Annotated in this window: 60 protein-coding genes, 1 tRNA gene and 1 pseudogene (1 of these 62 cut by a window edge); 24 read left to right on the top strand and 38 right to left on the bottom strand. The window is 50.6% G+C overall.

Going from position 1 to position 56,978, the window contains the following annotated elements:
* The 6 genes from fabG to yceD all read right to left on the bottom strand — a co-directional run.
* Positions 1-41: the start of a 3-oxoacyl-ACP reductase FabG gene (gene fabG / locus OGX89_RS21170; protein ID WP_003036255.1), read on the bottom strand. It extends 694 nt beyond the left edge of the window; the window shows 41 of its 735 coding nt (coding positions 1-41); it begins with the start codon at positions 39-41; its stop codon lies off the left edge, out of view.
* Positions 42-53: 12 nt separating this feature from the next.
* Complete coding sequence (fabD, locus tag OGX89_RS21165; protein WP_126955973.1) at positions 54-983, bottom strand: ACP S-malonyltransferase; 930 nt, start codon at positions 981-983, stop codon at positions 54-56.
* A 15-nt stretch (positions 984-998) separates the two neighbouring features.
* Positions 999-1,952, bottom strand: coding sequence for a beta-ketoacyl-ACP synthase III (gene fabH, locus OGX89_RS21160; protein ID WP_003832181.1), 954 nt, complete (start codon positions 1,950-1,952; stop codon positions 999-1,001).
* 77 nt (positions 1,953-2,029) lie between these two features.
* Complete coding sequence (plsX, locus tag OGX89_RS21155) at positions 2,030-3,109, bottom strand: phosphate acyltransferase PlsX (protein WP_071846967.1); 1,080 nt, start codon at positions 3,107-3,109, stop codon at positions 2,030-2,032.
* 123 nt (positions 3,110-3,232) lie between these two features.
* Complete coding sequence (gene rpmF / locus OGX89_RS21150) at positions 3,233-3,406, bottom strand: 50S ribosomal protein L32 (protein ID WP_003036242.1); 174 nt, start codon at positions 3,404-3,406, stop codon at positions 3,233-3,235.
* A gap of 16 nt (positions 3,407-3,422) precedes the next feature.
* Entirely contained in the window at positions 3,423-3,944 is a 522-nt protein-coding gene (gene yceD, locus OGX89_RS21145; RefSeq protein WP_003036239.1) for a 23S rRNA accumulation protein YceD, read from the bottom strand.
* 197 nt (positions 3,945-4,141) lie between these two features.
* Here yceD and OGX89_RS21140 point away from each other — a divergent pair, with 197 nt between their 5' ends.
* Entirely contained in the window at positions 4,142-4,726 is a 585-nt protein-coding gene (locus OGX89_RS21140) for a Maf family protein (protein ID WP_126955972.1), read from the top strand.
* A gap of 82 nt (positions 4,727-4,808) precedes the next feature.
* Here OGX89_RS21140 and rluC read toward each other — a convergent pair whose 3' ends face one another.
* Positions 4,809-5,762, bottom strand: a complete 954-nt coding sequence (gene rluC / locus OGX89_RS21135) for a 23S rRNA pseudouridine(955/2504/2580) synthase RluC (protein ID WP_175310244.1) — start codon at positions 5,760-5,762, stop codon at positions 4,809-4,811.
* A gap of 574 nt (positions 5,763-6,336) precedes the next feature.
* Between rluC and rne the strand changes: the two genes are divergently transcribed.
* Positions 6,337-9,600 carry a ribonuclease E gene (rne, locus tag OGX89_RS21130; RefSeq protein WP_003832172.1) on the top strand — a complete coding sequence of 1,088 codons (3,264 nt, stop codon included), beginning with the start codon at positions 6,337-6,339 and terminating at the stop codon, positions 9,598-9,600.
* Positions 9,601-9,642: 42 nt separating this feature from the next.
* Here rne and OGX89_RS21125 read toward each other — a convergent pair whose 3' ends face one another.
* Positions 9,643-10,668, bottom strand: coding sequence for a LysR family transcriptional regulator (locus OGX89_RS21125; protein ID WP_003832171.1), 1,026 nt, complete (start codon positions 10,666-10,668; stop codon positions 9,643-9,645).
* Positions 10,669-10,689: 21 nt separating this feature from the next.
* Here OGX89_RS21125 and OGX89_RS21120 point away from each other — a divergent pair, with 21 nt between their 5' ends.
* The gene (locus tag OGX89_RS21120; protein WP_100272646.1) at positions 10,690-11,889 is read left to right on the top strand and encodes an MFS transporter; all 1,200 of its coding nucleotides are present in this window, start codon (positions 10,690-10,692) and stop codon (positions 11,887-11,889) included.
* Between the two features lie 78 nt (positions 11,890-11,967).
* On the opposite strand, the gene flgL is transcribed toward OGX89_RS21120, so the two are convergent.
* The 11 genes from flgL to flgB all read right to left on the bottom strand — a co-directional run bounded on the left by flgL (position 11,968) and on the right by flgB (position 21,861).
* Positions 11,968-12,921, bottom strand: coding sequence for a flagellar hook-associated protein FlgL (gene flgL / locus OGX89_RS21115; RefSeq protein ID WP_032942958.1), 954 nt, complete (start codon positions 12,919-12,921; stop codon positions 11,968-11,970).
* 14 nt (positions 12,922-12,935) lie between these two features.
* Positions 12,936-14,594, bottom strand: coding sequence for a flagellar hook-associated protein FlgK (gene flgK / locus OGX89_RS21110; protein ID WP_286561051.1), 1,659 nt, complete (start codon positions 14,592-14,594; stop codon positions 12,936-12,938).
* A gap of 64 nt (positions 14,595-14,658) precedes the next feature.
* Entirely contained in the window at positions 14,659-15,609 is a 951-nt protein-coding gene (gene flgJ, locus OGX89_RS21105; protein ID WP_016152632.1) for a flagellar assembly peptidoglycan hydrolase FlgJ, read from the bottom strand.
* Positions 15,609-16,685, bottom strand: coding sequence for a flagellar basal body P-ring protein FlgI (locus tag OGX89_RS21100; RefSeq protein WP_032934416.1), 1,077 nt, complete (start codon positions 16,683-16,685; stop codon positions 15,609-15,611). Before OGX89_RS21100 ends, flgJ begins: the two co-directional genes overlap by 1 nt.
* Before the next feature lie 33 nt (positions 16,686-16,718).
* Positions 16,719-17,417 carry a flagellar basal body L-ring protein FlgH gene (locus tag OGX89_RS21095; protein ID WP_032934415.1) on the bottom strand — a complete coding sequence of 233 codons (699 nt, stop codon included), beginning with the start codon at positions 17,415-17,417 and terminating at the stop codon, positions 16,719-16,721.
* A gap of 57 nt (positions 17,418-17,474) precedes the next feature.
* Positions 17,475-18,257, bottom strand: a complete 783-nt coding sequence (gene flgG, locus OGX89_RS21090) for a flagellar basal-body rod protein FlgG (RefSeq protein ID WP_003036202.1) — start codon at positions 18,255-18,257, stop codon at positions 17,475-17,477.
* Positions 18,258-18,270: 13 nt separating this feature from the next.
* Positions 18,271-19,026, bottom strand: coding sequence for a flagellar basal body rod protein FlgF (locus tag OGX89_RS21085; protein ID WP_003832161.1), 756 nt, complete (start codon positions 19,024-19,026; stop codon positions 18,271-18,273).
* Between the two features lie 20 nt (positions 19,027-19,046).
* Positions 19,047-20,300 carry a flagellar hook protein FlgE gene (gene flgE, locus OGX89_RS21080; RefSeq protein ID WP_126955971.1) on the bottom strand — a complete coding sequence of 418 codons (1,254 nt, stop codon included), beginning with the start codon at positions 20,298-20,300 and terminating at the stop codon, positions 19,047-19,049.
* A gap of 26 nt (positions 20,301-20,326) precedes the next feature.
* The gene (flgD, locus tag OGX89_RS21075; RefSeq protein ID WP_003832158.1) at positions 20,327-21,025 is read right to left on the bottom strand and encodes a flagellar hook assembly protein FlgD; all 699 of its coding nucleotides are present in this window, start codon (positions 21,023-21,025) and stop codon (positions 20,327-20,329) included.
* Between the two features lie 11 nt (positions 21,026-21,036).
* Positions 21,037-21,441 carry a flagellar basal body rod protein FlgC gene (flgC, locus tag OGX89_RS21070; protein ID WP_003036191.1) on the bottom strand — a complete coding sequence of 135 codons (405 nt, stop codon included), beginning with the start codon at positions 21,439-21,441 and terminating at the stop codon, positions 21,037-21,039.
* Between the two features lie 3 nt (positions 21,442-21,444).
* On the bottom strand, positions 21,445-21,861 hold the full coding sequence (flgB, locus tag OGX89_RS21065; protein WP_003036189.1) for a flagellar basal body rod protein FlgB: 417 nt from the start codon (positions 21,859-21,861) through the stop codon (positions 21,445-21,447).
* Between the two features lie 157 nt (positions 21,862-22,018).
* Here flgB and flgA point away from each other — a divergent pair, with 157 nt between their 5' ends.
* The 3 genes from flgA (at position 22,019) to flgN (ending at position 23,491) form a co-directional block, all read left to right on the top strand.
* On the top strand, positions 22,019-22,678 hold the full coding sequence (flgA, locus tag OGX89_RS21060) for a flagellar basal body P-ring formation chaperone FlgA (RefSeq protein ID WP_003832155.1): 660 nt from the start codon (positions 22,019-22,021) through the stop codon (positions 22,676-22,678).
* A gap of 93 nt (positions 22,679-22,771) precedes the next feature.
* Entirely contained in the window at positions 22,772-23,065 is a 294-nt protein-coding gene (gene flgM, locus OGX89_RS21055) for a flagellar biosynthesis anti-sigma factor FlgM (protein WP_003832153.1), read from the top strand.
* A gap of 3 nt (positions 23,066-23,068) precedes the next feature.
* A complete protein-coding gene (flgN, locus tag OGX89_RS21050; RefSeq protein WP_003036178.1) occupies positions 23,069-23,491 on the top strand; it encodes a flagella biosynthesis chaperone FlgN in 423 nt (140 codons plus the stop codon).
* Between the two features lie 85 nt (positions 23,492-23,576).
* On the opposite strand, the gene murJ is transcribed toward flgN, so the two are convergent.
* From murJ to rimJ, 4 genes are all read right to left on the bottom strand, one after another.
* Positions 23,577-25,112 carry a murein biosynthesis integral membrane protein MurJ gene (gene murJ, locus OGX89_RS21045; protein ID WP_003832150.1) on the bottom strand — a complete coding sequence of 512 codons (1,536 nt, stop codon included), beginning with the start codon at positions 25,110-25,112 and terminating at the stop codon, positions 23,577-23,579.
* Positions 25,113-25,334: 222 nt separating this feature from the next.
* Positions 25,335-26,258: a Gfo/Idh/MocA family protein gene (locus OGX89_RS21040; RefSeq protein WP_126955970.1), complete on the bottom strand. Its 924-nt coding sequence runs from the start codon at positions 26,256-26,258 to the stop codon at positions 25,335-25,337.
* Between the two features lies 1 nt (position 26,259).
* Complete coding sequence (locus tag OGX89_RS21035; RefSeq protein ID WP_020996497.1) at positions 26,260-26,907, bottom strand: YceH family protein; 648 nt, start codon at positions 26,905-26,907, stop codon at positions 26,260-26,262.
* Positions 26,908-26,941: 34 nt separating this feature from the next.
* Positions 26,942-27,526 (bottom strand): ribosomal protein S5-alanine N-acetyltransferase, encoded by a 585-nt coding sequence (gene rimJ, locus OGX89_RS21030; protein ID WP_100272651.1) that lies wholly within the window; start codon positions 27,524-27,526, stop codon positions 26,942-26,944.
* 259 nt (positions 27,527-27,785) lie between these two features.
* Between rimJ and mdtH the strand changes: the two genes are divergently transcribed.
* The 9 genes from mdtH (at position 27,786) to OGX89_RS20985 (ending at position 34,532) form a co-directional block, all read left to right on the top strand.
* A complete protein-coding gene (mdtH, locus tag OGX89_RS21025; protein WP_003832142.1) occupies positions 27,786-28,994 on the top strand; it encodes a multidrug efflux MFS transporter MdtH in 1,209 nt (402 codons plus the stop codon).
* A 114-nt stretch (positions 28,995-29,108) separates the two neighbouring features.
* The gene (locus tag OGX89_RS21020) at positions 29,109-29,669 is read left to right on the top strand and encodes a lipoprotein (protein ID WP_126955969.1); all 561 of its coding nucleotides are present in this window, start codon (positions 29,109-29,111) and stop codon (positions 29,667-29,669) included.
* Between the two features lie 105 nt (positions 29,670-29,774).
* Positions 29,775-30,821, top strand: a complete 1,047-nt coding sequence (gene pyrC, locus OGX89_RS21015) for a dihydroorotase (RefSeq protein WP_063941424.1) — start codon at positions 29,775-29,777, stop codon at positions 30,819-30,821.
* 65 nt (positions 30,822-30,886) lie between these two features.
* A complete protein-coding gene (gene dinI, locus OGX89_RS21010) occupies positions 30,887-31,132 on the top strand; it encodes a DNA damage-inducible protein I (RefSeq protein WP_003036157.1) in 246 nt (81 codons plus the stop codon).
* A 340-nt stretch (positions 31,133-31,472) separates the two neighbouring features.
* Entirely contained in the window at positions 31,473-31,727 is a 255-nt protein-coding gene (bssS, locus tag OGX89_RS21005) for a biofilm formation regulator BssS (RefSeq protein WP_003036154.1), read from the top strand.
* Positions 31,728-31,841: 114 nt separating this feature from the next.
* Positions 31,842-32,957: an N-methyl-L-tryptophan oxidase gene (solA, locus tag OGX89_RS21000; protein ID WP_126955968.1), complete on the top strand. Its 1,116-nt coding sequence runs from the start codon at positions 31,842-31,844 to the stop codon at positions 32,955-32,957.
* Between the two features lie 55 nt (positions 32,958-33,012).
* Complete coding sequence (locus OGX89_RS20995; protein WP_003036148.1) at positions 33,013-33,126, top strand: YceO family protein; 114 nt, start codon at positions 33,013-33,015, stop codon at positions 33,124-33,126.
* A gap of 262 nt (positions 33,127-33,388) precedes the next feature.
* On the top strand, positions 33,389-33,955 hold the full coding sequence (locus tag OGX89_RS20990) for a cytochrome b (protein WP_063942096.1): 567 nt from the start codon (positions 33,389-33,391) through the stop codon (positions 33,953-33,955).
* A 1-nt stretch (position 33,956) separates the two neighbouring features.
* A complete protein-coding gene (locus OGX89_RS20985) occupies positions 33,957-34,532 on the top strand; it encodes a YceI family protein (RefSeq protein WP_003832130.1) in 576 nt (191 codons plus the stop codon).
* 45 nt (positions 34,533-34,577) lie between these two features.
* On the opposite strand, the gene trhO is transcribed toward OGX89_RS20985, so the two are convergent.
* Entirely contained in the window at positions 34,578-35,630 is a 1,053-nt protein-coding gene (gene trhO / locus OGX89_RS20980; protein WP_003832128.1) for an oxygen-dependent tRNA uridine(34) hydroxylase TrhO, read from the bottom strand.
* Positions 35,631-35,850: 220 nt separating this feature from the next.
* On the opposite strand from trhO, the gene OGX89_RS20975 reads away from it, so the two are divergent.
* Both OGX89_RS20975 and mdtG read left to right on the top strand, forming a co-directional pair.
* Positions 35,851-36,771, top strand: coding sequence for a Kdo(2)-lipid IV(A) acyltransferase (locus tag OGX89_RS20975; RefSeq protein ID WP_003832126.1), 921 nt, complete (start codon positions 35,851-35,853; stop codon positions 36,769-36,771).
* Positions 36,772-36,926: 155 nt separating this feature from the next.
* The gene (mdtG, locus tag OGX89_RS20970) at positions 36,927-38,147 is read left to right on the top strand and encodes a multidrug efflux MFS transporter MdtG (RefSeq protein ID WP_032942948.1); all 1,221 of its coding nucleotides are present in this window, start codon (positions 36,927-36,929) and stop codon (positions 38,145-38,147) included.
* 64 nt (positions 38,148-38,211) lie between these two features.
* On the opposite strand, the pseudogene OGX89_RS20965 reads toward mdtG, so the two are convergent.
* Positions 38,212-39,542: pseudogene (locus OGX89_RS20965) on the bottom strand (sensor domain-containing diguanylate cyclase).
* Between the two features lie 691 nt (positions 39,543-40,233).
* Here OGX89_RS20965 and OGX89_RS20955 point away from each other — a divergent pair.
* Positions 40,234-40,611, top strand: a complete 378-nt coding sequence (locus tag OGX89_RS20955) for a MysB family protein (RefSeq protein WP_126956324.1) — start codon at positions 40,234-40,236, stop codon at positions 40,609-40,611.
* Here the strand turns inward: OGX89_RS20955 and OGX89_RS20950 are convergent, their stop codons facing one another.
* From OGX89_RS20950 to mdoG, 3 genes are all read right to left on the bottom strand, one after another.
* Positions 40,612-40,839, bottom strand: a complete 228-nt coding sequence (locus tag OGX89_RS20950) for a YceK/YidQ family lipoprotein (RefSeq protein ID WP_003832117.1) — start codon at positions 40,837-40,839, stop codon at positions 40,612-40,614. It abuts the gene before it with no gap.
* A gap of 76 nt (positions 40,840-40,915) precedes the next feature.
* Positions 40,916-43,444 carry a glucans biosynthesis glucosyltransferase MdoH gene (gene mdoH, locus OGX89_RS20945; RefSeq protein WP_126955967.1) on the bottom strand — a complete coding sequence of 843 codons (2,529 nt, stop codon included), beginning with the start codon at positions 43,442-43,444 and terminating at the stop codon, positions 40,916-40,918.
* Positions 43,437-44,972 carry a glucans biosynthesis protein MdoG gene (gene mdoG, locus OGX89_RS20940; RefSeq protein ID WP_126956322.1) on the bottom strand — a complete coding sequence of 512 codons (1,536 nt, stop codon included), beginning with the start codon at positions 44,970-44,972 and terminating at the stop codon, positions 43,437-43,439. Before mdoG ends, mdoH begins: the two co-directional genes overlap by 8 nt.
* A 271-nt stretch (positions 44,973-45,243) precedes the next feature.
* On the opposite strand from mdoG, the gene mdoC reads away from it, so the two are divergent.
* Positions 45,244-46,404, top strand: coding sequence for a glucans biosynthesis protein MdoC (gene mdoC / locus OGX89_RS20935; RefSeq protein ID WP_126955966.1), 1,161 nt, complete (start codon positions 45,244-45,246; stop codon positions 46,402-46,404).
* Positions 46,405-46,423: 19 nt separating this feature from the next.
* Here the strand turns inward: mdoC and OGX89_RS20930 are convergent, their stop codons facing one another.
* The 6 genes from OGX89_RS20930 to csgB all read right to left on the bottom strand — a co-directional run bounded on the left by OGX89_RS20930 (position 46,424) and on the right by csgB (position 50,299).
* Positions 46,424-47,914 carry a phospholipase D family protein gene (locus tag OGX89_RS20930; RefSeq protein WP_008784342.1) on the bottom strand — a complete coding sequence of 497 codons (1,491 nt, stop codon included), beginning with the start codon at positions 47,912-47,914 and terminating at the stop codon, positions 46,424-46,426.
* Positions 47,847-48,389 (bottom strand): O-acetyl-ADP-ribose deacetylase, encoded by a 543-nt coding sequence (ymdB, locus tag OGX89_RS20925; protein WP_003832103.1) that lies wholly within the window; start codon positions 48,387-48,389, stop codon positions 47,847-47,849. The genes OGX89_RS20930 and ymdB overlap by 68 nt, the downstream gene beginning before the upstream one ends.
* Before the next feature lie 100 nt (positions 48,390-48,489).
* Complete coding sequence (locus OGX89_RS20920; RefSeq protein WP_126955965.1) at positions 48,490-48,810, bottom strand: YmdA family protein; 321 nt, start codon at positions 48,808-48,810, stop codon at positions 48,490-48,492.
* A gap of 150 nt (positions 48,811-48,960) precedes the next feature.
* Positions 48,961-49,293, bottom strand: coding sequence for a curli assembly chaperone CsgC (csgC, locus tag OGX89_RS20915; protein ID WP_020996502.1), 333 nt, complete (start codon positions 49,291-49,293; stop codon positions 48,961-48,963).
* Positions 49,294-49,353: 60 nt separating this feature from the next.
* Entirely contained in the window at positions 49,354-49,803 is a 450-nt protein-coding gene (gene csgA / locus OGX89_RS20910) for a curli major subunit CsgA (RefSeq protein ID WP_003832097.1), read from the bottom strand.
* A 40-nt stretch (positions 49,804-49,843) separates the two neighbouring features.
* Positions 49,844-50,299, bottom strand: a complete 456-nt coding sequence (gene csgB / locus OGX89_RS20905) for a curli minor subunit CsgB (protein ID WP_003832095.1) — start codon at positions 50,297-50,299, stop codon at positions 49,844-49,846.
* 760 nt (positions 50,300-51,059) lie between these two features.
* Here csgB and csgD point away from each other — a divergent pair.
* From csgD to csgG, 4 genes are read left to right on the top strand one after another with little or no spacing between them, the layout of a single operon-like run.
* Entirely contained in the window at positions 51,060-51,710 is a 651-nt protein-coding gene (csgD, locus tag OGX89_RS20900) for a biofilm master transcriptional regulator CsgD (protein ID WP_003832092.1), read from the top strand.
* Positions 51,711-51,714: 4 nt separating this feature from the next.
* Positions 51,715-52,113 (top strand): curli production assembly/transport protein CsgE, encoded by a 399-nt coding sequence (csgE, locus tag OGX89_RS20895; RefSeq protein WP_003832091.1) that lies wholly within the window; start codon positions 51,715-51,717, stop codon positions 52,111-52,113.
* A 25-nt stretch (positions 52,114-52,138) separates the two neighbouring features.
* Positions 52,139-52,552: a curli production assembly/transport protein CsgF gene (csgF, locus tag OGX89_RS20890; protein ID WP_003832089.1), complete on the top strand. Its 414-nt coding sequence runs from the start codon at positions 52,139-52,141 to the stop codon at positions 52,550-52,552.
* A 25-nt stretch (positions 52,553-52,577) separates the two neighbouring features.
* Complete coding sequence (gene csgG, locus OGX89_RS20885) at positions 52,578-53,411, top strand: curli production assembly/transport protein CsgG (protein ID WP_003036082.1); 834 nt, start codon at positions 52,578-52,580, stop codon at positions 53,409-53,411.
* A gap of 46 nt (positions 53,412-53,457) precedes the next feature.
* Here csgG and OGX89_RS20880 read toward each other — a convergent pair whose 3' ends face one another.
* From OGX89_RS20880 to ghrA, 4 genes are all read right to left on the bottom strand, one after another.
* Positions 53,458-53,940: a DUF1097 domain-containing protein gene (locus tag OGX89_RS20880; protein WP_032934412.1), complete on the bottom strand. Its 483-nt coding sequence runs from the start codon at positions 53,938-53,940 to the stop codon at positions 53,458-53,460.
* 101 nt (positions 53,941-54,041) lie between these two features.
* Complete coding sequence (locus OGX89_RS20875) at positions 54,042-54,596, bottom strand: TorD/DmsD family molecular chaperone (RefSeq protein ID WP_126955964.1); 555 nt, start codon at positions 54,594-54,596, stop codon at positions 54,042-54,044.
* A 23-nt stretch (positions 54,597-54,619) separates the two neighbouring features.
* Positions 54,620-55,357: a phosphatase gene (locus tag OGX89_RS20870; RefSeq protein ID WP_003832082.1), complete on the bottom strand. Its 738-nt coding sequence runs from the start codon at positions 55,355-55,357 to the stop codon at positions 54,620-54,622.
* Positions 55,358-55,567: 210 nt separating this feature from the next.
* Positions 55,568-56,506 carry a glyoxylate/hydroxypyruvate reductase GhrA gene (gene ghrA, locus OGX89_RS20865; protein WP_003832080.1) on the bottom strand — a complete coding sequence of 313 codons (939 nt, stop codon included), beginning with the start codon at positions 56,504-56,506 and terminating at the stop codon, positions 55,568-55,570.
* 236 nt (positions 56,507-56,742) lie between these two features.
* Here ghrA and OGX89_RS20860 point away from each other — a divergent pair.
* Positions 56,743-56,830 (top strand) — tRNA-Ser (locus OGX89_RS20860).
* The last annotated feature ends 148 nt before the right edge of the window (positions 56,831-56,978 follow it).

Here is a 56,978-nt window from a genome sequence, read left to right as displayed (position 1 = left end):
CTTGCACCGGTAACCAGCGCGATTTTTCCTTCAAAACTCATGGTCTTCCTCTTTTATTGCTCTAGCGCCGCAGACAGTGCCGCCGGCTCATTCAGTGCCGAAGCAGTCAGGGTGTCAACAATACGTTTCGTCAGACCGGTCAGAACTTTACCCGGACCGACTTCATACAGGTGCTCTACGCCCTGGGATGCCATAAATTCAACGGTTTTAGTCCACTGAACCGGGCTATACAGCTGACGAACCAGCGCATCGCGAATTGCGTCTGCCGTAGTTTCACACTTCACATCAACGTTGTTCACAACCGGAACAGTCGGTGCGTTAAAGGTGATTTTCTGCAGCTCAACGGCCAGTTTCTCAGCAGCAGGCTTCATCAGCGCGCAGTGAGAAGGAACGCTGACCGGCAGCGGCAGCGCACGCTTAGCGCCCGCGGCTTTACAGGCAACACCAGCACGTTCTACGGCTTCTTTATGCCCGGCAATAACCACCTGACCCGGTGAGTTAAAGTTTACCGGTGAAACCACCTGGCCTTCGGCAGACTCTTCGCACGCTTTAGCGATAGCGGCATCGTCCAGACCGATAATAGCAGACATGCCGCCAGTGCCTTCCGGAACCGCTTCCTGCATGAATTTGCCACGCAGTTCAACCAGACGTACGGCATCGGCAAAACCGATAACACCCGCACATACCAGCGCAGAATATTCGCCCAGGCTGTGACCCGCCATCAGCGCAGGTGTTTTACCCCCCTGCTGCTGCCATACGCGATAAAGCGCAACGGATGCGGTCAACAGCGCGGGCTGCGTCTGCCAGGTTTTATTCAGTTCTTCAGCCGGACCTTGCTGAGTCAACGCCCACAGATCATAGCCCAGTGCAGCTGATGCTTCAGCAAATGTTTCTTCAACAATTGGGTAGTTTGCTGCCATTTCAGACAACATCCCAACGGTCTGGGAACCCTGCCCCGGAAACACAAATGCAAATTGCGTCATGTTTAAATCCTTATACTAGAAACGAACCAGCGCGGAGCCCCAGGTGAATCCACCCCCGAAGGCTTCAAGCAATATCAACTGCCCAGCTTTAATACGCCCGTCGCGGACGGCTTCGTCCAGCGCGCACGGTACGGAGGCAGCAGAGGTATTACCATGTCTGTCGAGCGTCACGACAACATTATCCATCGACATACCCAGCTTTTTAGCTGTCGCGCTGATAATGCGCAGGTTAGCCTGATGCGGCACCAGCCAGTCCAGCGCAGAACGGTCGAGATTATTGGCTTCCAGCGTTTCATCAACGATGTGCGCAAGCTCGGTCACCGCGACTTTAAATACTTCGTTACCCGCCATCGTCAGGTGGATCGGATTTTCCGGGTTCACGCGATCGGCGTTAGGCAGCGTCAACAGTTCGCCGTAGCGACCGTCAGCGTGCAGATGCGTGGAGAGAATGCCTGGCTCTTCTGATGCGCTCAGTACAACCGCACCAGCCCCATCACCGAAAATGATGATCGTTCCGCGATCGGTTGGATCGCAGGTACGGGCAAGGACATCGGAGCCAACGACCAGAGCATGCTTAACTGCGCCAGATTTAACGTACTGGTCGGCAACGCTCAGGGCGTAAGTGAAGCCAGCACAAGCGGCTGCAACGTCAAACGCCGGACAGCCTTTGATCCCCAGCATACTTTGGATCTGGCACGCCGCGCTTGGAAATGCGTGAGTGGATGATGTGGTAGCAACCACAATCAGACCAATTTGTTCTTTGTCGATGCCCGCCATTTCAATCGCACGGTTTGCGGCGGCAAAGCCCATCGTCGCAACTGTTTCATTTGGCGCTGCAATATGGCGTTCACGGATGCCTGTACGAGTGACGATCCACTCATCAGATGTCTCAACCATTTTTTCCAAATCGGCGTTAGTACGCACTTGTTCAGGCAGATAGCTGCCAGTACCAATAATCTTCGTATACATGTACGCTCAGTCACTTTTTGGTTATATACCGCTACGAGCAAATCGCTGATACGTTGGCCACATTCACAAACGCACCGTTATCTGTGTGCTCGTGATTTTGCGCTTTCGCCACCGTCCAGCAGTTCGAATCCAGCTGGGTATACAGATTCCAGGCGAGCGGCAATTCGCTGAGGAACTTGTCGCTGCACCGCCTGCACTGCCTGTTCAATCGCGACTTCAAATGCTCGCTGATTGGCCGCACCATGACTCTTAATCACCGTGCCGCGCAATCCTAACAGACAGGCGCCATTATACTGGTCGGGGTTGAGGTGACTAAATCGCCTTGTCAGGCTTTTTTGTAACCAACGTTTTAATAACAGAAGCCACCACGACCGTTTTTTGCCCTCACCCTGAGATTTCAGCAGTGAAAGGAACATTCTGACAACACCTTCCATCGTCTTTAATGTGACATTACCTGTAAAACCGTCACAGACCAACACATCGGTTTTGCCAGTCAGTAACTCATTGGCTTCAAGATAGCCGATATAATTAATGGAAGGGATCGTTTTTAGCACAGCTGAAGCATCTCGAATACTGTCGAGACCTTTCGTTTCTTCTTCGCCGATGTTGAGTAACGCTACGCGAGGATTGGCAATGCCAACAACCTCTTCTGCCAGCACGGAACCCATGACGGCAAATTGCACCAACATCGTGCTATCACAATCTACGTTGGCGCCCAAATCCAGCACCACCGTTTTGCCCTTTTGCTGATGGGGTAACACCGTCACCAACGCAGGACGCTCAATCCCCTCAAGAGGTTTGAGCAATAACTTCGCAAGTCCCATGAGTGCGCCCGTATTACCGGCGCTGACACAAGCTTGTGCCTGACCTTCTTTCACGAGCTCCAGGGCAACACGCATTGAGCTTCCACGACTGGCGCGAATAGCTTGCGAGGGCCGGGCATCACTGGCAATAACTGACTGAGCAGGGATAATCTGCAGACGCGAACGTTGTTCGAAGTCAGCTTTGGCAAGTAATGGCGTGATTGTATCGGGATCCCCGACTAAAAGAAGTGTGAGTTGCGAATTAGAATTCAGTGCCTGCAATGCTGCAGGCACTGTCACGGTAGGGCCAAAATCTCCCCCCATGACATCTAACGCCAGGGTTAGACGTGTCAAGGTATCGTCGCTGCCCGGTTAGGTGTTTCCCCAGTCACCCGGGGAAAGCCTCACTAAGCTTCATCACGCGTTCACTCTTTGTCTTTCTCACCAGAAGTGGGAAAGCCATTGAGTCATGCGTGATTACTTAGCGATTACCTTACGGCCACGGTAGAAACCGTCGGCAGTGATGTGGTGACGCAGGTGTTGTTCACCAGAAGTTTTGTCTACAGACAGGCTGGTGACTGCGGTCAGAGCGTCATGAGAACGACGCATGCCACGTTTGGAACGGGTTGGTTTATTCTGTTGTACGGCCATGGACCTTACTCCTCAATTACTTACGCTTTAAGCTGGCTAATACGGCAAATGGGTTTGGTTTTTGCGCTTCATCAGGCAATTCGCCAAAGACCATGTCCGCCTCGGACACTTCACAGTGTTCAGAATCATGCACCGGAACTACCGGCAAGGAGAGGATAATCTCATCTTCAACCATTGCAAGCAGATCGATTTCACCGAATTCGTTAACCTCAATCGGCTCATACGCTTCCGGGAGTGCTTCAGCCTGCTCGTCAGAACGGACAGGACTAAAACAATATGTTGTGTGAACATGAAGTGGGAACGGTTTCCCGCAACGCTGACATTCGAGCGTAACCGATACCTTCGCATCACCGGTTATAACGGCGAGACGCTGGTTATCGATAGCGAACGACATGGAGCATTCCACATCACTGTCCACACTGACTACAGAATCGGCGACGCGCTCAACCAGATCAGAAGTATAGATACCTTCATAATCGAGGCGTTTTTGAGCCGTACGAACCGGATCAAGAGTCAGGGGTAATTTTACCTTTTGCATAGGGCGCGCATATTAACTTTGTAACGTCATATAGTCAAAGAAAAAGGCAGCCTGTGGTTGCCTTTTGCCAATAATTCGCACACATTGCGGGTCATCGACTTAAAATCGCTCAAGACAAGCCACTACAGCCAGCTTGTAGGTCGAAGTCCATAGTTTAAAATGGCTCTCATCAATACGCTATATGCGAGGGAAAAAATATGCCTCAACTTATTCTTGCTTCTACCTCCCCCTGGCGTCGCGCTTTACTCGAAAAACTGGCAATCCCGTTTGAATGCGCAGCGCCAGAGGTTGATGAAACGCCGTTGCCCGGCGAAGCACCACGCCATTTAGTCTTGCGACTGGCGCAGAAAAAAGCGCAATCTCTCACCCACCGTTACCCATCGCATCTGATTATTGGCTCCGATCAAATTTGTGTTCTTGATGGTGAAATAACCGGCAAACCATTAACTGAAGAAAATGCGCGCCAACAATTACTCAAAGCCCGTGGCAATATTGTGACGTTTTACACTGGACTGGCGCTGTATAATTCTGCGACCGGACATTTACAAACTGAAGTAGAACCTTTTGACGTCCATTTCCGTCATTTAAGCGAGGCGGAAATTGATGATTATCTGCGCAAAGAGCGTCCGCTCCATTGTGCAGGTAGTTTCAAAAGTGAAGGGTTAGGTATTGCACTCTTTGAACGCCTGGAGGGTCGTGACCCAAATACCTTGATCGGTTTGCCGCTTATCGCGTTGTGTCAAATGCTGCGGCGGGAAGAGATGAACCCGTTGAATGCCTGATTGATCTGCCTGATGGCGACGCGATGCGTCTTATCAGGCCTACGGTGCATCACACGATTGTAGGCCTGATAAGCAACGCGCATCAGGCTTTACTGCGTAAAACCTCGAGGCAGCGCTTCAATTGCTTATCCATCGGCGCTTCAATACGCATCACTTCACCCGTTCCCGGATGGGTAAATTTCAACGCTGCGGCGTGCAGGAAAAGCCGATTCAACCCCGTATCCGCCAGTTGCTTATCGAACTCACGGTCACCGTAGCGATCGTCAAAAGCAATTGGATGACCGGCATACTGGGTATGCACACGAATCTGGTGCGTACGTCCGGTCACCGGGCTACAGCGCACAAGCGTGGCAAACGCATAGCGCTCTTCCACTTTAAAACGTGTTTCTGACGGTTTGCCTTCCTGGTTCACCCGCACGATACGCTCGCCGCTTTGCAGAATGTTCTTTAACAGCGGCGCCTGCACGGTTTTGACATGCGACTGCCATTGGCCTCGAACCAGCGCGAGATAGTCTTTCTGCATGCCTTTTTCACGCAGTTGTTCATGCAATGAACGCAAGGCTGAGCGTTTTTTAGCCACCAGCAAAACGCCGGAGGTATCCCGGTCGAGGCGATGCACCAGTTCAAGGAAACGCGCTTCCGGTCGCAACGCACGTAATCCTTCAATGACGCCAAAGCTTAACCCGCTTCCGCCATGTACGGCCGTACCTGAAGGTTTGTTAAGCACCAGAATGTGGTCATCTTCATATAAAATGACGTCGCTCAGCGCCGCGACCTTCTGCAGGTTTGGCGAAATGGCCTCTTCTTCACGTTCAGCGACACGCACAGGTGGAATACGCACAATATCCCCGTCTTCGAGTTTGTACTCGGGTTTAATGCGTTTTTTGTTCACCCGCACTTCGCCTTTACGCAAAATGCGATAAATCATACTTTTTGGCACGCCCTTAAGCTGGGTGCGCAAAAAGTTGTCGATGCGTTGCCCTGCTTCGTCTGCAGTAATGGCAACTGTTTTTACGGCTGGAGTCTCTGTTTTCATGGGGGCCGATTTTAAATAGCCATCAAGATTCGCGCCACACATTTTTCTATGCTTATATTAACTGCTATACCTTATTACTTAAGTTTGACATAGCCGATTTGGTGGTTATTAAAGCAATCACTACGCGGAAGTGAAAAAACTGTGAGTAACCGGGTGATAAATGGCAAAAGTCATCTTGCTATAACAAGGTTAGCAGTGGAATAATGAGGTTGTTTCCGTGTTGAATCTTGTTAAAACAAGAACTTTTCCGGAATGACCCAATTTTGCCCGACCGATCATCAACGCAGCAATGGCGTAAGACGTATTGATCTTTCAGGCAGTTAGCGGGCTGCGGGTTGCAGTCCTTACCGGTAATATGGAAGCTTTTCTGGAGAGTAACACCCAGACTGTTCCCCTGATAATTGCGCTGTGTTTCCGTATGAAATGCAGGCAACCGACACTCTGCGCCTCTTTGAGCTGACGATAACCGTGAGGTTGGCGACGCGAATAGACACGAGGCCATCGGTTCACACCCGGAAAGGCATTACTCTGCCCGCAGCTTAGTCGTCAATGTAAGAATAATGAGTAAGTTACGATGAAAAGAATGTTAATTAACGCAACTCAGCAGGAAGAGTTGCGTGTCGCCCTTGTAGATGGGCAACGTCTGTACGATCTGGATATCGAAAGTCCTGGACACGAACAGAAAAAAGCCAACATCTATAAAGGCAAAATTACCCGTATTGAACCGAGTCTGGAAGCTGCTTTTGTTGATTACGGCGCTGAACGTCACGGTTTCCTCCCGTTAAAAGAAATTGCCCGCGAATACTTCCCCGCTAACTACAACTCCCATGGTCGTCCCAACATTAAAGACGTGTTGCGCGAAGGTCAGGAAGTCATCGTTCAGATCGATAAAGAAGAACGCGGCAATAAAGGCGCTGCGTTGACTACCTTTATCAGCCTGGCGGGTAGTTATCTGGTTCTGATGCCGAACAACCCACGCGCGGGCGGTATCTCCCGTCGCATTGAAGGCGACGACCGTACCGAATTAAAAGAAGCGCTGGCAAGCCTGGAACTGCCTGATGGCATGGGGCTTATCGTGCGTACCGCAGGGGTCGGCAAATCCGCCGAAGCACTGCAGTGGGACCTGAGCTTCCGCCTGAAGCACTGGGAAGCGATTCAAAAAGCCGCTGACAGCCGCCCTGCTCCATTCCTGATCCACCAGGAAAGCAACGTTATCGTTCGCGCTTTCCGTGACTACTTACGTCAGGACATCGGCGAAATTCTTATCGATAACCCGAAAGTGATGGAGATGGCGCGTCAGCACATCGCCGCACTGGGTCGTCCGGATTTCAGCAGCAAAATCAAACTGTACACCGGTGAAATCCCGCTGTTCAGCCACTATCAGATCGAGTCTCAGATTGAATCCGCGTTCCAGCGCGAAGTACGTCTGCCGTCCGGCGGCTCAATCGTTATTGACAGCACAGAGGCACTGACCGCTATCGATATCAACTCCGCACGCGCAACTCGCGGCGGCGACATCGAAGAAACAGCGTTCAACACTAACCTTGAAGCAGCCGATGAAATTGCCCGTCAGCTGCGTCTGCGCGACCTCGGCGGTCTGATTGTAATCGACTTCATTGATATGACGCCGGTTCGCCACCAGCGCGCGGTTGAAAACCGTCTGCGCGAGGCCGTACGCCAGGACAGAGCGCGTATTCAGATCAGTCATATTTCTCGCTTCGGTCTGCTGGAGATGTCTCGTCAGCGTCTGAGCCCGTCTCTGGGTGAATCCAGCCATCACGTGTGCCCGCGTTGTTCCGGCACCGGTACCGTACGTGATAACGAATCACTGTCGCTGTCTATTCTGCGTCTGATCGAAGAAGAAGCACTGAAAGAAAATACGCAAGAAGTTCACGCTATTGTTCCTGTGCCGATCGCCTCTTACCTGCTCAACGAAAAACGTACCGCGGTTAATGCTATCGAAACGCGTCAGAATGGCGTGCGCTGTGTGATCGTGCCAAACGATCAGATGGAAACCCCGCACTATTCTGTGCTGCGCGTACGTAAAGGGGAAGAAACACCGACCCTGAGCTATCTGCTGCCGAAACTACATGAAGAGGCAATGGCATTGCCGACGGAAGAAGAGTACGTCGAGCGTAAACAGCCTGAGCAACCGGCACTGGCCACCTTCGCCATGCCAGACGTTCCGCCAGCCCCTGCTCTGCAGGAACCTGCCGCGAAAGCCACCGCGCCTAAAGCTGCAGCAGCAACCGCAGCCGTTGCCGCACAGCCCGGTTTGATTAGCCGTTTCTTTGGCGCCCTGAAGTCCATCTTCGGTGGTAGCGAAGAAGTGAAACCGGTTGAACAACCTGCGCCGAAAGCTGAAGAGAAAACCGAACGCCAGCAGGATCGTCGTAAACCGCGTCAGAACAATCGTCGCGACCGTAACGATCGTCGTGATAACCGTGATAATCGCGGTGACCGTGACAACCGTAGCGAACGTTCAGAAAACGGCGAAAACCGTGAAGATAACCGCCGTAACCGTCGTCAGTCCCAGCAGCAAAATGCGGAAGCTCGCGATAACCGCCAGCAAACCACTGATGTTGCAGACAAAGCGAAATCCGGTGATGAACAGCAGGCGCCGCGTCGCGAACGCAACCGCCGTCGTAACGATGACAAGCGTCAGGCTCAGCAGGAAGTTAAAGAGCTGAACCAGGCTGAACAACCTGTGCAAGATACCGAGCAGGAAGAGCGCGTACGTCAGCCTCAAACCCGCCGCAAACAGCGTCAGTTGACTCAGAAAGTTCGTTTCACAGACAGCCCGGCGGTTGAAGCCGAAGTGGCTACTGTTGCTGCAATCGCTGAAACTGCTGTTGCTCAACCAACAGAACAGCCGGTACCAGCACAGCGCACCGAACTGGCGAAAGTTGATCTGCCAGCCGTCGTTGCGACTGAGCAGGAAGACAACAGCGAAGCTCGTGACTCCAACGGTATGCCGCGTCGTTCTCGCCGCTCTCCTCGCCATCTGCGCGTCAGTGGACAGCGTCGTCGTCGTTACCGTGACGAGCGTTATCCGGTTCAGTCGCCGATGCCGTTAACGGTCGCCTGCGCATCTCCTGAATTAGCGTCCGGTAAAGTTTGGATCCGCTACCCTGTTGCACGTCCTCAGGATCAGCAGGTTGAAGAACAGCGCGAACAGGAAATGGTCCAGCAGCAAGCTGCACCTGTCGCCGTAGAGCCTCAGGTTGCTGCCGCTGCCGTTGAACACATTGTGGATGCCCCTGCGCCGGTTGAAGCCGTGCGACCAGAGGTTGTCGTAGCTGAGCCTCAGGCCGCCGTTGTTGAAACCACACAGGTTGAAACCACGCATCCGGAAGTGATTGCGACCCCTGTCGAGGAACAACCGCAAATTATCGCTGCATCTGATGCGCCCGTAGCAGAAGAAATCGCCGCTGAAGCCGAACCTGTGGCTGACGTTGTGACTGCACCGGTTGCCGAAGAGCCTGCAGAGGTTGTTATTCCCCAGCCAGAAGTGGTTGAAGAGATTGCTGAAGTTGTGGAAACAGCGCCAGTTGTTGAAGAGGTTGCAGCGCCGAAAGACGTTGTTGCCGCGCCTGTCGTCGAAACTGAAGTCGTTAAGGCTGAAGTTGTCGCAGCAAGCGCTGATGCTGAACACCTGCACAGCCATGCAACCGCGCCAATGACCCGCGCTCCTGCACCGGAATATGTGCCAGAAGCGCCGCGTCATAGCGACTGGCAGCGTCCGGCATTCGCCTTTGAAGGCAAAGGTGCCGCTGGTGGACACAGCGCAACGCATCAAGCGACTGCGCCAGCAACACGTCCACAGCCTGTTGAGTAAGCCATAATCAATATCAAAGCCGGCCTTCGGGTCGGCTTTTTTTTATATCTGATCTACGCCTTTCATCCCCGTCAGCTGCGGCATAACATCCTTCATTAGGGCCAGAAACTTGCGTAAGCGGGTCGGATAGTAACGCGCCCATGGATAAACCAAATGTACAGGCAACGGCGCCGCATGCCACTCAGGTAGCAACGCAACCAGACGTCCATTGGCAATATCCTCCGCCACCATCCAGCTTGAAACAATAGTCACTCCCAACCCTGCCAGCGCGGCATTTCTGGCGACATAAATACTGTCGGTACTTAATCTGGGTGAAATATTCAGCGTGACTGGCTCATTACGCAATTGGTGCAACAACGAAACGCTATGCTGATAAAACGTGTTCACGGCAATCCAGGGCAGCGCTGATAACTGCTCAGGATGAGAAAGCTCGCCATATTGCTCCAGCAGTCCTGGACTCGCTACCATACTACGGGGAACTTCAGCCAGTAAAACGGAAACCGTGGCCGGATCCACCTCAGCACCAACCCTGATCGCGCAGTCAATATTATCGCTCAGAAAATCAACGGTTTTATCGTTGAGCATCCACTCGACTGCCAACTGGGGATAGCGCGAAAGAAACTGCAAAAGCGGCTCAAGTAGTTGTTGTTGCCCGAACGCATGCGGTGCGCGGACTCGCAACGTCCCCACCGGTTCATCTTCTGTGACATTAAGTCCATCTTCCAGCGCCAGCCAGGCATCAATAATCTTCTTAGCATGCTGATAGCCTCTTTCACCATCGTCGGTCAATTTCATCGCATGCGTGGTACGCATAAGCAGTTTCACACCCAGCAGCGTTTCCAGCGATTGCAGCCGTCTGCTAACGGTCGCCTGCGTCGTCCCTATCTGTTTTGCCGCTGCCGAAAGCGATCCTGCTTCGACAATACGTACAAACGTACGCATCAGCTCCACCCTGTCTATACGCTCATTTTTTATCATTTTCAGTTTCATCATACGTTTGACGTATAACTGTTTTACCACTGCGCTCGCTACCGCGCCACTCGCTGAAGGATAAAAATAACCGCACATCCTGTGATTGAGGAATCATTTGTGAACACACATACCGCACTTTCCCGTTGGGTCATTTTTGTTCTGGCAATGGGCGCCGGATTCAGCGTGGCCGCTATCTACTACGCCCAGCCTCTTCTGCCTTTAATGGGTCAGGATCTGGCCTTAAGTCTCACCGGTATGGGGTTGGTCCCGACGCTGACCCAGGCGGGATATGCGTTAGGTATATTGTTTTTATTGCCATTAGGCGATCGTTATGACCGCCGTACATTAATCCTGCTGAAAAGCATCTCTCTTGCCGCGCTGCTGCTGGCCTGTAGCTTTACCGGTCAGTTGCATTCGCTATTACTGGTGAGCCTGCTGATGGGAATGGCGGCAACCATGGCACAAGATATTGTGCCTGCGGCGGCAATACTGGCGCCCGAAGGCAAGCAGGGAAAAACGGTGGGCACAGTGATGACGGGCCTTCTGTTGGGGATTTTACTCTCACGTACCGTCAGTGGACTGGTGGGCGAAGCGTTTGGCTGGCGCGAGATGTACCAACTCGCTGCCGTCAGTATTGCCGTAATTACCGCGATTATGTGGAAAGTACTGCCTCGCTTTACGGTCCATTCCACGTTGAGCTATCCATCATTAATGCTCTCAATGGCGCAACTTTGGCAACGATATTCCACCTTGCGCCGCGCAGCACTGGCACAAGGCTTTCTGTCCATTGCTTTTAGCGCCTTCTGGTCTACGCTGGCGGTGATGTTATCTGAGCATTACCACATGGGTAGCGCTATAGCGGGTGCTTTTGGTATCGCGGGAGCAGCCGGAGCGCTTGCCGCACCGATGGCGGGCCATCTTGCCGATAAAGTGGGTGCGGCAAAAGTGACGCAATTGGGTGCTTTGCTGGTAACGGTATCTTTCGCACTGATGTTTTTGTTACCCGCCCTGCCCGTTCAGGGGCAGTGGCTGCTCATCGCCCTTTCGGCTGTAGGTTTTGATCTCGGATTGCAATCCAGCCTGGTTGCCCACCAGAATCTGGTCTATAGCCTGGAGCCTCTGGCACGAGGACGACTGAACGCTCTGCTGTTTACGATGGTGTTTATCGGTATGGCGCTGGGTTCAGTTCTCGGAAGTCAGGTCTACGCCCTGGCAAATTGGGAAGGTGTCGTTGTGTTGGCTACCTTCAGCAGTGCAATTGCGTTGGTCATAAGACTGACGGGGAACCCGTCGCTTAGTAAGACGTCGGTTGCCTAAAAAAATGCCCGCTCCGGGGTGTTAAAGGAGCGGGCAGACAAACATACCCAGTTTCAAGATATGTTTCAAAACGAGGCGTTAACGATTGAGCTGGAACAACGACATTCCCTGCATATCGGTGAACGCTTTATAGGATGCCTGTAGCGCAGCCTGCTGCATGACATAAGACGAGATCGCGGCGTTCCAGTCAACATCCACCAGATTACTCATCTGCTGAGTTTGGCCTAATGCACGATCGGCGCCCAGTGAATCCAGCGAGCTTAGTTCACTCAGCTGCGTACCTAATTCTGCACGGACGCTCAAAACATTATTGAGTGAATTCTTTAAACCACGGTTGGTTTTATCAATGGCAGCAGCGGCGGTAGCTTTTGCAACGTCATCACCCGCAATAGGGGTTTTGAGCGCATCAATAGCGGTATCCAGCATTTTAAACAGGTTCTTTTCCTGAGTGCCGCCACCAGGTTCCGGTACAGCGTTGCTGGTCAGGTTGGCGAATACTTTATCGCCAGTATGACCAATCACCATGGTTCGGGAGGCATCGACCTGTTGGGTAACGTTTGTTGTACCGCCGCTGTAAGCGCCATCTGCCTGGGCAAACGGTGCGGATTCTGTTTTATATCCACCGAAAATATAGCGACCATTACCGTCGGTACTGTTTGCCAGGTTCATCAGCTGATCGCGGATCCCCTGTAGGTCGGTGGCCAGCGATGCACGGTCGTCATCACTTAACGTTCCGTTCCCGGCATAAACGATTTTTTCCTGTGCAGCCTGAATTGCCGTCGTCACCTGGCTCAGAACATTCTCTTCCAGCGACACCTTTTGCGTCGCGAATGAGCGTGCCAGCGTATATTGGCTGTTCTGCGCCTGAGCCTGAGAAAGTACCACGGCCTGCGAGGCGGCAATCGGATCGTCTGATGGGTTGATCACGCGTTTGCCCGTTGACATCTGCTCACCAAACTTCATCCATTCAGCCTGAGAGTTAGTGATGCCACGCATATTCTGCTGGTACATCATCTGGGTGCTGATACGCATTGTGTCCCTCTCCCTTAGCGGATATTAATCAGTGCATCAAACAACGCATTCGCGGTCTGCAGCACTTGAGCGTTAGCCAGGTAATACTGCTGAAAACGCTGTAAATTACCGTACTCTTCGTCGAGGTTAACGCCGGAAATAGACTGTTGCTGCCGGTAAAGCTGTGTCACCACGTTGTTCTGGGTGGTGGCGCTGGTTTTCAGCGTAGCGGTTTTGTTCCCGACATCGCTTACCAGCGTGGCATATGCATCGTTGAAGGTCTTATTGCCGACAGTCGCTTTGATTTGCAGATCTAACAGTTTCTGACCGTTACGGTTGTCGCTCTTGCCTTTATCGATGGTGGGGTCCGTATCATTTTTAGACACTTGAGCCATGGCGATTTTCGACTCATCGGTCACCATAACTTTCATATCAACGATAGCGTTACTCACGGGTTTTACAGTAAAACTGTCATTAGCTTTCGCGCCAGCATTAACGGTGATTTCCATCCCGTCAAAGGACATTTTTCCACCGGTAACGGTGGCTTTGAAACTGGTATTATCCGCCAGGCGAGTAACCTGCCAGTCCTTCCCATCAAAAACGATTTTATAATCTGTCGCCTGCACGGCGGAGCTGTCAGTGATCTTAGCGCTTAACGATCCTGTACCCGTATTTTTCGCGTTGTTGAAGACTTCCGGGCTGCCGATAGCAAAGAAATCCTTACCCTGATCGCCGTTGGCATCAAAACCTTCTTTATGCTGGGTGTTAAACGCATCGGCAAATGCAAGCGCCAGTTGGCCGAGGGTATTACGCGTCTGATCCAGCTCCTGAGAACGGAAGGTGAGCAGTCCGCCCAGTGAACCGGTATTCAGCAGTTTCTCCGGAATTTCAACAGCTCCGGCAACGCCATCAACGTAGGCCACAGTTGTACGATTAGGATCATCGCTGGAAGGCACTGCCGCCAGTTGACGTGCATTGCTACCCTGTACCAGCGAATAACCGTTCGCCATGGTCAGGTTGTAAGTGCCACCATCCTGAACGCTGACTTCAACACCGACAATCTGATTCAATTCACTGACCAGTTGATCGCGCTGGTCAAGCAGGTCGTTAGGAGACGCACCTGCGCCGACGCCTGTCATACGAGAAATCTGGTCGTTGAGGCTGGCAATTTGTTTCGAATAGTTGTTGATCTGATCAACGCTGGCTTTAATCGCGGTATTGACCTGCTTATCCTGATCGCGAAGATACTGGTCGGTCGTTTTAAACTGATTGACCAATCCATCAGCTTTACCGATTAGCGCCTGGCGTGCCGCCGGATCTTCGGCGTTGCTGACCAGCGTTTGCAGGCTGGTAAAAAAGTCCTGCATGGAGGTCGAAATAGAACTGGTTTTGCTGGAGAGCAGATTGTCGATTTTTGACATTTGCTCATAACGTGTCGTCAGACCGCTGCTCTGGTTCTGCGCTGCTCGCAACTGGTTAGTGATAAAGGAGTCATATTCACGTTGTACACCAGAAACATAGACACCATTGCCTACCCAGCCCCCCGCACCCAGCGTGCTGTTCGCTTGCGCCATAATTGTCGTCTGTCGGGTATATCCGGCAACGTTATAGCTGGAGATGTTGTTACTGGCAGTATTCAACGCGGCCTGCGCTGCGCTGAGTCCACTCATCGCGTTATTAATCAAGCTGGACATGGAGGTTCCTTGTAATCCTTCAATACTCGTTATTATCGGCAGCAGGTCGGTAGACTTGAGCTATTTAAAAGAGATTATCGATGTTCGTGCTGTAGGTTTTGCTCACTTTTTCACTCATCGATTTCAACTGCTGGATCATGCTGGTTAATTTTCGCGCATAGTTAGGGTCCGTGGCGTAACCCGCATTTTGCAATGCCTGCGCCCCTTGCTCGGCGGTCGCGGCAGCGGTCACTGCCGCATAGCGCGGGTTACGTGATATCAGACCGACATAATCCGACAACGCCTCAAGGTAAGAGCTATAGACGCGGAATCTGGCTTTCACCTTTTTCGCCTCACCGTTCTCATATTCAGTCGTGGTGATTTCAGTGGTTGGACCTTTCCAGCTTCCCGAAGCCTTCACGCCAAAAATGTTAAAGCTCGGCTCACCGTTCTCGCGGCGAATTTGTCGCTGCCCCCATCCGGATTCCAGCGCCGCCTGTGCCAGAATAAGATGATGCGGGACCCCGCTTTGCTGGCTGGCCAGCTTAGCCGGCAGCGATAGCTGGGCGAGGAAATCTTTGCTGTCACCTGACAGTGGCTCATCATTGCTTTCTGTCGCCCGAGGGATGGCTTTGCGGACCAGTTGCGTCAGTGCCTGATTTTGATAGCTGGTCACCGTTTCCAGTGAAAACTTCATCGGCACCTGCGGCGCGTCATCCGCAGGTTGCGCTTGCCCTTCAGTCATCTGCTTGACCATCATTTCAGCCAGCCCCAGACCTTTGCCTGCGGTCATTTGCTGCGCAATTTGTTGGTCATACATACTGGTATACAAGCGCGTTGAATCGCTGCTAAAGACGCCATCTTTCGGCAGCGCTTCACGCATGCTTTTCAGCATCATCTGCACGAACATCCCTTCAACCTGACGGGCGACCGGACGGATATTCGCCGCCGGGTCCTGACCCGCTTTCGCTTTCAGTTCGTTCAGTGATTGCGCATCCCAGGCAGCGCTGGTCAGCAGTTTGCTGTCACCAATCATTAGATGATTTCCAGTTTGGCGCGTAAGCAACCCGCGCTCTGCATCGATTGCAGAATGGACATCAGATCCATCGGCGTTGCCCCCAGCGCATTCAGCGCACGCACCACATTGTTCAGGTTGGCGCTGGAACGCACGCTTTGCAGTGAACCACCGCTTTGGCGCAGGTCAATCTGGGTTTGTGGCGTCACCACGGTTTGTCCACCGCCAAACGGTGTGTCCGGTTGGCTGACGTTCGCCTGGCGGTTCACCGTAATCGACAAGTTGCCTTGTGCCACGGCACAGCTATCCAGCGTCACTTCGCGGTTCATGACAACAGATCCGGTGCGCGAGTTGATAATCACTTTCGCATCCTGCGGCGTGACGTTCACCTCAATATTCTGGATATCAGCGAGGAAACGCACCTGCGAGCTGTTGCCGCTTGGCACGCGCACCTGAATGGTTCGGGCATCCAACGCCGTTGCGCTACCAAAGCCACGCGAGCGGTTGATGGTGTCGGTAATCTGCTGCGCCATCGTGAAATCTTCATTATTGAGCTGCAGATTAATGGTGTTACCACCGCCGAACTGGCTGGGTAATTCACGTTCGATAATCGCACCGTTGGTAATGCGTCCACCATTGAGCTGGTTAACCTGTACGCTACTACCACCTGCAGCCGCGCCCGCACCACCCACCAAAATATTCCCCTGAGCCAGCGCATATACCTGACTATCGACCCCTTTTAACGGGGTCATCAGCAGCGTACCGCCGCGCAGGCTTTTGGCATTCCCCATAGAGGAGACCACTACGTCGATGGTTTGTCCCTGACGACCAAATGCAGGAAATGACGCGGTAACCATCACCGCCGCCACGTTTTTCAGCTGCATATTGGTGCCAGTTGGCACGGTTATCCCCAACTGCGAAAGCATGTTATTGAGCGTTTGCGTCGTAAACGGCGTCTGTGTGGTCTGGTCACCCGTACCATCCAGACCGACTACCAGCCCATAACCTATCAACGAGTTTTCCCGCACGCCCTGAACGCTGGTCAGGTCACGAATACGGTCAGCATGCGCAAAGGTGGTTATCAGCACCAGTACCATTCCAACAAAAGATTTAAACACTGGGTACCTCGCTTACATCGGCGACAAGTTAAGGAAGAAACGCTGCAACCAGCCCATATTCTGCGCTTCATTGATGTAGCCGTTACCGACGTACTCAATACGCGCGTCCGCAACCTGGGTTGACGGTACGGAGTTGCTGCCACTGATGGTGCGCGGGTTTACAACCCCGGAGAAGCGGATGAATTCAGTGCCCTGATTTATAGCGATCTGTTTTTCACCCACGACATGTAAGTTGCCATTCACCAGTACCTGATCGACCGTTACGGTCAGCGTACCACTGAAGGTATTTCTGGCGTTCGCGCCGCCTTTACCGTTAAAGGAGTTACCGCCGGAGGCTTCTACGTCGGCACGTTCGTTACCGAACAATCCTTCCAGATAGCGCGGTACGGTATCAAAGCCAAAGTTTGTCTTGCCGTCGCGGCTGGCGTTCGCCGAAGAGCTTTTGCTCGCGCTGACGTTTTCCTGCAATACGATGGTCAGCGTATCGCCAATATTGCGTGGACGACGGTCTTCAAAGAGTGGCTGATAACCATAGTTAATCGGTTGTGCCGACTGGAAGATTGAGCCATTCGCCACCGGCGTTGGACCTGGAACGGGCTGGGCAGACGTTGCGCCCTGCACGAGCGGCGTGGCCGGGATCCAGGCACATCCTGTTAGTGAAACCACCAGCAGGGCTAAAATTGGGTATGGGTGAAGCGCGTATTTTCGCATTGCGGTCATCTTCAAAATCAGTGTGCCGGTGAGATTTTCACCCCACCGGGCTCCACTTTAGAGTTGCGTCAGTTTTTGCAGCATCTGATCGGTGGTCGATACCGCTTTACTGTTGATTTCGTAAGCGCGCTGAACCTGGATCATGTTTACCAGCTCTTCCGCCACGTTGACGTTAGAGGTTTCAACATAGCCCTGGTACAGCAGACCCGCGCCGTTCAGCCCTGGCGTGCTCTCATTCGGCGCACCGGATGACTGCGTTTCGGTGTACAGATTCTCACCAATGCTTTCCAGACCGGTATCGTTCATGAAGGTTGTCAGGTTAAGCTGCCCGACCTGAACAGGCGCCGCCTGCCCCTGTTGTGTCACGCTGACAATACCGTCGCGTCCAATGGTGATACTGAGCGAGTTAGCCGGAATAGTGATGGCAGGCTGAACCTGAAAACCACCCGCCGTCACCAACTGACCGTTCTGATCCACCTGGAAAGAACCGTCGCGGGTATAAGCGGACGTACCATCTGGCAACATGACCTGGAAAAAGCCCTGGCCTTTAATCGCCACATCTTTACTGTTGTTGGTCTGCGACAGGTTACCCTGGCTGTGTAAACGCTCGGTCGCAACCGGACGTACGCCGGTACCAATCTGCAAACCAGACGGCAGTGTGGTCTGCTCAGAAGACTGTGCACCAGGCTGACGAATCGTCTGGTACAACAGATCTTCAAATACGGCACGTTGGCGCTTAAATCCGTTGGTGCTGACGTTTGCCAGGTTGTTGGCAATCACATCCATGTTGGTTTGCTGCGCATCCAGGCCGGTTTTGGCGATCCATAATGAACTGATCATAAAATGTCCTGTATTAACTCATCGACAGCAGTTGGTTGGCGCGGCCCGCGTTATCATCCACGCTACTGATAATTTTCATCTGCATTTCAAAGCGGCGGGCGTTGGCGATCATGTCGCTCATCGCAGCAACCGGTTTAACGTTACTGCCTTCCAGCACGCCCGACATCACGCGAATGCTGGGGTCAGCCTGTAACGTTGCACCACGGGTAGCCTGTGCGGCCTGGGTCAGGCGGAACATACCGTCATCACCACGTTGCACTTCAAGCCCTGTTGCCTTCACCAGCTTCAGCCGCCCCACTGGCGCGACCGTATTAGCCGGATCGCCAGGGTTAAGTGCAGAAATTGTCCCGTCCGCCGCAATGGTGACTTCTGAACCTTCCGGTACGGCTATCGGTCCAGCTTCGCCAATTACCGGGTGTCCCTGGATAGTCAGTTCACCCGTAGGGCTTACCTGAATAGCGCCGTTGCGGGTATATCCTTCGCTACCGTCTGCGGTCTGCACAGCCAACCAACCATCCTGTTGCAGCGCCACATCCAGCGGGCGGGAGGTATAGTCCATCTGACCGGGCGTCATATCGGCCCCCGGCGTGGAGGCCACCACCAGCGTACGCGTCGGTAAAGACAATCCTTCTACAGGAACCGCGCGCAGCGCATTGAGCTGCGCACGAAACCCTGGCGTGGAGGCGTTTGCAAGGTTGCTGGCCGTCACCGCCTGTTGATTCAGCGTCTGACTGGCCGCGCCCATGGCGGTATAAATTGCGTGATCCATTAAGCTATCCCGTCAGGCGCTTAGCGCAGGTTGACCAGCGTGTTGAGGATCTGATCCTGGGTTTTGATGGTCTGCGCGTTCGACTGATAGTTACGCTGGGCGACAATCATATTCACCAGTTCTTTACTCAAATCCACGTTTGACGCTTCCAGCGCGCCGTTGGTCAGCTTGCCGAAGTTACCTTCGCCTGCAGTCCCCAGTAGCGCCACGCCGGAAGACTGAGTCGCCGCCCAGACGTTGTCGCCCTGAGACGCCAGACCTTCGTTGTTGGCAAAGTTTGCCAGCACGATCTGCCCCAGAACCTGTTGCTGTTCGTTGGAGTAGTTACCGACCACCGTACCGTCATTATTAATCTGGTAGCTCACCAGATCGCCCGGCTTGTAGCCGTTCTGATTCGTGGCGACGATGTTGTTGGCACCGGTGTTCTGCTGCATGGAGTTCAGGAAGCTCAGGGAGAAGGTGGCTTCAGTTGCGCCATTAATCTTCCCAGTTGCGATGTTGATATCCTTTGGCCAGACGTCTGGAGCCGTCGGTGGCAGCTCAGTTGCCGTGGCGCTCATGCCTAAAAACACACCATTTTTATCAAAACGCATAAACCCGGCTGATTTTTCAGGATCGCCGGTTGAAGCATCTTGAGTGAAGACTTCCCAAGAGTTGCTCTCCTTATTCTTGACATAAAAAATGTTCATGTCATGGGCGTTACCCTGGCTATCGAAAACGGTAACGCTGCCTTTTTTGTTGTAGGAATCGGCATCGCTTGGGTTAAACGGGGTCTTGGTAGGGACCTTGTCAGTGGAGTTCAGGTTGACCTGCATTGACGCAGTGGTGGTGGATTTAGCCGCCATCAGCGTATTCGGGATAGTGATCGGTGCCGGGTTCGCACCCTGCTGAACTGTTGGCGGTGTACCGGTAGCCGGATAGCCCGTCAGCTGCAGCCCCTGCATGTTAACGATATTGCGGTTTTCATCGAGTTTGAACTGACCGTTACGGCTGTAGAAAACGGAACCGTTGCTGTCTACCATACGGAAAAAACCGTTCTGGCTGATAGCAACATCCAGACCACGTCCGGTGTTGGTGGTCGTACCGTCGGTAAAGTCCTGAGTAATACCCGCAACTTTAACGCCCAAACCGACTTTCGAACCGGCAAACATATCGGCAAAAGATGCCGTGCCAGATTTAAAACCGTAGGTGGCGGAGTTGGCGATGTTGTTACCAATGACATCGAGGTTGGTCGCTGCAGCGTTCAGACCGCTGACCGCTTGAGAAAAGGCCATGACTTACTCCTGATAAGTGTGAAGGCTTAAATTATCTGCCGTACTTCGTCGAGGGTGGTGGTTCCATAGGTGCCCAGATCCAGCGTATTACCGCCGTTACTGCGAATAACGCCCTGCACCAGCGCAAACTGAAGCGGCTGGGCCACCAGTTGCGTTCCGCCATTACTGGCAGCAATTGACACGTTGTAAGAACCGCTTGGTGCATCCGTGCCATCGGTCATGGTGCCGTCCCAGGTAAAGGTATGAACGCCTGCTTTCAACCCGCCAATGTCAATGGTGCGCACCACTTTGCCGTCTTTATCGGTAATGGTTGCGGTAACCTTATCTGCCGGTTGCTGCAGCTCAACGCCAAATGGTGTTGTCGTGGTTTTGGCACCTTCTTCTGTCCCTTTACCGGTCAGGATGGTGGTACCCGGGATCATGACCCCGTGGCCAATCAGCGTACTGGCCTGCAGCGACTGACTGTTGTCGATCTGCCCGGAGATTGACCCTAACGTGGTGTTCAGCTTCTCAATCCCGCTCACGGTACTGATTTGCGCCAACTGGGTAGTCAGTTCGTTGTTTTGCAGCGGGTTGGTAGGGTCCTGGTTTTTCAGTTGTGCAACCAGCAGCGTAAGAAAGCTGCTTTGCAGGTCAGCGGCGTTGCTGCCCGTCAGTGAGCTATTCCCCGTGGCGGCATTAACCCCCGTCGTGCTCGGGTCATTCATTTTTACAGCAATAGACATGTGCGCCTCCTTTACTGGCCTAGCGTCAACGTTTTAAGCATCAAGCTTTTCACGGTGTTGAGCACTTCGACGTTTGCCTGGTAGCTACGTGAGGCAGACATGGTGTTGACCATCTCGCCAACAACGTCCACATTCGGCATTTTCACGTAGCCATTCGCATCGGCCAGCGGATTACCGGGTTCATAAACCAGCTTATCCGGCGCCTGGCTTTCAATGACGTCAGCGACTTTTACGCCGCCGGTTGCTGCGCCTGGCGCGGCATCTACCTGAAAAACAACCTGCTTCGCGCGATACGGCTGACCGTCGGGTCCGCTGACGCTATCCGCATTCGCCATGTTGCTGGCCGCCACGTTCAGACGCTTAGACTGAGCCGTCAGCGCAGAGCCTGCGATATCAAAAATATTTAACAGCGCCACGAATTAGTTCCCTCCTTGCAGCACGTTCATCATGCCTTTGATTTGTCCACCCAGCGCGGTCAGCCCCATTTGATACTTGAGGCTGTTGTCTGCAAATTGCGTGCGCTCCCGGTCCATATCTACCGTGTTGCCATCAAGAGATGGCTGGTCAGGAATACGGTAGAGCAGCTCCGTAGACGGCGCAGAAACGGTCTGGGCCGGAATGTGTTGTGCAGAGGTCAGCGTCAATGAAACGCCGCCGGTTTCTTCCCGTCCTCGCACCATGACTTTTTTTAATTCACTGGCGAAATCCAGGTCGCGCGCCTGATACCCCGGCGTATCGGCATTGGCAATGTTGGCCGCCAATATTTCCTGGCGTTGGGCGCGCAAATTCAGCGCTTCCTGTTGAAAACGTAAGGCGGCGTCGAGCTTATCGAGCATATCTCCTCCGCAAATGACAAAATTCAGCCGACAGCTTAAATCCCATTACGCGCGCGTTATCGCCGGAATAAACGCAAAATGCGTCGCTATTTGTTGCGTTGATGACTGCGTCACACAGGTAAAATCCTGCCACTACCTGAAAAAGCGCGAGGTTTTGATGCAAACGTTTAAACGTGGAATAGTCGTGGCAGCATTGCTGTTCAGCCCTATGACGCTGGCACAAGACCTGAATTCGCAGCTAACGGCATGGTTTTCCCAGCGCCTGGCCGGATTTAGCGATGAGGTGGTGGTCACTATCCGAACGTCACCTAACTTACTGCCGAGCTGTGAGCAACCAGCATTAAGCGTGTCAGGTAGCGCAAAACTGTGGGGTAATGTGAATGTGCTGGCTCGCTGTGCCAACGAAAAACGTTATCTGCAGGTGAACGTGCAGGCGACGGGAAACTACGTTGTTGCCGCTGCGTCCGTAGCGCGAGGTAGCACCCTGACCCCGGCCAGCGTAACGCTGAAACGTGGTCGACTGGACCAACTACCGCCGCGCGCGGTGCTGGATATGAGTCAGGTGCAGGATGCAGTGAGCCTGCGCGATCTGGTGCCGGGCCAACCGATACAGCTTTCGATGTTGCGCCAGGCATGGCGGATCAAGGCCGGTCAGCGCGTACTGGTTATTGCCAACGGAGATGGCTTTCGGGTCAATGCCGAAGGTAAAGCGCTGAACAACGCCGCTGTCGCACAGAATGCGCGAGTGCGGATGATTTCAGGCCAGGTGGTGAGCGGCGTCGTCGATTCTGATGGGAATATTCTTATTAACCTATAATAGGTTAAAGATTTTTTAGCGTGTGCCGATAGATAAACAACCAATGATTACAGCGGGCCGCTATAGCGTAACCCCTCGATGAGGAAAAATAAAATGAGCATTGATCGTACCTCACCATTGAAGCCAGTAAGCACCGTTCAGCCGCGTGAAACCAGCGATGCGCCGGTACAAAAAGCGCGGAAGGAAAAAACCACCGCGACCACCAGCACCAGCGTCATGCTGAGCGACGCCCAGGCCAAACTGATGCAGCCTGGCACCAATGACATCAATATGGAACGCGTGGAAGCACTGAAAACCGCAATCCGTAACGGTGAATTGAAAATGGATACCGGAAAAATTGCCGACTCGCTGATTCGCGAGGCGCAGAGCTACCTACAGAGTAAATAAAGTATGACTCGTTTGTCAGAAATACTTGACCAGATGACGACTGTCCTCAATGACCTGAAAACGGTAATGGATGCTGAACAGCAGCAGCTTTCCGCAGGGCATATCAACGGCAGCCAGCTACAGCGTATTACAGAAGAAAAAAGCTCCTTGCTGGCAACCCTTGATTATCTTGAGCAGCAGCGCCGCCTGGAGCATGACGCCACGCGCAGCGCCAATGATGAGATTGCTGAACGCTGGCAGACTATCACCAAGAAAACACAGCATTTACGCGACCTCAACCAGCACAACGGTTGGCTGCTGGAAGGGCAGATCGAGCGTAATCAACAAGCAATACAAGTGCTGAAACCGCACCAGGAACCGGCGTTGTATGGCGCAAACGGTCAAACCTCTGCTGCGCACCGCGGCGGGAAAAAATTCTCTATTTGATATCAGCCTGATAACGTTTTGCTTATCAGGCCTACGCCTTTTGTAGGCCGGATACGGCGTTATGCCGCCATCCGGCATTGATCCATTACGCCGTCCGGCGCACAAACTCTTTTACTTTAAAGCCCAGTACGGCGAGTGCTGCGAAGTAAGCGGCAATGCCGGCCACCACGACCGCCATCAGACGCAGCAGACGCCACAGCATCGTTCCCTGCGACCAATCCGGCATGATGTAGAGCATCCCAACCAGCACCGCAGACATCACCAGCACGGAAATCACCAGACGCGCCAGGAACCAGCTCCAGCCCGGTTGTGGGGTAAAGATTTTCTGTTTCCGCAGTTGCCAGTACAGCAGTGAAGCGTTCAGACATGCCGCCAGACCAATCGACAGCGACAATCCGGCATGCTTTAACGGCCCGATAAACGCCAGGTTCATCACCTGGGTCATAATCAGCGTCACAATGGCAATCTTCACTGGCGTTTTAATATCCTGGCGCGAGTAAAAGCCCGGAGCCAACACTTTCACCACGATCAAGCCAATCAAACCTACCGAGTACGCCACCAGCGCACGCTGGGTCATCGCGGCATCAAAGGCGGTAAATTTACCGTACTGGAACAGAGACACCGTCAGCGGTTTGGCCAGAATACCCAACGCTACGGCACTCGGTAATGCCAACAGGAAACACAAACGCAGGCCCCAGTCCATCAGGCGACAATATTCATCATGATTACCGCTGGAAAAACTTTTGGACAGCGATGGCAGCAGGATAGTCCCCAGCGCCACGCCCAGAACACCGGACGGAAACTCCATCAGACGGTCAGCATAATACATCCATGAAACTGAGCCAGAGGCCAGAAACGAGGCGAAAATCGTATTGATGATCAGTGAAATCTGACTGACCGATACCCCAAGGATCGCTGGCCCCATTTGCTTGACGACACGCATCGCCCCTGCATCACGGAAGTTCACGCGCGGCAGCACCAGCATGCCAATTTTCTTCAAGTGCGGAAGCTGATAAATCAGCTGTAGCACGCCGCCAACCGTAACGGCCCACGCCAGCGCCAGCACCGGCGGGTTAAAATAGGGTGCCGCAAATAGCGCGAAGCCGATCATGCTGATATTCAGAAAGGTCGGGGCAAATGCAGGAATGGAAAAGCGGTTCCAGGTATTAAGGATCGCACCAACCAGTGAGGCCAGTGAAATCAGTAGAATATAGGGAAAAGTGATCCGCAGCAGTTGAGTGGTCAGCGCAAATTTATCCGCTGTGTCGGCAAATCCCGGCGCGGTGACTAATATCACCCATGGCGCAGCCAACATCCCGGCTACCGTCACCACGGCCAGCGCCAGCGTCAACAGTCCGGAAACGTAGGCAACAAACACGCGGGTAGCATCTTCCCCCTGCTTGCTTTTGTACTCAGCAAGAATCGGCACAAATGCCTGCGAAAATGCGCCTTCGGCAAAAATTCGGCGCAACAGGTTAGGAAGTTTGAATGCCACAAAAAAGGCATCTGTCGCCATCCCTGCACCAAAGATTCTGGCGACAATCGCATCACGCGCAAAACCCAGCACACGTGAAAACATCGTCATCGAGCTGACGGCTGCCAGCGACTTTAATAAATTCATCTATGTTGTATTCCAGACTCTGAGGCAAAACCCCGACAAACCTGCCCGTAGGTCGGATAAGGCATTCTCGCCGCCATCCGACACTTTTGCAGTGCCTGATGGCGACACCCTGGCACCTTATCAGGCCGACAAACCAGCCTATGGTTGAAAAGAGGTGTTATTTTGAGTGGGCATATAGTACCTGGATTACAATGAATTACTACCGCCAGATGTTACAGGGGATTATTCAGCCATCGCCTCCCGCCACAGCTTTTCAACAACACGCTGGGCCAGTAGCGCCTGCTCGCCTGCCGTCTGGGGAACCGTCTGATTTTGCACGCACTCAATGAAATGACGCGCACATCCGGCAAAACCACGCTGTTCTAAGGTCGTTTGCCAGCCCGCTATCGGCTTATGAATAACACCTTGCCCACGCTCTTCCCGCCATTCCCGCATATCAGTTACGTCAATCAGGCCGCCGTCCGTCACCGCCTGCACGCTCTCGCGCTGGCTACCGGCACGGCGATGCATACTGGTCGTTATCTGCATTTGACCGACAGAAAAATGATGCTCGGCGTAGAGCATCGCACCAGATTCATTGGTCAGCAGCGTGCCGTTATTTAACTGCGCCTGCCCTCCCGCCAGCCACAAAGCGGTATCGACCACGTGCAGATAGTCGTCCAGCAGAGTGAAGCGCAGATCGTGCGGCCCAACGCTATCCGTACGGTGCTTATCCATACGTACAGACGCTGCACTGCCCAACTGGGTTTTGAGATCCTGGTACAGCGGTGCAAATCGACGGTTAAACCCGACCATCAGCGTGAGTTTTTTCCGCGCGGCCAGCTCGACCAGTTGCTCAGCCTCGTGCAGATTTTCCGCCAGCGGTTTATCCACGCACACGTGGACTCCGGCATTCAGCAATTCACTAACCACCGCATAGTGCGTCGCGGTACTGGAATGGACGAAAACCGCGTCGCAGGTTTGCGCCAGATTCTTCAATGAATCCACGTAGGGTATTCGCCAGGTGTCACAGATACGCTGTGCTTTATCGCGCGAAGGTGAAAAGGCGCCTTGCAGCGTCCAGTCCGCGGATGTGCCCAGCACGGGTAGCCAGGCCTTTTGTGCAATACCGCCCAGACCGGCTACGCCGATACGTAATTTTTTCACGTTAGTCTCCCAGGTGCGCCAGCAAGGAATCAAGTCGCTGCTTAAGCTCTGCGACTTCCGTTTCCAGCGCTTCCACGCGCGCCTGCAGATCACCGGAGGCTACAGGGGGTTCATCTGCCGCGGCAATGGCTTCATCAACCTCACCACAAAACAGGTGCATATAGCGACTTTCACGTTTGCCCGGCTCACGCGCCAGGCGGATCACATAAGGCCCATCTTCCCGGTTCGCCAGATTTTCCAGCGTCGACTCCACTTCGGCCATATCGCTGAATTCGTACATACGGGATGCGCGGCTACGCAGTTCACCAGGCGTCTGAGCGCCCCGCAGCAGCAGTGTGGTGATTATGGCCACCTCTGCGGCACTAAGCTTCAGATTGCCAAATTCAGAGTTGCAGAAACGCTGCTCATATTTCGTGACGCGATTGCCAAAACCGCTCACCGTGCGCAGAAAATGTCGCTTAACCAGGTTATCCAGTTGCTCCTGCACGTCCGATTCCGACAGGTTCATCACCGGTTCACGATTCGTTTTTTGATTGCAGGCTGTTACGACTCCATTAACGGAGAGTGGGTACTGTTCCGGCGTGGTCACTTGTTTTTCTAATAAACAGCCAATCACTCGCGCTTCGGTGGCGGTTAATTCGTATTTCATCGTCTTCTCCATTAATCATGGCTGCATCTGAAACTTAGCGGCCGGGGGTCCATTCTGATGTGGTCAACGCCGTCAGCACGTGATCGCGCCACTGCCCGTCAATCAGCAGGTAGTCTTTGGCATACCCTTCTTTTTCAAAACCCAGTCGCGCCAGCAGGTCACCGCTGCGCTTATTATGTGGCATGTAGTTAGCCATAATGCGGTGAATATGCTGCGTGCGCTGCATATAACGGATGGCCGAGGTTAAGGCTTCATACATTAGCCCCTGCCCCTGCCATTTCTGCGCAATGGAGTAGCCGAGATAACAGGCATGGAAGGATCCCCGCACTACGTTTGAGAAGTTCGCAACGCCGATAATCTCTTTTTCGTCCGGATCGAGCAGCGCAAAATAATAGGCGGTGCCCTGTTTATGAAACTCAGAGATCATGCTCAGACGCGCCTGCCAGCCGGACGGATAGCAGTGGCTTTCATCGCGAATAGGTTCCCAGGGTTTTAAGAAATGACGATTTTCTGCGTAATAATCTGCCAGACGCCAGGCATCACGCTCATGCACTAAACGCACGACCATGCGGTCGGTGGTTAAGCGCACTTTTGGCACGTTACTGCGATAGCCAAACATTCTATACCTACTCCTTCCCGTAACGTCTTCAATACGCTATTCGCATTACTATACCTGTGCGAATACGCCCTGTGAAAAGAGCAAAATGCCATTTTTTGAATTATTCACACATTTTGATGAAAACTCTCTATCAAGACGGACTTTTGATAAAAAAATATTGTCCCGCGAAGGGTGGGAAAAGCGATGACGACACCGCAGAATAGGAGGTGCTTATCTTTTAAACTCTATCCAGAGTGACGAGTTTTTCCCTGGAGGGGAAATGTCGCAAGTCTCGCAGGCAAGGAACCTGGGTAAATACTTCCTTCTCATCGATAATATGCTGGTCGTGCTGGGTTTCTTCGTCGTTTTCCCGCTGATCTCAATTCGTTTCGTCGACCAAATGGGCTGGGCCGCCGTGATGGTCGGTATTGCACTAGGATTACGTCAATTTATCCAGCAGGGGTTGGGTATTTTCGGCGGTGCTATTGCGGACCGTTTCGGTGCAAAACCGATGATCGTCACCGGCATGCTGATGCGCGCTGCCGGGTTCGCCACCATGGGCATTGCCCATGAGCCGTGGCTGCTGTGGTTTTCCTGCTTTCTCTCCGGACTGGGCGGTACACTATTCGACCCACCCCGCTCGGCGCTGGTGGTTAAACTGATCCGCCCGGAAAAGCGTGGGCGCTTTTTCTCTATTCTGATGATGCAGGATAGCGCCGGGGCCGTGGTTGGCGCGTTGCTTGGCAGTTGGTTATTGCAATACGATTTTCGTCTCGTCTGTGCCACCGGCGCAATTTTGTTCGTTCTGTGCGCGGCGTTTAACGCCTGGCTGCTCCCGGCATGGAAGCTGTCGACGGTGAAAATTCCAGTGCGCGAAGGGATGAGCCACGTGATGCATGACAAGCGCTTTGTCACCTATGTGCTGACGCTGGCGGGCTATTACATGCTGGCGGTACAGGTGATGCTGATGCTGCCAATCATGGTGAACGACATCGCAGGTTCACCGGCCGCCGTGAAATGGATGTATGCCATCGAGGCGTGCCTCTCATTGACGCTGCTCTACCCAATTGCCCGCTGGAGTGAAAAACGTTTTCGCCTTGAACATCGTCTGATGGCCGGTCTGCTGGTGATGTCTCTGAGCATGATGCCGATCGGTCTGGTGGGGAATTTGCAGCAGTTGTTCACCCTGATCTGTACGTTCTATATTGGCTCGATCATCGCCGAACCCGCACGTGAAACCCTGAGCGCCTCACTGGCGAACGCTCGGGCCAGAGGAAGCTATATGGGCTTCAGTCGACTGGGGCTCGCTATCGGTGGCGCAATTGGATATATCGGCGGCGGCTGGCTGTTTGACATGGGCAAGGCCCTGGCACAGCCTGAGTTGCCCTGGATGATGCTCGGTATTATCGGCCTCATCACCTTCCTGGCGCTGGGCTGGCAATTCAGTCTCAAACGCCCAACGAGAGGCATGCTGGAGCCAGACGCCTGATAGCCGAACCTGCTTCCGGGCGCTTTTCAGTTTTTTCTGCTGGCGTCCGGGGCGCTGGTACTCGATGATGCTTTGTGTCACGATTACGCCACATGCATCATGTTGAGGAACCCCATGAAAAAGTTTTTTTTTGCCGCTGCACTGATTGTCAGCGGCCTGTTGGTTGGTTGTAATCAACTCACGCAATACACGGTTAGCGAGCAAGAAATTAATCAGGCCCTGGCAAAGCATAATAACTTTTCTAAAGACATCGGTTTGCCCGGCGTTGCTGAAGCACATATCGTACTGAACAATCTCGCCAGCCAGATTGGCCGTGAGGAACCCAATAAAGTGACGCTGACCGGTGACGCCAACCTGGACATGAACTCTCTGTTTGGCAGCCAGAAAGCGACCATGAAGCTGAAGTTAAAGGCCTTACCGGTATTCAACAAAGAGAAAGGCGCGATTTATCTTCAAGAGATGGAAGTGGTGGATGCTACCGTCACACCAGAAAAAATGCAGTCGGTACTGCAAACACTGATGCCTTATTTAAATCAGTCGCTGCGTAATTATTTTAATCAGCAGCCAGCCTACGTTCTGCGGGAAGACAGCAGCCAGGGTGAAGCACTGGCGAAAAAACTGGCAAAAGGTATTGAGGTGAAACCGGGCGAAATCATCATCCCGTTCACTGACTAATAAAACTGAGGGCGCCGATGCGCCCTTTTTTTTCGTGCAAACGAAAACGTTTCCGCTTATCCTTTGTTTCCGGCAAAAAAGACTATCCTCAGCCGGAGCATATTAATGACTGCACCATCCCAGGTTTTAAAGATCCGCCGCCCAGACGACTGGCATCTTCACTTTCGCGATGGCGACATGTTAAAAACTGTCGTGCCCTACACCAGTGAAATTTATGGCCGCGCCATTGTCATGCCGAACCTGGCACCGCCCGTCACCACGGTTGACGCGGCTATCGCTTATCGCCAGCGCATTCTTGACGCGGTACCTGCCGGACACGACTTCACGCCATTAATGACCTGCTACTTAACGGATACGCTGGATCCCAACGAGCTGGAACGTGGATTTAACGAAGGCGTATTCACGGCGGCAAAACTCTATCCGGCCAATGCCACCACCAATTCGACGCATGGCGTAACCTCTATTGACGCCATCATGCCGGTGCTGGAGCGGATGGAAAAATTGGGTATGCCGCTGTTGGTACACGGCGAAGTCACGCATGCAGATATCGATATTTTCGATCGCGAAGCGCGCTTTATTGAAACGGTGATGGAACCGCTGCGTCAGCGTTTGACCTCGCTGAAAGTGGTGTTCGAGCATATCACCACCAAAGATGCAGCCGAATACGTGCGCGACGGTAACGAACTTTTGGCTGCGACCATTACGCCGCAGCACCTAATGTTTAACCGCAACCACATGCTGGTTGGCGGGATTCGCCCTCACCTGTACTGCCTGCCGATCCTCAAACGTAACGTCCACCAACAGGCGCTGCGTGAACTGGTTGCCAGCGGGTTTACGCGCGCATTCCTCGGTACCGACTCAGCGCCGCACGCGCGTCATCGCAAAGAGTCAAGCTGTGGCTGTGCCGGCTGTTTTAATGCACCGACCGCGCTGGGCAGCTATGCAACCGTGTTTGAAGAGATGAATGCGCTAAACCATTTCGAAGCCTTCTGCTCTCTCAACGGCCCACAGTTCTATGGTTTGCCGGTCAATGAGACCTTTATTGAGCTGGAACGCGTGGAGCACCTGGTTCCTGAGAGCATTGCACTGGAAGACGATACGCTGGTACCTTTCCTGGGTGGCGAAACGGTACGCTGGTCAGTAAAAAGCTAAAAAAAGTGTAGCCAACTGATGCGAATGACTGTATAAATAAACAGTATATTCCACAGGGGGCTACTATGCGTATTGAAGTCACTATTGCCAAAACTTCACCTTTACCTGCCGGTGCAATTGACGCACTGGCAGGTGAACTCTCCCGCCGTATTCAGCACCATTTTCCGGATAACGAAGGTAACGTTACCGTCCGTTATGCCGGCGCAAACAATCTGTCGGTTATTGGCGCGACCAAAGAGGACAAAGAACGCATCAGCGAGATCCTACAGGAAACCTGGGAAAGCGCGGATGACTGGTTCATCAACGAATAAATAATGATATGCAGTGATGTTTGTTTGCCGGGTCGCCCCGGCTTTTTTATACACGCAATCTTGTAATCAATCGCGCATTTCTTCTGACGAGCATTTAATTTAATATTAACCCACCGATTATCTTTTAACCAAAACAACAAAATAATTGTGCAACATACTAAAAAAAAATGAATAACATGTCGTTTTCTTAGTCAGATAACGCTGAAAACAAAAAATTTATGCCCTTCCCTCTTTAAATTTTCAATGAATACCCTTATTTATTGATATACTGAAGTTGCTTCAGAAAAAAACGCATTGAACCTCGAAAACCGTTGTCTAGTAACACGAATTAGGGGGCATGATGGAAAAGAATAATGAAGTCATTCAGACTCATCCGCTTGTAGGGTGGGACATCAGCACCGTTGATAGCTACGATGCGCTGATGCTGCGTTTGCACTACCAAACCCCGAACCGCCCTGACCCGGATGGGACTGAAGTTGGTCAAACGCTCTGGTTAACCACTGATGTTGCCAGGCAATTTATTTCGATATTAGAAGCAGGAATCGCCAAAATTGAATCTGGCGATTACCAGGTAAATGAGTATCAGCGACATTAAACCTGATACATCCAACCATCAAAAGGCACCTTAGCGGTGCCTTTCTTATTTCCAGGTTGAATATTCCAGGTCAGTTATTTACCCTTCTACTATCGCGATTGCAGAGAGAAGCGGATGAAATACGACTTAATCATTATTGGCAGCGGTTCGGTAGGCGCCGCAGCTGGATACTATGCCACTCGTGCCGGTCTGAAGGTTCTGATGATCGATGCGCATATGCCACCACATCAACAGGGCAGCCACCACGGTGATACTCGATTAATTCGTCATGCTTATGGCGAAGGCGAAAAATACGTTCCGCTGGTGCTACGTGCACAAATATTGTGGGATGAACTGTCCACCCATAATGAAGAACCGATTTTTGTTCGCTCCGGAGTTATCAACCTCGGTCCGGCAGAGTCAACCTTCTTAGCAACTGCAGCGCAAAGCGCAAAACAGTGGCAACTTAACGTTGAACAATTAGATGCAGCGGCCATCATGGCTCGCTGGCCGGAAATTCGCGTACCTGACAACTATATCGGTCTGTTTGAAGCGGAGTCCGGTTTTTTACGCAGTGAGTTAGCAATTAAAACCTGGATCCGTCTGGCGGAAGAAGCAGGCTGTGCGCAACTGTTTAAATGCCCGGTCAGCGCAATTCATCACGGTGATGATGGCATCACGGTAGAAACGGCTGACGGTGACTACCACGCGAAGAAAGCAGTGATCAGCGCCGGTACCTGGGTGCAGGCTTTAGTCCCTGAACTACCGATACAACCTGTGCGCAAAGTGTTCGCCTGGTATCAGGCCGATGGGCGCTACAGCGTTAAGAATAACTTCCCGGCCTTCACCGGCGAACTGCCAAATGGCGATCAATACTACGGTTTCCCGACTGAAAACGACGAGCTGAAAATTGGTAAGCACAATGGCGGACAGGTAATTCACTCTGCAGAAGAGCGTAAGCCATTTGCCGCTGTAGCCAGCGACGGTTCTGAAGCCTTCCCATTCCTGCGCACAATTCTGCCTGGCGTTGGCTGTTGCCTGCACGGCGCATCCTGCACTTACGATAATTCACCGGATGAGGACTTTATAATTGATACTCTGCCGGAACATGACAATACGCTGATCATTACCGGGCTGAGCGGACATGGCTTTAAGTTTGCTTCTGTACTGGGAGAGATTGCGGCAGACTTCGCTCAGGACAAACCGTCTGACTTTGACCTGACCCCCTTCAGGTTAAGCCGTTTTAAGTGATAATAAATGAATGGCCTCGTTGGTGAGGCCATTTTTAATGACAGGAATAACGTCAATGCGTCGTATCTTTCACTATCTGGTTAATAATATTCGCGAGCACCTTATGCTCTACATTATTTTATGGTCGCTGCTGGCCATTATGGATGTAATATATATTATGTTTTTCTAATTCCTGTGCGTTGACAATAATTGACAAAAATTGAGATTAGCTTAATTTTCATTGCAATAAACTGAACAATAACAAAAACCATAACACCCCATAAACTAAACCCCGCCACATATTTTCGCACTAATCCCTTGATGGTTACCTCAACAATCAGTCAACTTTATTGAACAAAAAATAAATATCATCACCATTGTTATTTATTAGTTGCATTAATGTCTTTTACGCGCCATTTTCATTCACTTCTGAAATATCAATCGGTGTGCTTATGCAATTCAATAATACTCCACAGCGCTATGGCGTAGTGTCAGCCACATTACATTGGCTGGTTGCGATTGCTGTATATGGCATGTTTGCGTTGGGGTTATGGATGGTCACGCTTAGCTACTATGATGGCTGGTATCACCAGGCCCCCGAACTGCATAAAAGCATCGGCATCCTACTCATGATGGGACTGGTTATCCGCGTTGTCTGGCGGTTGTTCTCCCCTGCACCTGCTGCGTTGGCAAGCTACTCCCGTTTGACCCGTATCGCAGCGGCACTGGGTCACCTCGCACTTTATTTGCTGCTCTTTTCGATTGTCATCAGCGGATATCTGATTTCCACCGCAGATGGCAAAGCGATAAGCGTCTTTGGCTGGTTTGACATTCCTGCCACCCTGGCCAATGCGGGTACCCAGGCCGACCTAGCCGGTAGCTTACACCTGTGGCTTGCGTGGATCGTGGTGATTTTATCCCTACTACACGGACTGATGGCCCTGAAACATCACTTTATTGATAACGACGATACCCTCAATCGCATGTTGGGAAAATCGTCATCTGACTATGGAGCTTAAAATGAAAAAAAACCTGCTGGGACTTACACTCGCTTCTCTGTTATTCACCACCGGGTCGGCCGTGGCGGCAGATTACAAAATTGACAAGGAAGGACAGCATGCCTTTGTTAATTTCCGTATTCAGCATCTGGGTTACAGCTGGCTGTACGGCACTTTCAAAGATTTCGACGGTACGTTTACCTTTGATGAGAAAAATCCCGCAGCCGATAAGGTTAACGTAACCATCAACACCAACAGCGTTGACACTAATCACGCCGAACGCGACAAGCATCTGCGCAGTGCAGATTTCCTTAACGTGGCAAAATTCCCGCAGGCGACCTTCAGCTCCACCAGCGTGAAAAAAGAGGGGAATGACCTGGATATCACCGGTAATTTAACCCTGAACGGCGTTACCAAACCGGTTACGCTGGACGCGAAGCTCATCGGTCAGGGTGGCGATCCCTGGGGCGGTACGCGCGCTGGTTTTGAAGCGCAAGGTAAGATTAAGCTGAAGGATTTCAACATCACCACCGATCTCGGCCCTGCATCGCAGGAAGTCGATTTGATCATCTCAGTGGAAGGTGTTCAGCAGAAGTAACGCATGAATTACCGGATGAGGTTCTGCCCCTCATCCGGCATCATGTTATTGCGCAGGGTCTGGAATACCCAGTTTGGTATTCAGGTGACCGCGTGATTTATTAAAGATTTTGTTGCCATTTTCACGCCCCGCACGGCGACGCCGTTGTTCCTCTTCCGGCAACTCACTCTCTTCGCTACACAGCTCGCTACAGCAGCCTTTATATTTCTGCGCACAAGCCGGGCACTGAATAAACAACAGATGGCAGCCATCATTTTTGCAATTAGTATGGCTATCGCACGCCGTGCCGCACTGATGGCAATGTGCGATAACATCTTCAGAGATCCTTTCGCCCATACGCTCATCAAAGACAAAGTTTTTACCGACAAAACGTACCGGAAGCCCCTGTTCACGCGCCTTGCGGGCATACTCAATAATACCGCCCTCAATGTGCCAGACTTTGCTAAATCCATTGTGTTTCATCCAGGCGCTGGCTTTCTCACAGCGGATCCCACCCGTGCAGTACATCACGATTTTTTTATCTTTATGCGCCTGCATCATTTCAACAGCTTTCGGCAACTGGTCACGGAACGTGTCTGCCGGTATCTCCAGCGCATTCTCGAAATGACCCACCTCATATTCATAGTGGTTGCGCATATCAATGAATACCGCTTCAGGATCGTCCAGCATGGCGTTTACTTCCGCAGCCTTGAGATAATCCCCCACGTTGCTGGCGTCAAAGTCTGGATCGTCAATACCATCCGCCACGATACGTTCGCGGACTTTCATACGCAGTACCCAGAACGATTTACCGTCATCATCCAGCGCAATATTCAGACGTAAATCCTTCAATGCAGCATCAAACGCATAGAGCTGCTGGCGAAATGCCTCGACGTTGCTTTGCGGTACGCTGATTTGCGCGTTAATTCCTTCATGGGCAAGATATACTCGCCCGAAGACGTTCAATGCGGTGAACATCTGGTACAGCGCATCACGCGTGTGCTGAGGATTGGCAATGGTGAAATATTTATAGAATGAGATCGTCGTGCGCGGCTCGGTCTCGGCCAGCATTTTGGCTTTGAGGGCGTCGTTCGAAATGCGGTTGTGTAACACTGGCATGGTGTACGTATCCTGCAAATAAGGAATAAATGAAAATCGGCGGCATAATAAAGCAAACATCGCCAATTTACATCCATACATTTTACGCTACATTTCATACTTCACGATAAAATCGCAACAACAATTGCGGAATTAATCACCGTTCTCCCGTCACAAATTTTTGATACGCGCGAAAAAATGCGACAATACAGGGAATTGGTCGTTTGAAGACAGGATAGACATGACGAATTTACCCAAGTTTTCGGCTGCGTTACTGCATCCACGTTATTGGTTAACCTGGCTGGGTATTGGCATCCTTTGGTTAATCGTGCAGTTACCCTACCCCATCCTCTTTAAGTTGGGCTGTGCGTTAGGTCGACTGGCGCTACGTTTGATGAAACGTCGGGCAAAAATTGTTTCCCGAAATCTGGAACTGTGCTTCCCGCAGATGAGTGAGCAGGAACGCCAGCAGATGGTCGTCAAGAACTTCGAATCCGTAGGCATGGGCGTAATGGAAACCGGGATGGCCTGGTTTTGGTCCGATAAGCGTATTTCGCGCTGGACGGAAGTGATCGGAATGGAACATATCCGTGACGTCCAGGCGCAAAAACGCGGGATTCTGTTAGTGGGTCTGCACTTTCTGACTCTGGAACTCGGTGCGCGCCAGTTTGGCTTGCAGGAGCCGGGTATTGGTGTGTATCGCCCTAACGACAATCCGCTGCTGGACTGGCTACAAACCTGGGGCCGCATGCGCTCGAATAAATCAATGCTCGATCGTAAAGACCTGAAAGGGATGATTAAAGCCTTGAAAAAGGGCGAAGTGGTCTGGTACGCGCCGGATCATGATTACGGCCCTCGCGCCAGCGTGTTTGTACCACTTTTTGCCGTTGAACAAGCCGCAACAACCTCAGGAACCTGGATGCTTTCGCGCATGTCCAATGCCTGCCTGGTACCGTTTGTTCCCCGCCGCAAACCTGACGGTAAAGGGTATCAATTGATTATGTTACCTCCAGAATGCTCGCCACCGTTGGAAGACGCAGAGACTACAGCTGCGTGGATGAACAAAATTGTTGAGCAATGCATAATGATGGCGCCAGAGCAGTATATGTGGCTGCATCGTCGCTTCAAGACGCGTCCTGAAGGCTCCCCTTCTCTGTACTGACGCAGTGTTGCAGTCCAGTGGGCTGCAACACCCTCCCAACCCGTTTTAGGTTTAACTGCTATCCGCATTGCAGCAACTATCAACCAGGCGCATAATTAGCCTGCTTACTTATATTCAATCGATAGCGCAAACAGCGCATCACACTGCGGATCGCTATGTCACCCTCAGATGCCCCCATAAACTGGAAACGCAACCTCACCGTTGCCTGGTTAGGTTGTTTTTTAACCGGAGCAGCATTTAGCCTGGTCATGCCCTTTTTGCCTCTTTACGTCGAGAGTCTCGGCGTCACGGGTCATAGCGCCCTGAATATGTGGTCGGGCCTGGTCTTCAGCATCACTTTTCTCTTTTCAGCCATTGCCTCTCCTTTCTGGGGTGGCCTTGCCGATCGAAAAGGACGAAAAATCATGCTGCTGCGTTCCGCGTTGGGCATGGCAATTGTGATGCTGCTGATGGGACTGGCGCAAAATATCTGGCAGTTCTTAATCCTGCGCGCCTTGTTAGGGCTGCTTGGTGGATTCATCCCCAATGCGAATGCACTGATCGCCACCCAGGTTCCACGCAATAAAAGCGGCTGGGCTCTGGGAACGCTTTCAACCGGTGGCGTTAGTGGCGCACTGCTCGGGCCGCTAGCTGGCGGCCTCCTCGCGGATCAGTACGGACTACGCCCTGTATTTTTCATCACCGCCAGCGTGCTGCTGGTCTGCTTCATCCTGACGCTATTTTTTATCCGCGAGCGTTTCCAGCCGGTGAGCAAGAAGGAGATGCTGCACATTCGTGAAGTCGTGGCCTCTTTAAAGAACCCCAAACTGGTGCTGAGCCTGTTTATCACCACTTTGATCATTCAGGTAGCCACCGGTTCTATCGCGCCAATACTGACACTGTACGTTCGAGAGTTGGCTGGCAACGTCAGCAATATTGCGTTTATCAGTGGGATGATAGCCTCTGTCCCCGGCGTTGCGGCATTAATCAGCGCCCCGAAACTTGGCAAATTAGGCGATCGAATTGGCCCGGAGAAGATCCTGATCGTCGCGTTGATCGTTTCTGTGTTACTGCTTATTCCAATGTCATTTGTCCATACGCCCTGGCAGCTTGGTGTTCTGCGCTTTTTATTGGGTGCGGCCGACGGCGCTCTGCTCCCGGCGGTACAAACGCTGCTGGTTTACAACTCGACCAATCAAATAGCTGGACGTATTTTCAGTTATAACCAATCATTTCGCGATATCGGTAACGTAACAGGACCTCTAATGGGGGCAGCGATATCCGCAAACTACGGTTTTCGAGCCGTTTTCTGTGTGACCGCGGGCGTCGTACTATTTAACGCCCTGTACTCGTGGAATAGCCTGCGCCGTCGTCGGAGTACAGAGGTCGTGGGATGATTTGTGTATTTGTATTCGCCGGTTCGGAATAATAAATTTATCTTACGCGGCGTATATTTCAACCTTAATGATAATAGTAACACACCTTATTTCTGCCAGAATTTTTGGCTTCATACAAAGCGGCATCGGCGTATGAAACAACTTTATCCGCTGATTCATCATCAATTTTGCTGCAATATACACCGATACTTATCGTCATTTTTTCTTTTAACTCATATGAATTTGGTATTGTCGTACCGTTCTCTACATTTCGCCTAATTCGCTCTGCAACAACAATTGCCTCATCTTTATCGTTACACTTAAGAAGGATCGCAAATTCTTCGCCGCCTACTCTGGCAAAAATATCCGTATCTCTGATTGATTTATTGATAATATCGACAATGCTGATTATTACTCTGTCACCTTCCTGATGACCGTAGGTATCGTTAATCCGTTTGAATTTATCAATATCCAGAACCATTACACACACTGCGCCTTTTGCTAATGATGATTTTAATGACTTATAGAATAGTTTACGGTTATATATTTTAGTCATTGCGTCTTTAATAGCTGAATCCGTTTCTTTTTTTAAAATGATGAAGGTGTTGTACATCAGTATTGAGATTATACACAGGGCACTTATCACCTCAATCCCCCGACTAACATACCAAATATACATGCTATATTCATCCAGGCTCAGAAGTAGTACATTGGTCAATATTGCTGAGCAACACAATAGCCCTATACTTTTCCACAAGATGTTATGCGTTCTGGTTTTAATGATTAAATACAACAGGACCAGTCCCCAGGATACAATTAGCGAATAAATGTACCCAATATGCCAGTGCACAGTGACATTATCAGGCTTCACGCTTGTGATCTCGAGTGTAAAATTAGGGTTATAACTGGCCAGAGCGTGCGCCACCACCGCAATAACAAGCATGATTAAAAAAGACAGAACGATATAGCAAGGTTCTCTTTCTTTGGTTTCAATAACTGTCGAGGATACTTTATAAGATTTTAATGAAACAAATAGTAGAGCTATGAAACTAATCTGCCGAAAGTAATAGAATATGGCTATATCGTTATTCTTTTTTCGATTGAGGCATAATCATTAATCAAGTCCTGAACGATGTAGATAGTCTCGATGAAAAATATGTTATTCCCAAGAAACGCCATACCTAATATCATAAGGCAGGTGAGATCTTTTCTACAAAGATACTGGAATAACATAAACAGGAAGATTATCCCATATAAAAAGAACAACCCTACAATTATAATCAGATATACTGTTTGCGGGACACTTTGTATCGTTAATTTAAATTGTGTAAGACACACTCCACCAAGAACATAGCTAGCCAAACAGATTATATAGAAAGCCATTAACCTTCTATTATTTGAATTGCCGTTATCCATAACAACCTTCAGGGCTTTCTTAATTTTGCATTTTATATAATAAAGCATAAGATTTTGCAAACTATTATATCTGCACAGATTCAATGACACTAATTCATTTCTTATTTAATGGTTTCTTATAGATTTATAACCTTTGTCATTAATAATATTTTATTATGTATACTATTTAAGTATCACTCACACCATTCACACCCCCCATACACAAAAGATACTTTGTCACTACCAGAGACACCACTAAGTTTAGCCACTTTCATTGATTGCCCCTGCGACACTTCCGTATTGGGCATTAATTTTCTTCTTTATTTTTATTAAGTTATGAAATATTGCGTCATAAGCGATCGGATCCCCCCGCTAAAACACATAAAAAAGAACGTTTAACCCTGAAGATTTCCTTATATAACGTCATTTTTTAAATTTTCGATTTTCATTACTACATTGCAAACCACATACATTACTCTTTTTTCTTGAATTTTTTTCCTGATATTACGTCGGCTTCAGTATCTGCCAATGTAAATTTTTTCATAAACAACCGGAGTTACTTTCACTTGGTCTCGTAGGCATTGCAGGCAGTAATCATCTGATTGAGAGAGCCATGCAGCTAACGGGTTTGACGCTCTGCGGATCGCCGTCTATAGATTGAATCATCCCCTTTATTGTTCGCTTTAGGAGAAGAAATATGGCAAAGAATGACATGAATTTTTATGCCACGTTGGAAGAGGCTATTGATGCAGCTCGTGAAGTGTTTCTGGCTGATAACCCTGACCTTGAGTCAGACGACGTCAGCGTTCAACAGCTAAGCGTCCAAAAATACGTGCTACAGGATGGCGACATTATGTGGCAGGCGGAATTCTTTGCTGACGAGGATGATGTAGATGGTGAATGTCTTCCAATCCTGAGCGGAGAAGCGGCCCAGAGCGTTTTTGATGGCGACTATGATGAAATTGAAATCCGCCAGGAGTGGCAGGAAGAAAATACGCTTCACGAATGGGATGAAGGTGAATTCCAGCTGGAACCTCCCCTTGATACTGAAGAGGGGCAGACCGCAGCCGATGAATGGGATGAGCGATAATTACTCGTAAGGTCCATGATGTATGTCGAGCGGCAGCAGCAACGTATCAAACACCAGCGAAAATGGCAGATCGAGGATAGTGACGTAGCGCCATGCGGAGTCCCTAACATCCCATTGCACGCCAGGATAGTATTGGTTTCCGTGTCCTTGCCCTGGGATGGTACGACTAATAATGCTGCCGCATCCGCTCAGGAAGAAGATCATTATTCCTACAGCCAAAATTCGCACCGGCTACCTCACGACTCATTCTATTCAATATAAAAAAATACCGGCACCAGGCCGGTATTTTCACGTTACAGAACGCTTATTTTTTCCTGAGCGCCAGCGGGTTCAGTGTCAGTCCCTGATAGTAGTTCACCCACGAAGAATACTTATCAGGTGAATTCCAGACACGGTAATGTAAACGCGCCATGGTCACCGGATCGCTCAACAACACCAGGCGGCGATCGCGATTCAGTTTCTCCGGCGTTTCGTTCAGTGCCTGTTCCACATGACGATCGCGTGCAATCTCCAGCACGTTGCTGGCGCGGTGGCGTGCAGTCGCCATGGCCGTGGCCAGTGCGTTAAACGACGGATTAAACACCGCATGCATAAAGCCATCGTCCAGCGTGCGTTTACGGTTCATCACCAGATAGGTATCGGTATCCACCAGCACCTGCGGCGGAGAATACTCTTCTGGGATCAGGAACAGCTTCCAGCGCTTGGTACGTAACCCCACCGTGGAACGGCTGGAAATCACAGAAACAAACGGCGACAGGATCAGCGAGAAGACTATCGGTGCCAGCCAGAACAGGAAACGCAGATCGAGCCAGGCCATACCCACAGCCCACACCAGCCCCAACAGTAACTGGGAACCGTGACGCATAAACGCTTCACCCCACGGGGTCGAATCGTCATCACGCTGCGGCGAATTCCAGACAACTTCCCAACCGAGGAAGGCACTCACGACGAAGACGGTGTGGAACAGCATACGCACCGGCGCCAGCAGCACGGAGAACAGAACTTCCAACAGTAGCGACAGCGTGACGCGGATAAACCCGCCGTACTCTTTCGTCCCTTTACACCAGATGAGCAAAATACTCAGCAGCTTCGGCAGGAACAGCAGCACCATCGTTGAAGCAAACAGCGCGATCGCCAGTTCAGGACGCCACTGCGGCCAAACCGGGAACAGCTGGCGCGGTTGCAGGAAGTACTGCGGCTCCGTCAACGCATGCACCACCTGCAATGCGGTAGAGAGCGCGAGGAACATAAACCAAAGCGGCGCAGACAGATAGGACATTACACCGGTCAGGAATACCGCACGGTGAACCGGGTGCATCCCTTTCACAAGGAACAAACGGAAGTTCATCAGGTTGCCGTGGCACCAGCGGCGGTCACGCTTGAGTTCATCCAGCAGGTTCGGCGGCAGTTCTTCATAAGAGCCCGGCAGATCGTAAGCAATCCACACACCCCAGCCAGCACGACGCATCAATGCCGCTTCCACGAAGTCATGGGAGAGGATTGATCCCGCAAACGAGCCTTCGCCCGGTAACGGCGCGAGCGCACAGTGCTCGATAAACGGCTTCACACGGATAATGGCGTTGTGACCCCAGTAGTGTGACTCCCCTAACTGCCAGAAGTGAAGCCCGGCGGTAAACAGCGGTCCATAAACACGGGTCGCAAACTGCTGGCAGCGCGCATACAGCGTATCCATACCGGAAGCCTTCGGTGAAGACTGGATAATCCCGGCATTCGGATTCGCTTCCATCAGACGCACCAGGCCGCTCAGACAGTCACCGCTCATCACTGAGTCAGCGTCCAGCACCACCATGTAACTGTACTGATTTCCCCAGCGACGACAGAAGTCATCAATGTTGCCGCTTTTACGCTTCACGCGACGACGACGACGGCGGTAGAAAATCTGCCCTTCGCCCTGCACCTCAGCAATCAGCTCCATCCACGCTTTTTGTTCTGCTACGCAGATATCAGGGTTGTAGCTGTCACTCAGGATATAAACATCGAAATGTTCGGCGTTGCCCGTTGCTTTGACCGATTCCCACGTAGCGCGCAGTCCCGCAAATACGCGGTCAACGTCTTCGTTACAGATAGGCATAATCAGCGCAGTACGGTGTCCAGGATTCAGCGGTTCATCCCCAACCGTTGAGGCCGAGATACTGTACTTATCTCGCCCAATCAGCAGTTGCAGGAAGCCCATCAGCGCGGTCCAGAATCCCGCAGACACCCAACAGAAAAGCACAGCAAACAAAATAAGAATGCCGGTCTGGAGCATGTAGGGCAGCAATTGCATAAAGGAGACCCATAAATCCTGCCCCATCATGTCTATCGGATTAATGAATGCCCAACCCTGATACGGGAGGATCGTCTTCATATACCAGGTTGCTACGACCGTTTGCGCCAGCGTTAGAATCAACAGCGTATAGCGGCGGATGGTGCCTACAGTACGCCATTTTTGCTCGCTTTCTTGTTCTTCTTTCGTCAAACGCGAAAGATAACGAGGCGTCACATCGCGCCCACGCAAGCGATCCCAAAAACGGCCAACCGGGTTGGTACGCCAGGGATCGGGGAACATAGAGGTACGCGTTGCTTTTGGCATCGCCTGCAGCTGATCGCGGCCCTCATCGTCCTTAACCAACTGCTCTTTAGCCAAAGAATCCGGCCATGCTTGCTCAAGGCGAGCTTTCACAGACCCCTGCGGTGAATCATCTTCGCGCGAGTAAGTACGATGCTCGGCATCCAGCGCCTGATGAACGGCGCGGATGTCAGTTTTCGGCAGTGCCGCTTTCTCGATATCCGAAAGCGGCATTGCGTCAATATACTCAGTTGTCTTATTCATTGGCAGGTAACTGGTAGCTCCAGGTTTCACTCAGCGTCTGATCGGCATTGACCAAGGCAGCACGCATTTCAGTGGTTTTCTTCACGTCTTTCACTTTCACGCGCAGCATCAAACGCCAACCTTTAGATATCGGGTTATAGCGCACAGTGCTTTCAACGATTTCGCCGTTGTCGCCAATACTGGTTTGTGCGGTAACCGGGGTATCCTGCGGCAGCTTTTTCATATCTGTGCCGGTAAAGTCCACCACAAACGCGATGGTACCGTCAGGCTGACGAATCAGGTTGGACTGTTTTACATCACCGGTAGAACGACGAGTCTGCTGTACCCAGGCGCTTTCCGGCGCATGAAGCTTGTCTTCATCACGCGTGAACGTCAGAGTGTACTTGAAGTTCATCTCTTTGCCCGCTTCAGGCAGTTGATCCGGCGTCCAGTACGCAACGATGTTATCGTTCGTTTCATCGTTAGTTGGGATTTCAACTAACTCAATCTTACCTTTACCCCAGTCACCTTTTGGCGTGATCCAGGCGCTTGGGCGCAGATCGTAACGATCGTCGATATCTTCAAAACGCGAGAACTGACGGCCACGCTGCAACAGTCCGAATCCTTGCGGGTTTTCCATAGCGAAGCTGCTCACCGCGAGATGTTTCGGGTTATTCAGCGGACGCCAAATCCACTCCCCGTTGCCGGCATGGATAGACAAACCGTTAGAATCATGCAGTTCCGGACGATAGTTTGTCGCCGGAGACGGCTGGTTCGGTCCAAACAGGAACATACTGGTTAATGGTGCCACGCCCAGTTTGCCCACTTTGTCGCGTAGGTAAACTTTGGACTGAACATCAACGACAGTGTCACGGCCTGGAATAATGACAAAACGATACGCTCCGGTTGCACGCGGAGAATCCAACAAAGCATAAATGGTTAAACGTTTATCAGTCGGTTTCGGACGCTCGATCCAAAACTCACGGAAGCGGGGAAATTCTTCACCAGAAGGCAGAGCGGTATCAATCGCGAGGCCACGCGCTGACAGGCCGTAGACCTGACCTGCGCCCAGAACGCGAAAATAGCTGGCACCGAGCATGCTGACGATTTCATCGTTTTTATCTTTGCTGTTGATCGGATACAGCACTTTGAACCCGGCGAAGCCGAGATCTTTTACCGTGTCTTTATCATGCTGAACATCGCCAAAATTAAAATAATCCGGGCTGTATTTGATTCTTTTCACCGCCGTGGCGGTAACTTCGTTGATTTTGACCGGCGTGTCGAAGTACATACCCTGGTGGTAGAACTCGAGCTTAAATGGGGTCTTGAGATTGCTCCAGTACGCTTTATCGCGATTGAACTGGATCTGTTGATAATCCGCATATTTCATGTCGCGGAAAACGGAGGGCAAGTTACTTTTTGGCGCCTCATAGCCTTTCCCGGCTAAGGATTGAGCTTGTTTTGCAACATCATCAATACTGAACGCCCAGCTCGATGATGTGTACAGCGTTAACATGACTGCTGCACCCAACCAACGCATTTTCATCATTTGTAGTTTATGTTTCATAATTAGTAAGCACTTCCCCCTTTGTGTGCTTATATTGATCCGATCCATTTTAATGGATAATCGGGTACTCCGACAACTGAATCCCTGTATTGTTCGCGCGCTGGCTCATGGTTTAAGCAGGTTCATCTGCCTGTTTTCACTTTGCGTGCTTATCCTGGAGACAGGTTGTTGGACTTCGTGTAGGGTTGCCCTCGAATGTAACCATTATTCGTCTTAGGGATAAGACGAAAAGTCTGAGAATACGTAACTGTCTATGAGCTCTGTATCACCACCACGTGAATATTTTCTTGACTCCATCCGTGCCTGGCTAATGTTGTTAGGGATCCCATTCCATATTTCATTGATCTACTCCACCCACACCTGGCACGTGAACAGCGCAGAACCTTCGTGGTGGTTAACCCTTTTTAACGACTTTATCCATGCATTTCGCATGCAGGTCTTCTTTGTCATTTCAGGTTATTTTTCCTACATGCTTTTTTTGCGCTATCCGTTAAAGCGCTGGTGGAAGGTGCGTGTAGAACGCGTGGGGATCCCTATGCTGACCGCGATTCCGCTGCTTACGCTGCCGCAATTTATCATGCTGCAATACGTGAAAGGGAAAGCAGACAGCTGGCATACCCTCAGCGGCTACGACAAATACAATGCGCTGGCCTGGGAGCTGATTTCCCATCTGTGGTTTTTACTGGTTCTGGTGGTGTTAACGACCCTGAGTATGTGGGTGTTTACCCAAATGAAAAACAGACTATCGCGTGGAGACGGTACCCCTGCATCGGGGGTGTCGATGACCAAATTAACGTTGATTTTTATATTGTTGGGTGTCGGCTATGCCGTCGTCAGAAGAACGATTTTCATCCTCTACCCTTCGATTCTCAGCGACGGCATGTTTAATTTTATCGTTATGCAAACGCTGTTCTATGTGCCTTTCTTTATGCTCGGCGCGCTGGCGTTTATCAATCCTAATCTGAAAGCACTGTTTACCACGCCATCGCGCGGCTGCACGCTAGGCGCCGCATTCGCATTTGTCGCATACCTGCTCAATCAACGTTACGGCAACGGCGATGCCTGGATGTATGAAACCGAATATGTCATTACCATGGTCATGGGGCTATGGATGGTGAATGTCATCTTTTCGCTTGGCCACCGTTTACTGAATTTCCAGTCGGCTCGCGTGACCTATTTTGTCAACGCGTCGCTGTTCATCTATTTGGTGCACCACCCATTAACGCTGTTTTTTGGCGCGTATATCACACCGCATATCAAGTCGAATCTGCTGGGTTTTCTCTGCGGTCTGCTTTTTGTGGTTGGAATTGCGGTCATACTGTACGAAATCCATTTACGGATCCCGGTGCTGAAGTTTCTCTTTTCGGGTAAACCGCCCATTAAGCAGGATAAAAACAAGGCGGTAGCCGGTTAGTTTTCTTGCATTGAATGGTTCAGAGCAGCCATTCAATGGGCAACACGGATGCAAGCCTCACCAGAACCCGCTTCCAGAATCCTGTAGCGGGTTCTTTTTTCAGTACCTGTTCGCTGCCAGAAAGCCGATCAACCCAGTTGATTCTGCCCCAACGGTCAAGACGTAGTTGCCAGGCCATGTCACGCTGGCTTTGCATAAAACGTTTATGAATCAACTCGGCCAGTACTTCACTCTCAATCACAAACCCCATTTCCGTATTGAGCAGCGTTGAACGGGGATCAAAATTAAGCGAACCGATAAACACTTTACGACCGTCAATACTGAAGGTTTTCGCATGCAGGCTGGAGCCTGAATTACCGGTTAATCCCCGGTCGTGTACTGCTGAAACGCGATCGCGGGTTGGTTTGAGCTCGTATAACTCCACGCCGTAGCGCAGGAGTTTTTTTCGCCAACGCGCATAGCCTGCGTGAACAACCGCGACATCATTCGCCGCCAGAGAATTAGTTAAAATTGCGATCTTAACGCCTTTTCTCACCAGTCTCAGGAGCTGCGCCACACCGGCGCGAGTTGGTACAAAGTAGGCGGAAATAATATCAATACGCTCGGTGGGAGATCCCATCACGTCAAACAAACGCTGCGGTAATAGTGAGTGGCGCGGCGCTTTCCCCTCTCCTTTTGCAGGATCATCACTCAACAAGCGCGTTTTCGCCCAAATTAGCGGCAGCGACCTCTGATCGAGACGGGTCATAAACTGGCTGGTTTCCAGCTTATGTAGATAGCGACGCGTGATGTCATCGTTATACCAGGATTCAGGAAGTTCGATTTTTTGCGTAGAAGCTGGTTCAGCCACCTCAAGTACGTTTTGCAATGTTGAAACCGAGCGGCAGTGCCAGTAACGGTCAAAGTCGTCTGCAACATCCTGGACAACCGGTCCAATAGCCATAACGTCCAGATCGGAAAATAGTGGTTGTTCGCCTGCGCCAAAATAGGCATCGCCTATATTTCGCCCCCCCACAAGAGTTACGACGCCGTCAGCGGTATAACTTTTGTTGTGCATACGTCGATTCAACCGGGCAAAATCGGTTAAATAGCCCAGGGCACGCAGGATGCGAAAGGAAAAGGGATTAAACAGGCGGACTTCAATATTAGGGTGATTGTCCAGCAAACGCAGCGTGTCATCCAGACCTGGCGTGTTGTTATCATCCAGCAACAAACGCACCCGGACGCCCCGCTTCGCTGCGGCCAGCAAAACGGAAAATAACAATAGCCCGGACATGTCGCTTTCCCAGATGTAATACTGAACATCCAGGGTACGTTCCGCCATTTCCGTCAACCGATAGCGAGCAGCAAACGCATCCAGGCTGTCATCCAACGTCAGAATGCCGCATTCTCCCGGGTGGTTTACGCATAGCGGCGTGATGGCACGCTCAAGTCGCGTCATATCAGTCCGTGCGTTCATCGCCTTGTTGGGTAAGTAATCTCTTGTATAGTCGAGCGTTTTCTTCATCAAAGCACACGAAGTATATTTGATCGGGAAGCGTACGTCGGGTGATAAATTTCAACACCGTTTTCACCGCGATCTCTGCCGCTGCAGCACGTGGGTAACCATAAGCTCCGGTGCTTATAGCTGGAAAAGCAATGGATTGATAACCATTGGCTAAGGCCAGTTGCAATGTATTTAGATAGGCCTCTTCAAGTCGTTCAGCCTCGTGGTGATCACCGCCTTGCCAGACAGGTCCTACGGTGTGAATAACTGCTTTTGCCGGAAGCGCTCCAGCCAACGTGATAACGGCATGCCCGGTCGGGCATTCTCCCTGTTGTTGTATAACCTGTTTGCAGGCCTCCAACAACGCAGGCCCGGCAGCACGATGAATCGCGCCATCGACTCCACCTCCTCCCAGTAACGAGGAGTTGGCCGCATTGACGATCACATCTACCGCGATCGTCGTAATGTCGCCCTGTAACACATGAACACGCGATTGCATAAGTTCCCCCTGACAAAACACTCTCCGTTAAGTGTACAGCAGGGTTTTCCTTGAAATCTCACTTTTTAGCCATAAGCGTGCATACCTACGCCAGAATGATTCATTTATATTCAATATTCAGAATAGCCATGCTTTTCTGTTCATTGAGGTAATGCATTTTCACCGTGGCAATTTGTTGCACACTTTGAGGCGCTGTCGTGACCTGTTGCAGGTCGTAGAGACTATTACTCATCGTGCCATCACGCATACATGACAATTCAATCAGTTGTTGTCGAGTGTTAACGTCGCAAGGTGCTTCAACTATTGCACCACGAAAATGAATAACCCCGCCGGGTAAGATTTGCGTCGCCATTGCGGGGAGGGTTAAAAGAGAAAAAGCCCACAAACCGGTATTTAAAATACGCTTTAAGAATGTACACATAAGGGTTCCTCAATGATTAATCATCCTTGAGGGATCACAATGATCCTTCACCGCTGCGAGTTACGATCAAATAAAACGTTTGTTCGTTTCTATATTCATAGAACAGCACCGCACTCCCAGCCACACCCTTAATGCAAATCCGGCAAAAAATTATGGGTGACTGTTTGAGTCAGGCCATTGTTGCGACAGATGCAGAGACTGCCCGTCAGAAACGGTAACGATAATTTTAACCGAATCCTCCGGTGAAATATTAAAGCTCATTTTTGTTAATTCAATTGGCCGATTAGCAGGGACCGAAAGGCTTGTTTTCTGCTGTGACTGACTTTGTCCGCCCTTTCCTTTACGTACGGCAAGAACTTGCACTTCACATACGCACGGTTGAGCTAATGTCACCTGAGGAATAATGGTGTACATGTCACCTTGCTGAGTTGTATTGAATGTTATTTGATTTGCCAACGCGGCAATGAGTAATAGCGTGTGCATAATATTCTCCCGAAAAAAAACAGGGCTTTCGCCCTGTTTATTATCAGTCAGAAAACTGAATTAGTGCTGGTTAGCTGTAGCATTGTTGCCATAACCAACCTGCTGAATCAGCACATTGGAGTCAGACGCTGTCTGATTAACCACAGCACCGTTACGACCACCGAACTGAGTTACGCTGATATCAGCATTTTTTGCATTCCACTGATCGATAGTAGCACTGTTCTGGAAGCCGGTCTGTTTCAGGCTAATGGTACTATCATCAGCACCTTGGCCGACGGTCGCACCGTTACCATGTCCGTGTTGTGTGATAGTCACGTCTGATTTACGTGCATCACTTTGCAGCGCATTCGCAACGTTACTAGAGCCAAATTGGTAAATACTCATTGAAGAGTCTGGGCCATAGTTGCTACCGCCACCATGATGATTACCGCCCCATTGCGGAACAACACCTGCCAGAGCACTGCCAGAAACTACGATTGCTGCGAATGCTGCCACTTTTAAAAGTTTCATGGTAAACCCCCATCGGATTGATTTAAACGTCGTTTATGGATTAGCGTTGAGTAACGCGAATTGCCATTTGCGACTGTCTCTGCACCACAACTGCTGTTTTTTGTGTACCGTACTGGGTAATATTGGCTTTATTACCAGAGCCTTTCTGGATAATCATCGCCGTATTACCGTAAGAGCTTTGTTTAATACTCGCATCATTAGAGCTACCCGTTTGATCAATATATGCAAAGTTATTTGATCCCGTCTGTTCTGTTTTCGCCCGGTTACCTGAACCTTCTTGCGAAATGACCGACAATAACTTAGTGCCCTCCTGGCGAGTATTTGCACTATTAGCAGTACCAACCTGACCAATAATGGCTGCCTGATTAAATGAAGACTTACTTAATTCATTTACCGCAAAGTTATATTCTGAATTAGCTAAATCATAACTGGTTGCGGATGCAATCCCAGGCACACCCAGTATTGTAAACATCATAAATAACAACTTGTTTTTCATGTTGTCACCCTGGACCTGGTCGTACATGAAGTTAAATTAATTACCACTCAAATTGTTGTTAACATGACTTACATTTGTTAACGCCACGTTACGATGAAGAGTATGTCCGTGGAAACATTTTAAATAACTCACCCGCGAGTGGTATTTTTATATCCGGATTCACACCAAAGTACTAATTAACAGTGAATAACATCGCTTCAGGTCTGGATTTTATTTTTATTTTGCTATCAGTAATGAATTTCTATGCAGTCACTGAGAAAGTGCATTTTGCACGATATCAGGGCCTCTCAGTACAACGTCGAGATAGACATCGGTACAAGTCGTGACAAAGGTCATTTTTTTCCATCTAAAATTGACCAACGTAAATTGAGACAAGGATTTTAGAATTTATTAGAAATTTAAAACTCGACAATCATTAATTAAATGACTTAAAATCAATGTGTTACTATAATTTGTATGATTTTTTAAATCTATGCAGCAAAGGTAAAATGTACAACTTTCCTATCAAATCTAAACTCTAATAAAACCATAAAATCACATTTTAATATATAATTTTACAAGTTGTTACATGTTTAACACTTGCTTTAAGATTTGTAATAGCTAGATTGAAATCAGTTGAAGTCCATTTGTTTTAATATTTTCACCCCTTTGGGTCGATATTTTATATCTACACAGCAGTGCAACATCTGTCAGTACTTCTGGTGCCTCTATTTTAGTAGAGACAGCTGTCAGGTGTGCGACTAAAAAGTGGAGTTTCATCATGTTTAATGAAGTCCATAGTATTCATGGTCATACATTATTGTTGATCACAAAACCTTCTTTGCAGGCAACTGCATTATTACAGCATTTAAAACAATCACTGGCACTCACCGGAAAACTACATAATATTCAACGTTCTCTGGATGATATATCCTCCAGCTGCATTGTTTTACTGGATATGATGGAGGCAGATAAAAAACTGATCCATTACTGGCAAGATAATTTGAGTAGAAAAAACAACAATATAAAGACGTTATTGTTGAATACTCCTGATGATTACCCTTATCGGGATATCGAAAACTGGCCGCATATCAATGGTGTTTTTTACGCAACTGAAGACGAGCAGCGTGTTGTAAGCGGCTTGCAGGGTATCTTGCGCGGTGAATGTTACTTCACGCAAAAACTTGCCAGTTATCTGATCACGCATTCTGGAAATTATCGTTATAACAGCACGGAGTCGGCACTGCTGACGCACCGTGAAAAAGAGATCCTTAATAAATTGCGTATCGGCGCCTCAAATATTGAAATCGCTCGCTCACTGTTTATCAGTGAAAATACGGTAAAAACACATCTTTATAATCTTTTCAAAAAGATAGCTGTCAAAAATCGTACGCAGGCGGTCTCATGGGCCAATGATAACCTCAGGCGATAAAGCCATGAAACGCTATTTGACCTGGATTGTGGCAGCAAATTTATTCTTTGCTGCCGGGAGTCTGCACGCAGCGACAACCGTAGAGGTGGAGGTTCCCGGACTGTTAACTGACCACACTGTCTCTTCAATCGGTCATGATTTTTATCGGGCCTTTAGTGATAAGTGGGAAAGCGAGTACACAGGAAACTTAACCATTAATGAAAGACCCAGTGCGCGTTGGGGAAGTTGGATCACCATAACGGTCAATCAAGACGTTATCTTCCAGACTTTTTTATTCCCAACGAAAAGAGACTTCGACAAAATAGTTGTCTTCGCATTGGCAGAAACTGAAGAAGCATTAAATCGCCGGCAAATAGATCAAACACTATTAAGCACTAGCGATTTAGCGCGTGATGAATTCTAAAACATGATTTTGTCCGGAGGCTTTCATGCGTGTTAAACATGCAGTGGTTTTGCTCATGCTAATTTCACCATTAAGTTGGGCCGGAAACATGACGTTCCAGTTTCGCAACCCAAACTTTGGTGGCAACCCGAATAATGGTGCTTTTCTGTTGAACAGCGCCCAGGCCCAGAACTCATATAAAGATCCAAGCTATGACGATTACGGTATTGAAACCCCGTCAGCTCTGGATAACTTTACTCAGGCGATTCAGTCACAAATTCTCGGTGGCCTACTCACCAACATTAATACCGGTAAACCAGGAAGAATGGTGACCAATGATTTTATCATTGATATCGCCAACCGGGACGGACAACTGCAATTGAATGTCACCGACAGGAAATCGGGGAAAACTTCGACTATTGAAGTGTCGGGTTTACAAACACAGTCGACCGACTTCTAAGTTATAGCCACGAAAGGAAATAATCATGCAGCGTTTACTTATCATGGTGGCAGTAATTTTACTCAGCGGATGTTTAACAGCCCCGCCTCAAGAAGCCGCTAAGCCGACATTAATGCCCCGAGCCCAAAGCTATAAAGACTTGACGCATCTGCCTATGCCTACAGGTAAGATCTTTGTGTCGGTATACAACATTCAGGATGAGACTGGCCAATTTAAACCTTACCCGGCAAGTAACTTCTCAACCGCCGTCCCGCAAAGCGCCACGGCTATGCTTGTCACCGCATTGAAAGATTCTCGTTGGTTCGTCCCACTGGAACGTCAGGGGTTACAGAACTTGCTTAACGAACGCAAAATCATTCGTGCAGCTCAGGAAAACGGTACGGTTGCGATTAATAACCGGATCCCGCTACAGTCCCTGACCGCGGCAAACGTCATGGTGGAAGGGTCAATTATCGGTTATGAAAGCAACGTTAAATCCGGTGGTGTCGGTGCACGTTATTTTGGTATTGGCGCCGATACGCAATACCAGCTCGACCAGATAGCGGTAAACCTGCGCGTAGTTAACGTCAGCACCGGTGAGATCCTGTCGTCAGTGAATACCAGTAAAACCATTCTGTCTTATGAAGTACAGGCTGGGGTGTTCCGCTTTATTGACTACCAGCGTCTGTTGGAAGGTGAAATTGGTTACACCTCTAACGAACCGGTTATGCTTTGTCTGATGTCAGCGATTGAAACGGGCGTTATCTTCCTGATTAATGACGGCATCGATCGCGGATTGTGGGATTTGCAGGATAAGAAACAAGTTGATAATGACATTCTGGTTAAATACCGTCATATGTCGGTACCGCCAGAATCCTGATGGGTCTATACAGCATAAAAAGCGTGAGGAAATCCCTCACGCTTTTTTATTTACTGGTCAGCGTCGACGATATTCTATTTTCACGGCGAGATGCCAGCCACAGACCACTGTTTTTCATCGCATAGCCGAATACCAGACCCAGTGCCAATGACGGAACAACCAGTCGCCAGTCCCCCTGCCCTGCAAATGTTGCACATGCGCCAATGAACGTGCCCGGTACAAATGAAAGCAACCATTGCTTTGCCTGGATACACATCAGAAACGCGACAATTCCTGTCATGACATAACCAATAATGTCCATATGCGGAGCAAGCGCGCTACCGTTAATAATCACCAACGCCCACACCACACCGCTTAGCAGCGTACACGCCGAGATCCACAGTCCTTTTAACCCACCTTGCGGGCAGGCGAAATAAGCCGTACAACCCAGAAAGCCAGCCCAACTGAGTAAACCAAGAGAAACGGCCACCCATCCCCAGATCCCGGAGAGAATGCCCGTTGTGATTGCAATTGAGAGAAGTATGTTCATGCCGCGCATCTTAGCAGAAAAACGGCATGGGAATGAGATCGCGCACACAATTTATGCAAGCTTATAAATTGAGTTGCACTATTAAGTGATACACATCACATTTATTCGTCTGTATCTTCCTGCAATTCGTCCCACATCGCACCAATGGCATCACGCGTCAGCGGTGCTATCGTACGCCAGAAAGGCGTGTTCGCGTGCGCTTCAACTTTTCCAAGGAACGTACCGCACCAGGGCAGCAAGTAGTCTACAAACAAGGTTTCAAGCGCCTCACTTTCATCTTCCGCAGACTGGTCCTCAAGCCATGAAGCCGCCAGCAACAGCGTACCAATGTGATCTGCCGGTGTATCAGCCAGCGGCATGCCCCGGGCTGAAAGAAATGCACGAACATCGGATTCTTTCGCCCCTTCTACCCAGGCACTACGATAAGGCGGCACTGCACACTCGTCACCGACAAACAGCGCGTTGTAATCTGCAGCCAGCTGGGGCATATCGCAGCTCTTCTGTAAACGGGTGAGCAGTTCGTCCTGTTCCAGCGGCCAGTTGACTGACAGTTTACCTTCACTAATCAGGGTAAACAGGGGAACCAGTAAAGGGTCCTGCGGTTGGCGGTAAAATAGCGAGCCCAGTACACGACACAGGATAGAAAACTCGTTCATTGATATATTCCAGTTAGTAACAATTACAGTTCAGCAAATTCCGCGATCGGCTCCATGCCTCGCGATTCCAGAAACGCCAATAGACGTTTAGGTGTGACGTTTAAAATTCTGTCTTCAGGGAAATTAACATCATCCAGGATTTTACGGCATTCGCCAAATTCTCCCAGCGTGAAAGCGGTATGTGAATCCGACCCTAACGCCACCCAGCCGCCAGCATCACGTACAGCCGCAGCAACCGCACGACAATTATCCTCACTGCCCTTACGCGAATGCAAAAACGAAGAGTTATTGATTTCCAGTGCAACCTGGTACTTTGCCGCCGCTTTCGCAATTGCTTTAATATCAACAGGATACTTTGGATTTCCCGGATGGCTGATGATGTGCACATTACCGCTGGCCATCGTAGCTATCATTGCCTGGGTATTGGTGTCTTTATCGTGAGGGGCAAAAACCGGCTCATGGAAGCCCGCAATAATGAGGTCCAGGGAGGTAAACATCGGACCTGAACAGTCAATTTCACCTTCAATATTCTTAATATTGGCTTCTATTCCTCGCAGGATCCCCACGCCATCCACGACACGTGGCCAAATACGCATATTGATAAAGTGCCAGTGGTGAGGCGCATCCGCCATGTCCGGTCCATGATCGGTAATGGCAAACAGCTTGATGCCTTTGCGACGAGCTTCCGCGATGTAATCACTTAAGGTGCTGTAGGCGTGGGTGCTGGCGACGGTATGCATATGCAGGTCAACGGGATACATAACTCTCTCCTGTAGTCATTTTCCGTCAAGGATAGCAGGTATCGCCGCCATTAATACCCTAAAAATTCGAGTCGTAGGCAGGTGGCAAGGGAGTGATACCTGAATCACTTACTTATGTAAGTGATTCAGGTGAACAACCGTAGCCAACGCACATGCAGCTTGAAGTATGGCGGGTATTTTAGCTGAAACCCGGTACTTGCCGGGTTACCATCAATATCCCCGAACGCGATTGACCTGACCTGTTACGACTTGCCCGCTCTCCAGGTTCATAATCGTGCGGGAGATATAGTCCACCGCTTCTGCCGGACGGGTAACTGCGGCAATATGTGGCGTCATCGCCACACGCGGATGTTTCCATAATGGGCTGTTTTCTGGCAGCGGTTCACGGCTATAAACATCCAGCATGGCCCCCTTCACCTTGCCGCTGTCCAGCGATGCCAGAAGATCGTCTTCATTGAGATGAACACCGCGTGCAAGGTTCAGCACGTAGGCGCCATCCTGCAATTGGCTAAGTAAATCAGCGTTAATAATGCCTACGGTTTCTGCCGTATTAGGCAGGAGGTTGATCAGCACGCGAGTTTGACTCAAAAATGCGCCCAGTTCCTCAGTACCGGCGAAGCTTTCCACGCCAGACCAGGATTTACGCGTACGACTCCAGCAGCGCAGTGGGAATCCCCATGCTTGCAGGCTTTCGGCAACTTTTGCGCCCAATACCCCTGCCCCCATGATCCCGACGGTAAATTCCTCGCGAGTATATTCTGACAACGGTTGCCATTTCGCCTGATTTTTCAATGCCTGATAATCATCAAAGCGACGAAACCAGTGCAGCACCTGACTGACCGCATATTCCTGCATTTGCAGGCCCATACCCGTATCTTCCAGACGGAAAAGCGGGATCGACGCATCCAACATTTCCGGATGAGCATTGAGTTTACTGAGAATAGAATCGACACCCGCTCCCAGCGCAAATACGGCTTTTAATTTTCGTCCTGCGAGCATTTCAACCGGCGGATGCCAGACCAGCGCATAGTCAGCATGTGCATTATCACCCGCTTTCCACTCGCGTACGTTCGCACCAGGTATTGCCTTTGCCAACGCATTAATCCACCAGGTCGTATCGAATGTTGGGTGATAGAAAATTATATCCATATTGTCTCCTGAACATTGTTGTGCGGAACTTTCTCGCACTTATTATCATCATTTTTCGAGGGAACATCAGAGTAGCAAATTTTAGGATGCTGGCAAAAAAAACAATTCCCGCTTATTTATGCTCCATGTTGCTTGAAGTTTGTGTAAATGCACATTTTTTTCAAAAAGTTGATTGACGGCGGGGCGGTGTTTCCCCTACATTAGCGCCCGTTCCGGTAGCACAGGGACAACAATATGGTGAGGTGTCCGAGTGGCTGAAGGAGCACGCCTGGAAAGTGTGTATACGGCAACGTATCGGGGGTTCGAATCCCCCCCTCACCGCCATATTTTAAGAAGAGCTCGTACGAAAGTACGGGCTTTTTTTTCGCATGTTGCACATCTGCGGGGGGATGAGAAGCCCCGACCGGGGTTCGACTACTGGCGCAGCCAGTTGGACAGACCGGGAGCGCAGCGAACGGGCTGCCCCGCAGGG

This window comes from Citrobacter sp. Cpo103 (assembly GCF_030332605.1).
Lineage (GTDB): Bacteria > Pseudomonadota > Gammaproteobacteria > Enterobacterales > Enterobacteriaceae > Citrobacter > Citrobacter portucalensis.
This window is presented reverse-complemented; position numbering and strand designations above follow the sequence as displayed.

Excerpts from the sequence above, each read along its gene's own strand:
- fabD (WP_126955973.1), bottom strand. The coding sequence starts at position 983 with ATGACGCAATTTGCATTTGTGTTTCCGGGGCAGGGTTCCCAGACCGTT.
- fabH (WP_003832181.1), bottom strand. The coding sequence starts at position 1,952 with ATGTATACGAAGATTATTGGTACTGGCAGCTATCTGCCTGAACAAGTG.
- rpmF (WP_003036242.1), bottom strand. The coding sequence starts at position 3,406 with ATGGCCGTACAACAGAATAAACCAACCCGTTCCAAACGTGGCATGCGT.
- yceD (WP_003036239.1), bottom strand. The coding sequence starts at position 3,944 with ATGCAAAAGGTAAAATTACCCCTGACTCTTGATCCGGTTCGTACGGCT.
- OGX89_RS21140 (WP_126955972.1), top strand. The coding sequence starts at position 4,142 with ATGCCTCAACTTATTCTTGCTTCTACCTCCCCCTGGCGTCGCGCTTTA.
- rluC (WP_175310244.1), bottom strand. The coding sequence starts at position 5,762 with ATGAAAACAGAGACTCCAGCCGTAAAAACAGTTGCCATTACTGCAGAC.
- rne (WP_003832172.1), top strand. The coding sequence starts at position 6,337 with ATGAAAAGAATGTTAATTAACGCAACTCAGCAGGAAGAGTTGCGTGTC.
- OGX89_RS21125 (WP_003832171.1), bottom strand. The coding sequence starts at position 10,668 with ATGTGCGGTTATTTTTATCCTTCAGCGAGTGGCGCGGTAGCGAGCGCA.
- flgL (WP_032942958.1), bottom strand. The coding sequence starts at position 12,921 with ATGCGTATCAGCACCCAGATGATGTACCAGCAGAATATGCGTGGCATC.
- flgK (WP_286561051.1), bottom strand. The coding sequence starts at position 14,594 with ATGTCCAGCTTGATTAATAACGCGATGAGTGGACTCAGCGCAGCGCAG.
- flgJ (WP_016152632.1), bottom strand. The coding sequence starts at position 15,609 with ATGATTGGTGACAGCAAACTGCTGACCAGCGCTGCCTGGGATGCGCAA.
- OGX89_RS21100 (WP_032934416.1), bottom strand. The coding sequence starts at position 16,685 with ATGGTACTGGTGCTGATAACCACCTTTGCGCATGCTGACCGTATTCGT.
- OGX89_RS21095 (WP_032934415.1), bottom strand. The coding sequence starts at position 17,417 with ATGCGAAAATACGCGCTTCACCCATACCCAATTTTAGCCCTGCTGGTG.
- flgG (WP_003036202.1), bottom strand. The coding sequence starts at position 18,257 with ATGATCAGTTCATTATGGATCGCCAAAACCGGCCTGGATGCGCAGCAA.
- OGX89_RS21085 (WP_003832161.1), bottom strand. The coding sequence starts at position 19,026 with ATGGATCACGCAATTTATACCGCCATGGGCGCGGCCAGTCAGACGCTG.
- flgE (WP_126955971.1), bottom strand. The coding sequence starts at position 20,300 with ATGGCCTTTTCTCAAGCGGTCAGCGGTCTGAACGCTGCAGCGACCAAC.
- flgD (WP_003832158.1), bottom strand. The coding sequence starts at position 21,025 with ATGTCTATTGCTGTAAAAATGAATGACCCGAGCACGACGGGGGTTAAT.
- flgB (WP_003036189.1), bottom strand. The coding sequence starts at position 21,861 with ATGCTCGATAAGCTCGACGCCGCCTTACGTTTTCAACAGGAAGCGCTG.
- flgA (WP_003832155.1), top strand. The coding sequence starts at position 22,019 with ATGCAAACGTTTAAACGTGGAATAGTCGTGGCAGCATTGCTGTTCAGC.
- flgM (WP_003832153.1), top strand. The coding sequence starts at position 22,772 with ATGAGCATTGATCGTACCTCACCATTGAAGCCAGTAAGCACCGTTCAG.
- flgN (WP_003036178.1), top strand. The coding sequence starts at position 23,069 with ATGACTCGTTTGTCAGAAATACTTGACCAGATGACGACTGTCCTCAAT.
- murJ (WP_003832150.1), bottom strand. The coding sequence starts at position 25,112 with ATGAATTTATTAAAGTCGCTGGCAGCCGTCAGCTCGATGACGATGTTT.
- OGX89_RS21035 (WP_020996497.1), bottom strand. The coding sequence starts at position 26,907 with ATGAAATACGAATTAACCGCCACCGAAGCGCGAGTGATTGGCTGTTTA.
- rimJ (WP_100272651.1), bottom strand. The coding sequence starts at position 27,526 with ATGTTTGGCTATCGCAGTAACGTGCCAAAAGTGCGCTTAACCACCGAC.
- mdtH (WP_003832142.1), top strand. The coding sequence starts at position 27,786 with ATGTCGCAAGTCTCGCAGGCAAGGAACCTGGGTAAATACTTCCTTCTC.
- OGX89_RS21020 (WP_126955969.1), top strand. The coding sequence starts at position 29,109 with ATGAAAAAGTTTTTTTTTGCCGCTGCACTGATTGTCAGCGGCCTGTTG.
- pyrC (WP_063941424.1), top strand. The coding sequence starts at position 29,775 with ATGACTGCACCATCCCAGGTTTTAAAGATCCGCCGCCCAGACGACTGG.
- dinI (WP_003036157.1), top strand. The coding sequence starts at position 30,887 with ATGCGTATTGAAGTCACTATTGCCAAAACTTCACCTTTACCTGCCGGT.
- bssS (WP_003036154.1), top strand. The coding sequence starts at position 31,473 with ATGGAAAAGAATAATGAAGTCATTCAGACTCATCCGCTTGTAGGGTGG.
- solA (WP_126955968.1), top strand. The coding sequence starts at position 31,842 with ATGAAATACGACTTAATCATTATTGGCAGCGGTTCGGTAGGCGCCGCA.
- OGX89_RS20995 (WP_003036148.1), top strand. The coding sequence starts at position 33,013 with ATGCGTCGTATCTTTCACTATCTGGTTAATAATATTCGCGAGCACCTT.
- OGX89_RS20990 (WP_063942096.1), top strand. The coding sequence starts at position 33,389 with ATGCAATTCAATAATACTCCACAGCGCTATGGCGTAGTGTCAGCCACA.
- OGX89_RS20985 (WP_003832130.1), top strand. The coding sequence starts at position 33,957 with ATGAAAAAAAACCTGCTGGGACTTACACTCGCTTCTCTGTTATTCACC.
- trhO (WP_003832128.1), bottom strand. The coding sequence starts at position 35,630 with ATGCCAGTGTTACACAACCGCATTTCGAACGACGCCCTCAAAGCCAAA.
- OGX89_RS20975 (WP_003832126.1), top strand. The coding sequence starts at position 35,851 with ATGACGAATTTACCCAAGTTTTCGGCTGCGTTACTGCATCCACGTTAT.
- mdtG (WP_032942948.1), top strand. The coding sequence starts at position 36,927 with ATGTCACCCTCAGATGCCCCCATAAACTGGAAACGCAACCTCACCGTT.
- OGX89_RS20955 (WP_126956324.1), top strand. The coding sequence starts at position 40,234 with ATGAATTTTTATGCCACGTTGGAAGAGGCTATTGATGCAGCTCGTGAA.
- mdoH (WP_126955967.1), bottom strand. The coding sequence starts at position 43,444 with ATGAATAAGACAACTGAGTATATTGACGCAATGCCGCTTTCGGATATC.
- mdoG (WP_126956322.1), bottom strand. The coding sequence starts at position 44,972 with ATGATGAAAATGCGTTGGTTGGGTGCAGCAGTCATGTTAACGCTGTAC.
- mdoC (WP_126955966.1), top strand. The coding sequence starts at position 45,244 with ATGAGCTCTGTATCACCACCACGTGAATATTTTCTTGACTCCATCCGT.
- ymdB (WP_003832103.1), bottom strand. The coding sequence starts at position 48,389 with ATGCAATCGCGTGTTCATGTGTTACAGGGCGACATTACGACGATCGCG.
- OGX89_RS20920 (WP_126955965.1), bottom strand. The coding sequence starts at position 48,810 with ATGTGTACATTCTTAAAGCGTATTTTAAATACCGGTTTGTGGGCTTTT.
- csgC (WP_020996502.1), bottom strand. The coding sequence starts at position 49,293 with ATGCACACGCTATTACTCATTGCCGCGTTGGCAAATCAAATAACATTC.
- csgA (WP_003832097.1), bottom strand. The coding sequence starts at position 49,803 with ATGAAACTTTTAAAAGTGGCAGCATTCGCAGCAATCGTAGTTTCTGGC.
- csgB (WP_003832095.1), bottom strand. The coding sequence starts at position 50,299 with ATGAAAAACAAGTTGTTATTTATGATGTTTACAATACTGGGTGTGCCT.
- csgD (WP_003832092.1), top strand. The coding sequence starts at position 51,060 with ATGTTTAATGAAGTCCATAGTATTCATGGTCATACATTATTGTTGATC.
- csgE (WP_003832091.1), top strand. The coding sequence starts at position 51,715 with ATGAAACGCTATTTGACCTGGATTGTGGCAGCAAATTTATTCTTTGCT.
- csgF (WP_003832089.1), top strand. The coding sequence starts at position 52,139 with ATGCGTGTTAAACATGCAGTGGTTTTGCTCATGCTAATTTCACCATTA.
- csgG (WP_003036082.1), top strand. The coding sequence starts at position 52,578 with ATGCAGCGTTTACTTATCATGGTGGCAGTAATTTTACTCAGCGGATGT.
- OGX89_RS20880 (WP_032934412.1), bottom strand. The coding sequence starts at position 53,940 with ATGAACATACTTCTCTCAATTGCAATCACAACGGGCATTCTCTCCGGG.
- OGX89_RS20875 (WP_126955964.1), bottom strand. The coding sequence starts at position 54,596 with ATGAACGAGTTTTCTATCCTGTGTCGTGTACTGGGCTCGCTATTTTAC.
- OGX89_RS20870 (WP_003832082.1), bottom strand. The coding sequence starts at position 55,357 with ATGTATCCCGTTGACCTGCATATGCATACCGTCGCCAGCACCCACGCC.
- ghrA (WP_003832080.1), bottom strand. The coding sequence starts at position 56,506 with ATGGATATAATTTTCTATCACCCAACATTCGATACGACCTGGTGGATT.